Here is a 57,377-nt window from a genome sequence, read left to right on the forward strand (position 1 = left end):
TTTAGTGGAGCCGATCAAAATGGACCCCGCACGCCTCAACGAACTTGAAGAACCCCGCTTCGAAACCCTGCCGCCAATGCTTTTTGCCGGACTGCAAGAGGCCTATGGCTACGGCGGCAATGCCGCGATTCCCTCACTTTGGCAGAAATTCAACTCTTATTTCGGCAATATTTCCGGCCAGCGCGGCAACGCCGCCTATGGCATCTGCACACATATCCAAGGAGAAACCGAAACGTTCCGCTATATGGCAGGTGCCGAAGTCACAGATGCCGGCGACCTGCCGGAGGGTTTTACGACGCTAAAAGTGCCCGGTCAGCGCTACGCTGTCTTCACCCATCGCGGCCACGTCTCCGCTATTGCGGCAACGATGCATCATATCTTCGGGACATGGCTCCCCGCCTCGGGTCTCAAGCACGCCGAGATGCCAGACATGTTCGAACGCTACGACGAGCGTTTCGATCCCCATACGGGCATGGGCATCACGGAAATCTGGATACCGGTGAAGGAATAAAAGCCTTCCCGCTTTCGTATATTCCCCTGCGCGCTTGTTTCTTGGCGCCTTCACCTTAAATTGCGGGCGTCAGATTCTATGGCGCGAGGGAAAACAACTTATGCAAGATATCATCATGCTCGTTCAGGATCCGGCAGCCTGGGTGGCTCTGGTGACCCTGGTTGTCATGGAAGTCGTCCTCGGCATCGACAACCTGATCTTCATTTCCATTCTCACCAACAAGCTGCCGGTCGAGCATCGTGATAAAGCTCGCAAAGTGGGCATCAGCCTCGCCCTCGTCATGCGTCTTGCATTGCTCGGTACCGTGGCCTGGATCGTCCAGCTCACGACACCTGTCTTCGAGGCTTTCGGTCATGGCTTCTCTTGGAAGGACATGATCTTGATCGCCGGCGGCCTGTTCCTCGTATGGAAGGCCACCAAGGAAATTCACCACAGTGTCGATCCGGAAGATCACAACGAGGATTTCATCGCGAGTTCGGCAACGACGGGCTTTGCGGCGGCGATCAGCCAGATCCTGCTGCTCGACCTCGTCTTCTCGGTGGACAGCATCATCACCGCCGTCGGCATGACCCCGCACCTGCCGATCATGGTCATCGCCGTCATCGCCGCCGTCACTGTCATGCTGTTCGCCGCGACGCCGCTTGCGAATTTCATCGAGAAAAACCCGACGATCGTCATGCTGGCGCTGGCCTTCCTGCTGATGATCGGCACCACACTCATCGCCGACGGCATGGGGTTCCATGTACCGAAGGGCTATGTCTATGCCGCCATGGCCTTCTCGGCGCTGGTTGAAGTGCTGAACATGTTTGCAAGAAACGCCCGAATGCGGAAGAAAGCCAGCGGGCATTGACGAGATTTAAACGGGGGGCGCGACAAAAACGCGCCCTTTGCTTTTTTGTTCAGGCCGCTCCCTTGGCGAGTTCCCTGTGATCGCCGAAACCAGCCGCTGATCGTCTGCCGTGATCTCCGGCGCGAAACGGGCGGCGCCCGCCCAAATGGGCGTGTATCGAACGATACCGCCCTGTCCGGCGAGATGTGGAAAAGACCATTTGCGCCGGCGAGGTGAAGGATCGGAACTTTGCATCCTGCATGACATTGATTGGTCCAGGAAAGCGTACAAGTATCATCCGGCAATCAGCCCAAACCTTCAGAGCGGTATGACGACCCAACAGATCCTTTCCTTCGGCGTGATCGGCCTGATGATGGCAATCTTCATCTGGGACCGGTTCCGTTACGACATTGTGGCCTGTTGCGCCCTCGTTCTTGCGGTTGCAGCCGGTCTCGTTCCTTTCGGCAAGGCGTTTTCCGGCTTCGGAGACGACATCGTCATCATCGTCGGCAGCGCCCTCGTCGTCAGCACCGGGGTCGCCCGCTCGGGGATCGTCGACATAGCGATCAAGCGCTTCTTTCCCAATCTTGCCAAGCCGCATCTCCAACTCGCCCTGTTGCTTGTCGTTGTTGCGGTGCTCTCTGCCTTCATCAAGAATATCGGCGCTTTGGCGATCATGATTCCGGTCGCCTTCCAGTTCGCCAGGAAAACCGGCAGATCACCATCGCTCTATTTGATGCCGATGAGTTTTGCTGCCTTGCTCGGCGGCTTGATGACGCAGATAGGCACTTCGCCCAACATCGTCGTATCGCGATTGCGCGAGGAGATCACCGGTGCGCCCTTCACCATGTTCGATTTCACGCCTGTCGGCGCGACCCTGACCCTTGTCGGCGTCGTCTTCTTGATCTTTTTCCATTGGCTGGTGCCGGAACGGCAGAACGAGAATCCCTCACTCGAGGAGGCGCTCGACCTCAAAACCTATTTCTCGGAGGCGACGGTTGTCGAAGGATCGAGCTTCGACGGCAAGAAGCTGAACGAACTCCTTCAACTCGGCGACGGCGAAGTCGTGGCGACGGCGATCCTGCGCGGCCACTCCCGCATGTCGCCTTTTCCCGACGTGAGGCTGAAGGCCGGCGATACGATATTGCTGGAAGGCGTGCCGGATGCACTCGATCGCGTGGTGACCCATGCGAAGCTGAAGCTCTCCGGAAAGCCCATCCCGGAAGCGCGGGCGGAGGGCAATCTCGTGTCGATCGAGGCCGTCATCACCGCGGAATCGATGCTGATCGGCCTTTCCGCGCGCCAGCTCTCGCTGTGGAACCGGCGGCGGGTCAACCTGCTCGCCGTCAGTCGCCAGGGCCACAAACTTACCGAGCGGCTGAGCGAGGTGACGCTTCGGGCCGGCGACGTTCTCCTGCTTCAGGGAAGCCGCAGGAACCTGCCTGGCTTCCTGCAGGAATTTTCCTGCCTTCCGCTTGCCCAACGTGACATCATGCTTGGCACGCCACGCCGAGGCTATGTGCCCCTTTTGATCCTCGCCGCCGCCATGGGCGTGACTGCCGCGGGCCTCACGCCGGTTTCGGTCGCCTTTTTCTGCGCAGCGCTGGCCATGGTCGTCTTTCGCGTGATCCCGCTCGTCGATGTCTATAAGTCGCTCGATGCGCCGATCCTGATCATGCTTGCAGCACTGATCCCGGTATCCGATACGCTCCGGACCACGGGCGGCAGCGATCTGATTGCCGGATGGCTCGGCGATTTCGCTGCCCAGATGCCGCCATTCGGCGCGCTTGCGTTGATGCTGGTGACCGCCATGGCAGTGACGCCGTTCCTCAATAATGCCGCCACAGTCCTTGTCATGGGACCGATCGCGGCGAGTTTCGCTGAGGCCCTCCATTACAAACCGGAAGCTTTCCTGATGGCGGTTGCCATTGGCGCCGGCTGCGACTTCCTCACGCCAATCGGCCATCAATGCAATACGCTGGTTTTCGGCCCCGGCGGCTACCGCTTCAGCGATTACCCTCGCCTGGGCCTACCGCTATCCTTCATCATCATCGTGGTGAGCGTGCCCGTGCTTCTCTATGTTTGGCCTGCGCTTTGAGTGCCCGGCGCCCATTTTCCTTGACGTGCGCGGTCGAATATGGCCTTAAGGCCAGCCAAACGGACAATCGGCGGATGAACTGGGCAGAACGCCCTTATCCGGCCGGTTTCCTGATCCAGTGATCTGCATTCTTCCCGCCGAACGTCGCTTTCGCAGGAAAGCCGTCCGGCATTTATTTGACGGGCACATAAAATGACAGCTTCCGGCGTCCGCGTCCGAATCGCTCCCTCGCCGACTGGCGAGCCGCATGTCGGGACCGCTTACATCGCTCTCTTCAATTATCTTTTCGCCAAGAAAAACGGCGGCGAGTTCATTTTGCGCATCGAGGATACCGATGCTACGCGCTCGACCCCGGAATTCGAAAAGAAGGTCCTGGATGCGCTGAAATGGTGCGGCCTGAAGTGGTCGGAAGGCCCCGACATCGGCGGGCCCCATGGCCCGTACCGCCAGAGCGACCGCAAGCATATCTACGGCGAGTATGTCGAAAAGATTGTTGCCGCCGGCCACGGTTTCCGCTGTTTCTGCACGCCGGAGCGTCTGGAAAAGATGCGCGAGGCGCAACGCGCCGCAAACCTGCCGCCAAAATATGACGGCCTCTGCCTGAGCCTCTCGGCAGAAGAAGTCACCTCGCGCATGGCGGCAGGCGAACCCTCTGTCGTGCGCATGAAGATCCCCGCCGAAGGCTCCTGCAAGTTCACCGACGGGGTCTATGGCGACGTGGAAATCCCGTGGGAAGCGGTCGACATGCAAGTCCTCTTGAAGGCCGACGGCATGCCGACCTATCACATGGCAAACGTCGTTGACGACCACCTGATGAAGATCACCCATGTCGCCCGCGGCGAGGAATGGCTGGCTTCGGTTCCAAAGCACATCCTGATCTACCGGTATCTCGGCCTCGAGCCACCGGTGTTCATGCACCTGTCGCTGATGCGCAATGCCGACAAGTCAAAGCTGTCGAAGCGCAAGAACCCGACCTCGATCTCCTATTACACCGCGCTCGGCTACATCCCCGAGGCGCTGATGAACTTCCTCGGCCTCTTCTTCGTCCAGATCGCTGAAGGCGAAGAGCTGATGACGATGGACGAGCTCGCCGAAAAATTCGACCCGGAGAACCTCTCCAAGGCGGGCGCGATCTTCGACATCCAGAAGCTCGATTGGCTGAACGGCCGCTGGATCCGCGAGAAGCTTTCGGAAGAAGAGTTCCAGCATCGCGTCCTGCAGTGGGCGATGGAAAACGATCGCCTGAGGGCCGGTCTTGCGCTCTCGCAGTCGCGCATCTCCAGGCTTGGCGAACTGCCGGACCTCACGGGCTTCCTGTTCAAGTCGGACCTGAACCTTGATCCATCCGCCTTTGTCAAGATCAAGTCGCCGCCGGAAGAGATTCTGGAAATCCTCAACACGGTGCAGCCGGACCTCGAAAAGATCCTTGAATGGAACGTCGAGTCGATCGAAGCCGAGCTGCGCGCTGTTGCCGATCGCATGGGCAAGAAGCTGAAGGTGGTCGTCGCACCGCTTTTCGTCGCCGTCTCCGGCTCATCGCGCTCGCTGCCGCTCTTCGATTCCATGGCGATCCTCGGCCGCGCCGTCGTACGCCAGCGCCTGAAACTGGCGTCTCAGGCGGTCGCCTCCCTCGTCGGCCCGAAGAATTGAACCGGACGTTTGCATCATGACTGAAAAGACCGAAACAGCGACCCTTTCCTCCGACGCAACGGAAGTCCGCGCCCAGAAGCTGAAGCTGCTGCGCGAACAGGTCGGCGATGTATATCCGGCGCATTTCCACCGGACGATCACCAATGCCGAACTCGCTGCGAAATACGAGGGCCTGGAGCCGGACACCGAGACACAGGATGTCGTCACCGTCGCCGGCCGCGTCTATTCCTCGCGCAACTCCGGCATGTTCATGGACATCCATGACGCTTCGGCCAAGATCCAGATCTTCAGCCACAAGGACACGACGCCGGAAGAGGCTCGCGCCCTGCTGCCGATGATCGACATCGGCGACATCATCGGTGTGACCGGCGTGGTGCGCCGCACCAAGCGCGGCGAACTGACGATCAACGCGCAACAGATCACCATGCTGACCAAGTCGCTTTTGCCGATGCCCGAGAAGTGGCATGGCCTCTCCGACATCGAGCTGCGCTACCGCAAGCGTCACCTCGACATCATGACCAACGAGGAATCGAAGCTCCGTTTCCAGCAGCGTTCGAAGATTGTCTCCGGCATCCGCCGCTTCATGGAGAATGACGGCTTCATGGAAGTCGAGACGCCGATGCTGCAGTCGGTGTACGGCGGTGCGACCGCCGAACCCTTCAAGACGCATCACAACACGCTCAAGCTCGACATGTACCTGCGCATCGCGCCGGAACTGTTCTTGAAGCGCACGCTGGTTTCGGGCCTCACCGACAAGGTCTTCGAGATCAACCGCAACTTCCGCAACGAAGGCGTCTCGACAAGGCACAATCCCGAATTCACCATGATGGAGTGCTACTGGGCCTATGCCGACTACGAGGACATGATGGACCTCGTCGAACGCATGTTCGCCGAGCTTGCCATTTCGGTCCATGGCAGCACGGAATTCACCTTCGTCGACAAGCAGATCTCCTTCAAAGGCCCGTTCCGCCGTGTGCCGATGCCTGACGCCGTCAAGGAAGCGACCGGCATCGACTTTCTGGCGATCAAGACCGACGAGGAAGCCCGCGCCGCCATGAAGGCCGCCGGTTTCGAAATCGAGAAGGACGCAACCTGGGGCGAATGCCTGGCCTTTATCTTCGAGGAGAAGGTCGAAAGCACGCTGATCCAGCCCGCGCACGTCACGCATTTCCCGAAGGACATCTCGCCCTTCGCCAAGGAAGTGCCGGGCGAGCCGCGCCTTGTCGAGCGTTTCGAGACCTATTGCAACGCCTGGGAACTCGGCAACGCCTTTTCGGAACTCAACGATCCAGAAGAGCAGCGCAAGCGCATGGTCGAACAGCTGGAGCAGGCTCACGCGCGCGGCGAAAAGGAAAAACAGCTGGACGAGGAATTTCTGGACGCAATCGACCAGGGCATGCCGCCCGCCGGCGGTCTCGGCATCGGCGTCGATCGCCTGATCATGCTGCTGACGAATTCCCCCTCGATCCGCGACATCATCCTCTTCCCGGCCCGCCGCAGTAAGGCGGACTGAGCAGATTGAAAAGGCGGACGGCCGATGGTCGTCCGCCCTTCGCATGCCCAATGATCAATGGCCTGAGGCAGGGGCAGCCTTGCTGCCTTCTGGCGGAGAAACGGCTTCGCTATCCGGTGGCGCGTCCCCTTCGCCGCCTTTTTCGTTGCCCTCGCCTGCGGTTGCAGCGACAGCCGTCGGATCAATGCAATCGGAGCGTTGCTTGAACGAGGCGTTCAGCGCCTGGATTTCTTCGTCCGGCAAATCGATGCGCTCGCCGAAAAACAGGCCGTTCTCGCTCGCCTGACCATCGTAATAGCGGGCAGTATAGGGTTTGCCGTTCAGCCCTTCGACCAACTGGTCGGGATGCGGGATATAAACCACATCGGCGCCGATCGCCCTGCCACGAATATCCGAACGCAGCGTTGGACCGTTTTCATCGAGGACCACGACCTGTACCAGATCGGGCCTTTCTTGCGCGTAAATGGCTTGCGCCACGCGGAGCGCCGTCTTGACCCGTGTCATGCCGTCCGTCGGCTCGGTCTTGATGTATTTGCGAATCCAGACGCGATCCTGCTTCTTGATGGTCACCAGGTTGACATCGGTGCAGGAGACGCCGTTCGCCTCTTCCAACACCTGGCCGATGATGTTGTCCCTGCCGATATAAAGGGCAACACCGCCGGAAGCGCCTATAAACAAGGCCAATCCGCCGATTACAATCACCAATTTCCGGGAGGGCCGGAAGATGCGCAGTAAGGCCTTCACGCCAACTGCTCCGCCATCGAAAAAACTCCAACGCAATACATGCGAGTGAAGCTAGTCAAACGACGTTTCGGAATGCTTAAGTGGTCTTTCGAGAAACATACCAATTCGGGCTAAAGACCAAAAAAGGTCCGCCACCCGATGTGCTTGCCATGATCCGTTTGGCTGTGCTCTAAAAACACGCATGGCCTTCACCCTTCGCCAGATCCAGTATTTCGTCGCCGTTGCCGAGCAGGGTTCGGTGACGCGCGCCGCGCAGAATCTTTCCATCTCGCAATCCTCGGTCACAGAAGCGCTGAAGGAGCTGGAAACCGACCTTAGCGTCGAACTCTTCGAACGCCACCCGCGCGGCCTGACGATCACGCACAACGGTCACCAGTTCCTCCGGCATGCGACAAAAATTCTAGCCAGCGTCTCCGATGCCCGGGCCAGCTTTTCCAGCCTGCAAAGCGCTCTTTCCGGAACATTGAATATCGGCGTCACCTCGCTGGTCGCAGGCTATGTTCTCTCCGATCTTCTGGCGCGGTACCGCCGCGCCTGCCCCGGTGTGGAGGTTAGTGCAATCGAAGACAATGGCGGCTATCTGGAGCATCTGCTGGTCGGCGGTGAACTCGATGTCGCGGTCATGGTAATCTCCAACCTGCGCGACCGCATGGCGCTGCAGGCGGAGATCCTCGAAACCTCGCCCTATCGTCTCTGGCTGCCGATGGGCCACCCGTTGGTTTCGGCCGACATCATCTCGGTTGCCGACATTGCCCGCGAGCCGCTGATCATGCTGACGGTCGATGAGATCGAGGAGAACACCGGCAAGCTGCTGTCAGCGCTCGGCGCCCGCCCGCATGTCGCCTTCCGCACCCGGTCGGTGGAAGCCGTGCGCAGTCTCGTTGCAACAGGCGCCGGCGTCGCTCTGCTTCCCGATCTCGTCTACCGCCCCTGGTCGCTGGAAGGCGACCGGATCGAAAGCCGCGATGTCTCCGGTTCATTGCCAGTCGTCCAGGTCGGCATGGTCTGGCGCAAGGGTTCCAGCCTGCCGCAAGCGGCGCGAGATTTCGTCGGCATTGCCGAAGCGATGCGATCCGGCCGTGCGCGATGACGATATCGGAATTTCCGATATCGTCTTTCTGATAAATGAATTTGCGAAACCGGATATTTCAGCGCACCTTTCAACCGGGAACAAAATGCCGCAACAAGCGGCACAAACCGGGAGACAGACGATGAAGTACCTTCTGAAATCGTGCACTGCTGCCCTCGCAAGCTTGAGCTTCGTGACGCAGGTGGCTGCTGCCGAACCGTTGAAGGCCTTGGACAAGGGTGAGGGTGCAGTCAGCATCGTCGCCTGGGCCGGCTATATCGAGCACGGCGAAACCGACAAGAATTACGACTGGGTTACCGATTTTGAAAAGAAGACCGGCTGCAAGGTTTCCGTGAAGACGGCGGCGACCTCGGATGAAATGGTGGCGCTGATGAACGAAGGTGGCTTCGATCTCGTGACCGCTTCGGGCGATGCTTCGCTGCGTCTCGTTGCCGGCAAGCGCGTGCAGCCGATCAATACCGATCTCATTCCGAGCTTCAAAAACCTCGACGAACGCCTCCAGAGCGCTCCGTGGCATACCGTCGGCGGCATCCACTACGGCGTGCCCTATCTGTGGGGGCCGAACGTTTTGATGTACAACACCGATGCCTTCAAGGATAAGGCCCCGACCAGCTGGAAGGTGGTATTCGAAGAAGAAACGCTGCCTGATGGCAAGTCCAACAAGGGCCGCGTCCAGGCCTATGACGGACCGATCTACGTCGCCGATGCTGCCATATATCTGATGGCCCACAAGCCTGATCTCGGTATCAAGGATCCCTACGAACTCAATGAAGACCAGTATAAGGCAGCCCTCGATCTGCTGCGCGGCCAGCGCAAGCTCGTCTCCCGCTACTGGCATGACGCGATGATCCAGATCGACGACTTCAAGAACGAAGGCGTCGTCGCATCCGGCTCCTGGCCGTTCCAGGTGAACTTGATGCAGGCCGACAAGCAGAAGATCGCCTCGACCTTCCCCGAGGAAGGCGTCACCGGCTGGGCCGACACGACAATGCTTCATGCCGACAGCGAGCATCCGAACTGCGCCTATATGTGGATGGAGCATTCCCTGTCCGCCAAGGTCCAGGGTGATGCCGCCGCCTGGTTCGGTGCCGTCCCCTCCGTTCCGGCAGCATGCAAGGGCAACCAACTGCTGACCGATACCGGCTGCACCACCAACGGCTTCGACCACTTCGACAAGATCAAGTTCTGGAAGACGCCTGTTGCCAAATGTACGACACAGAGTGAGTGCGTGCCGTATCATCGCTGGGTGTCGGACTATATCGGCGTGATCGGCGGGCGATAGCCAACACCCAGGCAGAATGATTGCCCCTAACCCTCTCCCACACGCAGGGAGAGGCGACATGCCCCAAGACCTCTCGCCGCTATCCGAAACGCCCCGAGGGGCGAGAGCATCGCGCTTGCGGGGAGAAGGCGCCCGGCAGGGAGGATGAGGGGCATCATGTATAACTCGGAGACCCCAATGACATCCGCCGTCCGTTTCCAGCAGGTTTCGCGCCATTTCGGCCAGGTTCGCGCCGTCGACGGCGTCGATCTCGAAATCGCACCGGGCGAGTTCTTCGCGATGCTCGGTCCGTCGGGCTCCGGAAAGACGACCTGCCTGCGTCTGATCGCCGGCTTCGAACAGCCGACGGATGGGCATATCGAGATTTTCGGAGAAACGGCAGACGGTGTCCCGCCCTACCGCCGCAACGTCAACACCGTCTTCCAGGACTACGCGCTCTTCCCGCATCTCAACATCCTCGACAACGTTGCCTACGGGCTGATGGTCAAGGGCATCGGTAAGGCAGAGCGCACCAAGGCGGCCGAACAGGCGCTGGAGCTGGTGAAACTTCCGGGCTACGGCGCCCGCCGCCCCGGCCAGCTCTCCGGCGGCCAGCGGCAGCGCGTGGCACTCGCCCGCGCGCTCGTCAACAAACCGAAGGTCTTGTTGCTCGACGAGCCGCTTGGCGCGCTTGATCTGAAGCTGCGGGAGCAGATGCAGGAAGAATTGAAGAGCCTTCAGCGCGCACTCGGCATCACCTTCGTCTTTGTCACCCACGACCAGGGCGAGGCGCTCTCCATGGCAGACCGCGTCGCCGTCTTCAACAACGGCGGCATCGTGCAGGAGGGTACGCCGCAGGATATCTACCGCCGTCCGAGGACACGCTTCGTCGCCGATTTCGTTGGTTCCTCGAATGTCATCGCGCCAGATGTAATGACGTCGCTCGGCGGCGAAAAGCGCTGGGCAAGCCTGCGCCCCGAAGCGATCCATCTCTCCGGCGACGGCATGGAGGCGGCGGTCGAAAACACCAGTTTCCTTGGCGCCGCGTATCGCCTGACGGTCGGCATGAGGGGCACGCGCCTGCATGTCACACTACCCGCAGGTGCCAATGTGCCGGATATCGGCGCCAGCGTGCGCCTGGCTTGGCAGCCGGCCGACGTGCATTACATGGATGATGCAGCATGACAGCGCTCGCCCTGACAAAGCCTGGCGTTACGACCTCCATCTTGCCCGGCCGCGGCGGATTCTTCGGTGGATTGTCGGACGCCTTCTGGCGCCATCCGAAGCTACTGCTTTTGCTGATGCTGACGCCGCCGCTGCTCTGGCTCGGCATCATCTATATAGGCTCGCTGATCGCACTGCTGCTGCAGAGTTTCTTCTCGATCGACGATTTCTCCGGCTTGATCAATTACGAGTTCACGCTCGCGACCTATGCCGAGCTGCTGAACCCAACCAATTTCGACATCATCGTCCGTACCGTCGTCATGGCGGTCATGGTGACGATCGCATCCGCCGTCATCGCCTTCCCAATCGCCTACTACGCCGCGCGCTATGCGCAGGGAAAGTGGAAGGCGTTTTTCTATCTCGGTGTCATGCTGCCGCTCTGGTCGAGCTATCTCGTCAAGGTTTACGCTTGGAAGCTGATCCTCGCCAAGGAAGGCATCCTCACCTGGATTTTCGCCAAACTGCACCTCTCATGGCTGCTCGACGCCATTCTCACGCTGCCGGTCGTCGGCGGCAATTCGCTTTCGGTGAGCTATCTCGGAACCTTCGTCGTTTTCGTCTATATCTGGCTGCCCTACATGATCCTGCCGACGCAGGCCGCTCTCGAGCGCGTGCCTGCAAACCTGATCGAGGCCGCCTCCGATCTCGGCGCCACGCCGGGCCAGACCTTCCGCACGGTGCTGTTCCCGCTGGCGCTGCCCGGCATCGTCGCCGGCTCAATCTTCACCTTCTCGCTGACCCTCGGCGATTACATTATCCCGCAGATCATCGGTTCTTCCCGCCTCTTCGTCGGCCAGGCGGTCTATGCGCAGCAGGGCACCGCCGGTAACGTGCCGCTTGCCGCCGCCTTCTCCGTCGTGCCGATCGTCATCATGGCCATCTATCTCTGGCTTGCAAAAAAACAGGGGGCCTTCGATGCGCTCTGACCGAGGACACCGCTCCCCTCTCCCCCTGAAGATCGCAGCCGCGAGCGGCCTGCTTTTCCTGCATCTGCCGATCCTTTTGATCTTCGTCTATGCATTCACCACCGAGGAGAAGAGCTACCAGTGGCCGCCGCCGGGGCTGACGACGCAGTGGTTCGACGTGGCCTGGAACCGGCGTGACGTCTGGGCAGCCCTCGGCCTTTCTGTGCAAGTCGCCTGCATCGCCACCGCTATCGCCCTGGTGCTCGGCACGCTTTGTGCTGCCGCCGTCAGCCAGACGAAGTTCTTCGGCCGCGAGGTCATCTCTTTGCTCGTCATTCTGCCGATCGCCCTTCCCGGTATCATCACCGGCATTGCGCTGCGCTCGGCCTTCAGCCTGTTCGACATCCCGTTCTCGGTCTGGACGATCGTGCTTGGCCACGCCACCTTCTGCGTCGTGGTCGTCTACAACAATGCGGTCGCCCGCTTCCGCCGCACCTCCGGCTCATTGATCGAAGCTTCGATGGACCTCGGCGCCGACGGCTTCCAGACTTTCCGGCACGTCATCCTGCCGAATATCGGCACCGCGCTGCTTGCCGGCGGCATGCTTGCCTTCGCGCTCTCCTTCGACGAAGTCATCGTCACCACCTTCACCGGCGGCCAGCAATCGACGCTGCCGATCTGGATGCTCGAAGAACTCATCCGCCCGCGCCAGCGCCCGGTCACCAACGTGGTCGCCATGGCCGTCGTCCTCGTCACCTTCCTGCCGATCCTGGCAGCCTACTACCTCACCCGCGACGGCGACCAAATCGCCGGAGCCGGCAAATAAAAGGGAGAACATCATGGACACCCAGATGCTGATTGGATCCCGCTTCGAAACGGGCACGGAAACGGAAGAGCACATCCTGAACCCGAAGACGGGCGAGACGGTGCTGAATCTGCCGGAAGCCTCGTTCGGCCAGATCGATGCCGCTGTGGAAGCCGCCGGGAAGGCTTTCAAGCGCTGGTCGCAGACGACACCCGCCGAACGCTCCGGCTATCTGCTGAAGATCGCCGATGCCATAGAGAAAGACGGACAGGGCTTTGCCACGCTCGAAGCACTGAACTGCGGCAAACCGATCAACGCCGTGCTCAACGATGAAATCCCGGCGATCGTCGATTGCTACCGTTTCTTCGCGGGCGCTGTCCGCAACCTGCACGGTCCGGTTTCCGGCGAATACCTGCCTGGTCACACCTCGATGATCCGTCGCGATGCAATCGGCATCGTCGGCTCGATCGCGCCCTGGAATTATCCACTGATGATGATGGCCTGGAAGCTGGCACCCGCGATCGCCGGCGGCAACACCGTCGTCTTCAAGCCTTCCGAACAAACGCCGCTGACGGCTCTGAAGATGGCGAAACTGCTCGCTGACATCCTGCCCGAGGGCGTCGTCAACGTCATCCTCGGTCGCGGAGAAAGTGTCGGCAATGCGCTGATCAACCACCCGAAGATCGCCATGGTCTCGATCACCGGCGATGTCGCGACCGGCAAGAAGGTGCTGCAGGCGGCCGCCAAGTCCGTCAAGCGCACGCATCTGGAACTTGGCGGCAAGGCCCCCGTCATCGTCTTCGACGACGCCGATATCGATGCGGTCGTCGCAGGCATCCGCACCTTCGGTTACTACAACGCCGGCCAGGACTGCACCGCCGCCTGCCGTATCTATGCCGACGCCAAGGTCTACGACAGGTTCGTCGCCGATCTCTCTTCGGCGGTTTCCTCGATTAAGTTCAACCAGGCCGAGGACACTGAAAACGAGATCGGCCCGCTGATCTCCAAGCGCCAGCGCGACCGCGTCGAAAGCTTCGTCACCCGCGCTGCCGAGCACAAGCACATGGAAATTACGACCGGCGGCAAGACCTCAGGCGACAAGGGCTTCTTCTTCACGCCAACCGTCATCGCCGGTGCCACGCAGGATGACGAGATCGTCCGCCGCGAAGTCTTCGGCCCGGTCGTCTCCGTGACGCGCTTCACCGACGTCGAGGATGCCGTCGCTTGGGCGAACGACAGCGACTATGGCCTTGCCTCCTCCGTCTGGACCAAGGACATCAGCTGCGGCATGAAGACGGCCGCGCGCCTGCAATATGGTTGCACTTGGATCAACACGCATTTCATGCTGGTCAACGAAATGCCGCATGGTGGTCTCAAGCAATCCGGCTACGGCAAGGACATGTCCGTCTATGCGCTAGAGGACTACACCGCCGTCCGGCACGTGATGATCAATCATGGTTGAGTAATATTCCAACCAGTATCAGTTGTGATCAAGACCGTCGCAGACAACTGCGGCGGAACAATTTGGTCTTTCCTGCGTCCTCTTCTGTATCCAACTCAGAGGAAACATCCATGCTCAAATGGGCTCTCATATTTCTCGTCATTTCGCTGGTTGCCGGGTTCTTCGGTTTTTCCGGCATCTCAGCCGCCACCGCAACGATCGCGCGCGTCCTTTTCGGCATCGCCCTCGTCATCTTCCTGATCTTCCTGATCCTGGCGCTGATCGCCGGCCAAGCGGTTCTCTAAGAGCAGCGTGGCATGCCTAGAGCAGGCTCGCTCCGACATTGATCGCGAGTGCCAGGATCGTCGTATTGAAGAGAAACGACAGCACTGCATGAAGCAGCGCGATCTTGCGCATCGTCATGGTGGAGACGGCAACATCAGCCGTCTGCGCCGCGACGCCGATCGTGAATGAGAAATAGAGGAAGTCCCAATAGACGGGCTCTTCGATCCTGTCCGGAAAAATCAGGCCTTCACCCTTGTCAGGTCCGCCGTAGAATCGATGGGCGTAGTGGATGGTGAAGAGCGTGTGGAGGAAAACCCAGGAAACCAGGATCGTGACCACCGCCGCGCAGGCCCTGGCGAAGGCGACATCAGGTGGCGCTTCTTTCACGGAATGCAGCTCGAGCCCAATGCCAGCAATGCTTGCGAGCGCCGCCGCGATCGACAGGAAGAGTACGAAGGTGTCGGAAAAATCCAGATCTTCCGCTCGCTTCCTGATATCCGCGACTGTCGCCCGAAGCATCCTTCGCCAACTGATACATGTAAAAACGATGGCCGTCACGTTCCAGCCGACCAGCACGTTCTTGGCGTTCACATCCCGGGAGGTGAGAAGCAGGAAAACACCCAAGCCCACGATGAATGCAATGATGATGCTCAGATGCCGGACGGCATAGGTCATTATCGAACTGCGCTGATCGTCATCCGCCATGTCTTTCCTCAGGCTTTATGCCATTGATATCAGCACGAAAAAGGCGCGGCCGCCATTGGCAACCGCGCCTTTCAGCCGTTTTCTATGAAGACGTCAGGCAGCAGCGAGCTGCAATTCCTTCTGGACCATCGTGCGAAGCGCCGTCAGGTCCTTGGCGAAGGCGCGAATGCCTTCGGCAAGCTTTTCGGTTGCCATCGCATCTTCGTTCATCATCCAACGGAAGGTCTTCTCGTCGATTTCGATCCTCGGCTCGGCCTTCTTCGTGTCCGGCGAGAGCTTGCGGACCAGCGTGCCCTGATCGTTGGCGAGTTCGTCGAGCAGCGCCGGGCTGATGGTCAGGCGGTCGCAACCCGCCAGTGCTTCGATTTCACCGGCGTTGCGGAACGAGGCGCCCATGACGATCGTCTTGATGTCATGCGCCTTGTAGTAATTGTAGATGTCACGGACAGACTGAACGCCCGGATCCTCTTCCGCAGTGTAATCCTTGCCGGTCGACTTCTTGTACCAGTCGAGGATGCGGCCGACGAAGGGCGAGATCAGAAAAGCCTTCGCATCGGCGCAGGCAATGGCCTGGGCCTTGGAAAAGAGAAGCGTCAGGTTGCAGTCAATGCCCTCCTTCTGCAGTACTTCCGCGGCGCGGATGCCTTCCCAGGTCGAGGCGAGCTTGATCAGAATGCGGTCGCGCTCGATGCCGCGCTCCTTGTAGGAGGCGATGATGCCGCGCGCTTTGGCGATCGATGCTTCAGTGTCGAAAGAAAGGTCAGCATCGACCTCGGTCGATACGCGACCCGGCACGAGCTTCGACAATGCGGCACCAACGGAAATCGCAAGACGATCGGCGACGGCTGCGCCAACCGCATCGCTGTTTCCGCCCTGTTTCTTGCCCCAGGAGACGGCTTCCTTGATTGCATCGGCAAACATCGGCGTTCCGAGCGCCTTCAGAACGATGGTCGGATTGGTCGTGCAATCCACCGGCTTCAGGCGGGCGACAGCCTCGATATCGCCGGTATCGGCGACGACCGTGGTCATGTCGCGGAGTTGGTCAAGCTTGGATGTCATGGTCAAAATCCCTTGTGAACTCGAACTGCTAACTTGAGCTGCGGACCGGCGCGAGCTCCGCCCGGCAATGAGGTAGTCTACAGACAGATGCGTTTTCTGCAGGCGAAAACGCGTGCCTTCCCATGTGCCCGCACATTGTCCTCCTCGGACAAACGACTGTGTCGGGAATGACTATCGCCATTCCGAAATGAGAAAGTCAAGGACATTTGTGCATTTCAATTGACATAAGTGTCATGCCCGTCATTATCGCTGGGAACAAGGAAAATGGCCCTGTTTTTTCCGCCTCCGGATGCAAGTAGGGTGAAACTCAAGCAGGAGAAGATGTGGCCAAGCTGAAACGCGGCACGCACACGGCTTACTCAGAAGCCTCTTCGCTGAGGCTACGCGCCGCGTGGCTCTACTACAATCAGGGCCTGACGCAGAAGGACGTCGCCGAGCAGCTCGGCATAAGCCGCACGACGGTCATCCGCTTGCTCGACGAGGCGATGAAGCGCAGCGAGGTGCAGATCTGGATCAACGATTCGATCGGCGACTGCGTCGAGCTTTCCGTGAAGCTGGAGCGCGCCTACGGGCTCGACGAGGCAATCGTTGTCCCCGCTCCCGTCAGTTCCGACGTCGATAGTCTCGCAAAGAGCGTTGGGCTCGCGCTCGGCCAGTTCCTGTCCGAGGCGATCCCCGACGACTATACGATCGGCGTCGGCTGGGGACGCACGATGACGGCTTCGCTTTCGAGCTTCCGGCCGCCCCGGCGCACCAATTGTAAGGTGGTCTCGCTGCTAGGCGGCATCGTCGCCGTGCACCAGACAAACCCCATCGACTATACGTGGCGGCTTGCAAGCCAACTTGGCGCCGAGTGCTACATGTTCCTCTCGCCGCTGCTCGTGGATTCGGTCGAGACGAAGCGCAATCTGATCGAGAAATGCGGACTGGACACGATCTACCGGCTGGCGGAAGACCTTGATCTTGCGATCGTCAGCTGCGGCGACATCGGCCCGCATTCGACATCTCTGTCGGAAGGCTGGATTTCCAAGGCCGAACTGCAGCAGCTGATCGACGCCGGCTGCGTCTGCGACACGATGTTCAATTTTCTGGACAAGGACGGCAACACCGTCGATCACTCGATCAACAGCCGCGTGATGTCGGTCGATCTGGACACCCTGAAGAAGGCACGGCACATCGTGCTCTCTTCAGGGGGCGAACATCGCGCCGTCGCGATCCGTGCCACCATCCGGCGCATCGGCTGCAATACGCTGATCACCGACGAGAGCGCCGCAAAGGCGCTGCTCGAACTAGCCGAAATTCATGCCTGACCGGCTTCCCACCCCAGTATCGCCCGTTTGCGGGTGAGACCCCAATGGTAGCCCGTCAAGTCGCCATTTTTCCCGAGCGCACGGTGGCATGGCACAACGAAGGAGATCGGATTGCGTCCAATCGCAGCACCGACTGCACGCGATGCCGTCGGCTGGCCGATATCTTTAGCGATGTCCGAATAAGTCATCGCTTTGCCGAGCGGAATCTTCAAAAGACTCTCCCAGACGCGGACCTGAAAATCCGTGCCGATGAGCACGACGCGCAAAGGCTGGTCTGCAGACCACTTTCCGGGCTCGAAGATGCGCTCTGCATAAGGCGTGGTTGCCTGCCGATCTTCGACATATTGGGCATTCGGCCAGCGGCAGGTCATGTCTTCGAAACAGGCGGCCTCGTCGCCGAGATCGCTGAAGGCAAGGCCTGCAAGGCCGCGATCGGTGGCCATGACCAGCGCGACGCCGAAGGGCGACTGGTGGAAGCCGTAGCGGATCGTCAGGCCGCCGCCCTTTGCCTTCCATTCACCGGGTGACATGGCCTCATGGGTGACGAAGAGATCGTGAAGACGGCTTGGACCGGAAAGACCCACCTCGATCGAAGTTTCAAGCAGCGGCATGTCTTCGTTGCGCAGCAACCGCTTGGCATGATCGAGCGTGACTGCCTGCAGGAAGGCCTTGGGCGAAAGCCCGGCCCAGCGGGTAAACGTCTTCTGAAGCTGCGTCGGCGACTGGTTGAGCCGCGCGGCAATCGCCTCCAGCGACGGCTGGTCGCGATAGTCCTCGGTGATAAGTTCGATGACCTGACGGACGGTCTCGTAGTCCGGACCCTCCGGCGTGGTGTCTCTGTTCAGATTGGCGATCATATTCATCGTTCTTCTCCTTGTAACAAGGAGATAGTCAAGGGGAGCACCGCAAGCCACCCGTTTCTTGCGCAATGTTTAAATACGCTGCTTGACTGTCGCAAGCGCTCCTTTGAAGGCCTTGGCAAAGCTTTCGCGATCATCCGGATTGAGGAAGGAGCCGATATCCGTCCGCCGGCCCTCGCCAAAAATATGCATGGAAAGAATGCCGATTTCCTGGTGGCGGCGGACGAGGAAACGCGCCCAGAAGGGATTGAAGTGATGCTCCACCATGCGTCCGGAAGGCGCGAACTTGCGGATCGCGACATCGGTGCGCGAAACGGTCACTTCCTCGCGCGCCCTGCCGGAGCGGTAGTTGAGCCAGAAGGCACCGTAGAGCAACGCGAAATCCAGCCCGAAGAAGAAGCCGATCGGCCAAGCACCGGTAACGACGAAGAATATCCCATAGATGATACAGACGGCACCGGAAATCAGCAGCAGCACCCTGAAACCCTTGCGGCCGAGCGACCGGTAAGGGAAAAGTTCGGCTGCAAAAACAGGCTGTTCGTTCGCCCGCCCGGCGTTGCTTTCCGTCATGGCTGATGAGTATAGATTGTCGATGCCCGAACCGAAACTCAAATCCGTCCGCAAAACACCGCAAAACTCGAAAGTGATCACCCGCCGCAAGGCCGTCCCGGTGCGCACCGCGTATTCGCAAGCCGAGCGCGAGGAGATATTCCGCCGCTTCTCGATCCAGCGGCCGGAACCCAGAGGCGAGCTGGCACACACCAATCCGTTCACGCTCGTCGTTGCCGTGGCACTCTCCGCCCAGGCGACGGATGCCGGTGTCAACAAGGCGACGCGGGCGCTTTTCAAGGTGGCAGATACGCCGGAGAAGATGTTGGCGCTCGGCGAGGAACGCCTTCGCGACCACATCAGGACGATCGGCCTTTACCGCAACAAGGCGAAGAACGTCATGGCGCTCTCGCAAATGCTGGTCGATGAATTCGGCGGCGAGGTTCCGCAGAAGCGTGAGGAACTCGTGCGCCTGCCGGGCGTCGGCCGCAAGACAGCGAACGTGGTTCTATCGATGGCCTTCGGCCAGGCGACGATGGCGGTGGATACGCACATCTTCCGCATCGCCAATCGCATCAAGCTGGCGCCGGGAAAGACACCGGACGAGGTCGAGGACCGCCTGATGAAGGTGATCCCCAGTCACTACCTTTATCATGCCCACCACTGGCTGATCCTGCACGGCCGCTACACGTGCAAGGCGCGCCGCCCGGAATGCGAGCGCTGCGTGATCGCCGATCTCTGCAGATGGCCGGAAAAGAGCTGCGACATACCGGCGCCGCTGGTCGAGCTACCGCCGCAGGTGATCGGCGAGGCCGTCGAATAGCCGAACCATCGGCCTCCTCAAACTGATTACCGGTGAAAACCGAGATCCCGTTGGGAAATCAGCTTGTAGAGATGAACCATCATGCCCGCCGCAAAAAGCGGCGTCAGCAGATTGAGGAAGGGGATGGCCAGGAAAGCGGCGATGACCAAACCGCCGAGAAAGACCGTAGAAGCGTGCTTTGCCCTGAAGAGCCGGGCCTCCTCCGGCGAACGGAAGCGCATGGCGGCGAATTCGAAGAATTCCCGGCCGAGCAGATAACCGTTCACCAGGAAGAAGGCAATCAGGTTCACGCCCGGGATGAAGAGCAGGAGGAGAGCGACAATATTGCCGGCGATCACCACGCCCAGGAACTTGAGTGAACTCGCGATTGCCGGGCCGATCGGCATCGCCGTTCCCGGGGTATCCTCGGGATAATCCCGCTTCTCCACCACTTCCGCCACGTCATCGAGAAAAAGGCCGGCAATCAACGCCGTCACGGGCGACAGCATCAGTGCCAGGCCCAAGGCAAGACCGATGCTTGCGAGAATGACAAAGACGAAGCTCAGCCAGCCGGCCCAATCCGGAATTTCCGGAAAGAAGCCCGCGATCCACGGAAACAGCAAAGTCATGAACAAGCTTCGCAGCACGAACCAGAGCCCAATGAGGACCAGGATCGTAAGCCCCAGCACCTTCCAGAAAACAGACCGGGTTTCCCGTGCAAAAAGGTTGAAAAACGCAAGGCGCGCGGCATCGAGGATCATTCTTCGCATCTCCAGGTTATATCTTCGCATGTAGGAATCTCAACGCCCGACGGCAAGTCGAAATAAAACTACATGCAACGATGGAAAACTTGTCTAAAATAACACACTAATATATAGTCTATAGTATTCGATATAAACTTGAGCCTAGGACGCAGCTTCCGGAAATAGTTGCAACGGCAAGTCTCGCCAATAGCGCATCCGCGAATTGCCTCTGGGAAGTCAGGGAGGCTGATGTGGAAGACTTTGTTCAGAAGCTCAGACACTATGTGAAGTCAGGCACGCCGGCCGAGCGCAGAATTGCGAAGTATTTTACCGAGCACCTGAACGACCTTCCCTTCGAGACCGCTGCCTCCGTGGCCGACAGGCTCGATCTAAGCCCGATGACGGTTGGCCGTTTTCTGCGCGCCCTCGGCTATCAGGGTCTCGACAGCGTCAAAGTCCATTTCCGTGAAACCGCAGTCACCTCTCCTGTCCAACTTCAAAATTCGCTCAACGCGTTGCAGACCGATGCCTCGGAAGGAAAATCGCTTGCCTTGCTCGTCACCGAGCAGATCCAGGCGCTGCACCACATCTACCATCTGACCGCACAGACGCACTGGGCCGAAGCCGTCGCGATGATTGGCATGGCGCGCGAAGTTTTCATTGCAACGCATGTACGGCTCGCGGGCTTCGCAACGCATTTCGCCCACCGGCTGACACGGTCCCGCGATGGCGTCCACGCACTGGACGGTTCGGCAAACCGCTTCGCCGAACTCTTCGCTCGCCCGAGTGGCGAAGGCGCCCTCCTGATCATCATCGATTGCCGACGCTTCGGCAAAGCGCGTCTGTTGGCGCGAACCGCGCGGCGCTATGGCTACAAGGTCGTGCTGATCACAACGGAAAACAGCGACTGGCTGCCCGACCAATCCAACGTCATGCTGGCGCTTCCGCCTGCCCGCTCGCCCGACGAGGACAACCTTCCTCCGTTGATCGCTCTTCTCGACTGTCTGGCGGAATCGGTCATTGCCGCTGCAGGCGAAGAGGCGCTCGAACGCCGGCGGCGAATGTCGGAATTCGGCACCATTCTCGGAGAAAGCGGCAATCGCTAGCTTATCGCGTCCAGTTCGGCGCGATGGCGATACATCGCGAGAAACCGCCGATATTCGCGATCATACAGAGCCTGCTTTGTCGCGTCCGGCGCACGCTCTTCACCCCCGGGATACATTGCCACGCCGGCCGTCGTGAGATCCTTGTGTAAGCCACAGGCAACAGACGCCCCGATCGCGGTGCCCAGCAACACCGCCTCGTTCATCTTCGGAACGACGACCCTGCAACCTGTCGCATCCGAATAAAGCTCCATCAGCACGGGGTTCTTCACATGCCCGCCCGCAACATGCAGCGTGTCCGGCACATAACCGTATTCCTTCATCTTTTCGAGAATATGCCGGATGCCGAGCGCAATGCCGACGGCCGTACGCCAGTAGAGCGCGCAAAGTCCGTCGAATGACGTATCGAGCGTCAGCCCGCTGATAGTGCCGACGGCGTGCGGATCGGCAAGAGGCGACCGGTTGCCGTGGAAATCCGGCAGCACGAAGATGCGCGAGCCGAGCGCGTCGCCTTCTTCGGCACGCAATTGCGCAATGCGGGAGACGATCTTCTGATGCAATGCGGCGGTGGGCTCGCCCCCGGCAGCATGCATGCGCACGATATGCTCGAGCAACGCACCCGTCGCCGATTGACCGGCTTCAACAAGCCACGAATCCGGAAAGACGACCTCGTAGTAAGGTCCCCACATGCCATGGCTTGGCTTTCGATCGCGGGAGAACGAAATGATGCAGCTCGAGGTTCCCGCAATGAGCGCCAACTGACGCTCAAGCTGCGCTGGGTCGGCCGCATAGCCGGCAAGCGTGCCGAGCGCGCCCGCATAGGCGTCGATCAGGCCCGCCGAAACGTGGCAATCCGTCGTCAGCCCGAGTGCCGATGCGGCCTCCTGGGTGAGCGTGCCGACGCTTGTGCCGACCGGTGCTGTCTCGTCGGGCAGACGGCCGCGCTCCTGCAGGTCTTCCAGACCGATCTGCGCGAGAAAATCTTTCTGCCAGCCCGTTTCCTTGTGCGCCAGATAATTCCACTTCGCCGTCAGCGTGCTGCGCGAACGGGCAATCGAGCCCGTCGCCTTCCACGTCATGAAGTCGGCAAGATCGAAGAAATAACCGGCATTCATCCAGGTGCCAGGCAGTTTCTTCTTCAGCCACATCAGCTTTGGCATCTCCATCTCCGGCGACATGAAATGCCCGGAATGATCGAGAACCGCATGGCCGGTTGCCGTGCAGAAATCAGCTTCGTTCAACGCCCTGTGGTCGAGCCAGACGATCGTGTCGAAGCGCCTCTCGCCCCCGGTCGAGACGCTGATCTGTCCACCATCGACATCGCGGACGACGAGCGAGCATGTGCCGTCGAAGCCGATCGCACCGACAGACGCAGGAGCTGCGCCCGATTGTTCCATCGCCTTGCGAACGACGATGCAGACCGCAGACCAGATGTTTTCGGAATCATGTTCGGCATGATTTTCACGCGGCCTATTCATGATGATCGCATGTTCGGCCTTTCCGAGCAGGCGACCGCGGGCATCGAACACACCGGCACGCGCGCTGCCGGTGCCGACATCCACCGCAACCACATGATCATGCATCAAGGGCGAGCCCCATCCAGCTTTTGTTTCTGGATAAGGTGTATCAAATCCGGCATTGCGTCAAATACGCGTTCCGGCGAAAGCCGCTCGAGTTCGGCGCGATAACCTGCAAAATTGGCATGTGAGCCGCCGGTAAAGGCAAAGACCGTCATGCCTGCGGCCTTGGCTGCCTCGATCCCGGCAGGGCTGTCTTCGATTACGACGCAGTTCTTCGGATCGACGTGCATTTCGCGGGCCGCATGCAGGAAGAGGTCCGGCGCCGGCTTTCCATTCTTCACCATCGAGGCGCTGAAGATGTTCGGTAGCTTGTCGATAAGGCCGGTGACGGTGAGCGACAGCCTGATGCGCTCGACCTGGCTCGACGAAGCGACGCAGCAAGGGATGTCGAGCGCGTCGATCGTCGCACCTATGCCTTCGATCGGCCTCAGTTCTTTCCTGAATCGCGCATAGAGATTGGTGCGGATGCGCTCGAGAAACTCGTCGCCGGCATACACCTGATATTCGCTCTTCATCGTTTCGATGACGGTCGCGAGGCTCCTGCCGAGGAAGCGCCCATAGACCTCTTCCTCGGTGATCGGCACTCCGAGGTCGTTCATCGCCTCGACGAGCACGCTGACGGAGATCGGCTCGCTATCGACGAGGACACCGTCACAATCGAAAATGACCAGGCGTGTTTCAGAATCAGCCATGAAGACCAACCAGAGTTCGGTTCGGGCGCGTTATCGGCTCGCGCATGCGCAAGCCGGATCAATGGCGGCAGGAATTGCCGCCATGTTGATTTCCTACACTGCAAGCTTGCCCTCGAGATAGAGCTGCAAGGTCGCGCGGGTCCGCTTTTCCCACAGTGTTTTCAGGGCATGCGTAAAACGCTTGCAGAACAATTCGGATTGCGACACCTCGCCGAAAATGTCGTCGAAGACGAGGAACGCCGCCGGATCGTCCTTTGCCTTCAGCGCGGCGGCATGGAGCCGATCGGCACTAGCATCGTTGAAAACGATCTCCTTGCCGCTGTCGGTCGTGCCCGCGAAGTAACGGCACCAGAGAGCCGAAACCAGCGAAAGGCCGACGACGTCCTTGCCCTGGCGCAGATTGTCGAGCGTGGATGGCAGGATAAATTTCGGCTGACGGTTCGAACCGTCCTGCGCCAGGCGCGGGATCGTGTCGGCGATCTTCGGGTTCAGAAGACGGCGTTCGATCAGCGCGAAATAATCCTTGAGCGAGGTATTCGGCACCGGCGGCACGATCGGGATGATCTCGTCGTTTTCGAGCTTGGCGAGGAAGGCGCGGATCAGAGGCTCTTCCATCGCGTCATGCACGAAATGGATGTCCATCAACGCCGCCGGATACGCGATCGCCGCATGGCCGCCATTGAGGATGCGTATCTTCATATGCTCGTAAGGCGTGACATCCGGCACGAAGGTGACGCCGACTTTATCGAGCGCTGGCCGTCCGGCAGTGAACTTGTCTTCCAGCACCCATTGCTTGAACTCTTCACAATAGACCGGCCAGTTGTCTTCAATACCGAAAGTATCCGTCAGCAAATCGATCTCGCGCTGGCCCGTTGCCGGCGTAATGCGATCGACCATGGCATTCGGGAAGGCGACATTCGCCTTGATCCACACGGCAAACGCCGGATCGGAAAGCTCCGCCATACCCAAGACGGCGTTTCTGGTGACGGCACCGTTATGCGGAATGTTGTCGCAGGACATAACGGTGAAGGGCACGGTGCCCTTCTCCTTGCGTGCCTTGAGACCGGCAACGATAAGGCCGAAAACGGTTTTCGGCTCGGACGGGTTTTTTCCGTCCGCAACAATCGCCGGATGCGATGGATTGAATTTGCCGGACGCGTCGATGAAGTATCCGCCCTCGGTGATCGTCAGCGAGACAATGCGGATTGCAGGATCGGAGAGCTTGGCAACGATGGCTCCGGAATCGCCGACCGGCAGGATGTCGACCATCGGCCCCGTGACACGCGCCGCCGTCTTGTTGTTGTCCTGCTCCACGACCGTCGTCAGGAAGTCCTGCGCGGCAAGCTTCTCGCGCATCGCGGCGTCGGAAGGCAGCATGCCTGCGCCGATGATGGCCCAGTCGTGATCCTGTCCTTGGTTGAAAAGGTCATCGAGGTAGATAGCCTGGTGGGCGCGGTGGAAATTGCCAACGCCGAAGTGCACGATGCCGGCCGTAAGCGACGCTCGGTCATAAGCCGGGATTTCGGCCGTTTTAGCCGCATCGGTAAGCGTTGCCAGCGATAATTTGCACGTCATGTTTCAGTCCTCTTGAGGTCTTGCGGAGCGGATCCGCCGCTCTGCTCTCAGCAAACCGGACGCCTTGCCCGGCCTGCATTCTCACCCCGCCCGGCATTTGCCTCAGATGGCGAGACCGCCCTCGTTGAATTTATGGATGCGCGTCTTGTCCGGCGTCAGGTAGACGGTCTCCCCGGCCTTCGCCGGGAAATCGCCGCCACCGCGTGCAGTAATCGAGCCGATACCATCGACGTCGATATGCAGGAACGTGTCGGAGCCGAGATGCTCGGCGACGATGACCCTGCCCTTCCAGTCGCCGCTTTCGGTCGAAAGCAGCACATGCTCCGGACGCACGCCGATCGTATGCGCATTCAGCGCAGCCGCATTCTGACCGGTGATGAAATTCATCTTCGGCGAGCCGATGAAACCGGCAACGAAGAGATTGCGCGGGCTCTTGTAGAGCTCCAGCGGCGAGCCCACCTGCTCGATGTTGCCGCGGTTCAACACGACGATCTTGTCGGCCATTGTCATGGCTTCCACCTGGTCGTGGGTGACGTAAACCATCGTCGTCTTCAGTTGCTGGTGCAGTTCGCTGATTTCGATGCGCATGTTGACGCGAAGTGCGGCATCGAGGTTCGATAACGGCTCGTCGAAGAGGAAGGCCGATGGCTGGCGCACGATGGCGCGACCGATCGCGACACGCTGCCGCTGGCCGCCGGAAAGCTGGCGCGGCTTGCGCTCCAGATAATCCGTCAGGTTCAGGACGCGTGCGGCATCGCTTACCTTCCTGTCGATCTCGGTCTTGTCCATGCCGGCCATCTTCAATGGGAAGGCAATATTGTTGCGCACGCTCATATGCGGATAAAGCGCATAGGATTGGAACACCATCGCAAGCCCGCGCTCGGATGGCGCCTTTTCGGTCGCGTCCTTGCCGTCGATGACGATCTTGCCGCCGGAAACGTCCTCCAGCCCGGCGATCAGCCTGAGCAACGTGGACTTGCCGCAGCCCGACGGGCCGACGAAGACGACGAATTCGCCGTCCTGGATGTCGAGATCGATCGAAGGGATGACCTTGGCTTCGCCGAAGACCTTCGAAACGCTCTGAAGGGTAATGCTGCCCATGTTTGTCTCCCTGATGTCTTATTTCACCGCGCCGAAGGTCAGGCCGCGGACGAGTTGTTTTTGTGAGAACCAGCCGAGGATCAGGATCGGCGCGATTGCCATTGTCGATGCTGCCGAAAGCTTGGCGTAGAACAGACCTTCGGGGCTGGAGTAGGAGGCGATGAATGCCGTCAGCGGCGCGGCTCTCGAGGCGCTGAGGTTCAGCGTCCAGAAGGCTTCGTTCCAGGCCAGTATGATGTTGAGGAGCAGCGTCGAGGCAATGCCCGGTATCGCCATCGGCGTCAGCACGTAGATGATTTCCTTGGCAAGCGATGCGCCGTCCATGCGCGCCGCTTCGAGAATTTCGCCAGGGATTTCCTTGAAGTAGGTGTAGAGCATCCAGACGATGATCGGCAAGTTGATCAGCGTCAGCACGATCACCAGCCCCATCCGGCTGTCGAGCAGGCCGAAATTGCGGAACATCAGGTAGATCGGAATCAGCGCGCCGACCGGCGGCATCATCTTCGTCGACAGCATCCACATCAGCACGTCCTTGGTCCGCTTGGTCGGCGAGAATGCCATGGCCCAGGCGGCAGGGATCGCGATGATGAGGCCGATCAGCGTCGAGCCGAAGGAAATGATCACCGAATTCATGAAGTGGCCGAGATAGTTCGACCGGCTCTGCACCTCCGCATAGCTTTCCGTCGTCCAGTGGAAGAACAGGAACTGCGGCGGCGAGGCAATCGCGTCGGCCTCCGACTTGAAGCTCGTAAGAAACGTCCACAGGATCGGGAAGAAGATCAGGATCGCCAGCGTCCAGGCGATCGCCGTCATGATCACCTTGCGTTGAGTTGTAACTTTTCTAGCCATCTCAAGCCTCCAGATTCTTGCCGACAAGGCGGACAAGGAAGATCGCGACGATGTTGGCGAGGATGACCGCAATGATCCCGCCCGCCGAAGCGCCGCCGATATCGAACTGAAGAAGCGCCTGCGCATAGACGAGGTAGGTCAGGTTCGTGCTCTGCGTGCCCGGGCCGCCGTTGGTGGTAACCAGGATTTCGGCAAAGACCGAGAGCAGGAAGATCGTCTGGATCAGGATCACCACCGTGATGGCGCGCGCCATATGCGGCAGAATGATATAGATGAATCTCGATATCGCGCCGGCGCCATCCATTTCGGCAGCTTCCTTCTGCTCCTCGTCCAGCGACTGCAGAGAGGTGAGCAGGATCAGCGTCGCAAACGGCAGCCACTGCCAGGCGACGATCAGAATGATCGAGAACAACGGTGCGTTTGCCAGCCAGTCATAGGGCTGCAGTCCGAGCGCCTTGGCAAGATGCGCAAAGAGCCCGTTGACCGGGTTCATGAACATGTTCTTCCAGACAAGCGCTGCCACCGTCGGCATGACGAAGAACGGCGCAATCACCAGGATGCGCACGATGCCCTGGCCATAGATGTCCTGGTCGAGCAGCAAGGCGAAGGCGATACCGCCGACCACGGTGATGATCAGCACGCCGAGCACCAAAAGCAGCGTATTGGTGAGTGCTGCGAAAAAGGCCGGATCGGACAGGAAGTAGCTGTAGTTCAGAAAGCCGACGAAGCTCTCCATTCCCGGGCTGAGAAGGTTGTAGTTCAACAGTGAGAAGTAGATCGTCATCGCAAGCGGGACGATCATCCACGCGAAGAGAAGCACGACGGACGGTGCGATCATCATTCGCGCTGCGGAGCGGGTGTGTAACGTTGCCATGGCGATGACCGATCCTGTTTCGAGGGGCGTCTGGCTGCAGGGCAGCTAAGAAAAAGGGGCCGCCGACGCTATTCGGGCATTCGGCGGCCCAGAGGGGTGGGAGGTCAACGATCCCACCGTCTCAGGAGGTTATTATTTGATGTAACCAGCCTTGGTCATTTCGCGGGTCGCCAGTTGCTGCGCGCTCTGCAGCGCCTGGTCGACCGAGACCTGGCCGGCGAGAGCCGCGGAGAACTGCTGGCCGACGGCCGTGCCGATGCCCTGGAATTCCGGGATCGCCACAAACTGGACGCCGACATAGGGAACCGGCTTTACGGTCGGCTTGGTCGGGTCAGCCGCATTGATGGAGTCGAGCGTCATCTTCGCGAAAGCCGCAGCCTTCTGGTATTCCGCGTTCTCATAGAGCGAGGTACGCGTGCCGGGAGGTGCGTTCAGCCAGCCTTCCTTCTCGGCGACGAGCTTGGTGTAGTCCTTGCTCGTTGCCCAGGCGACGAACTTCTCAGCTGCTTCGACCTTCTGCGAGCTCGCCGGGATGGCAAGGCTCCAGGCCCACAGCCAGTTGCCACGCTTGCCGAGACCCTTGTCCGGAGCCAGTGCGAAACCGACCTTGTCGGCAACCGTCGATTCCTTCGGGTTGCTAACGAAGGAGGCCGCAACGGTGGCGTCGATCCACATGCCGCACTTGCCGGTCTGGAAGAGCGCCAGGTTTTCGTTGAAGCCGTTGGACGAAGCGCCGGGAGGGCCGGCTTCCTTCATCAGGTCGACGTAGAAGGTGAGCGTGTCCTTCCACTCCGGCTGGTCGAACTGGGGTTTCCAGCTCTCATCGAACCAGCGGGCGCCGAAGGAGTTCGACATCGCCGTCAGGAAGGCCATGTTTTCGCCCCAGCCGGCTTTGCCGCGCAGGCAGATGCCGTAGATTTCCTTGTCCTTGTCGGTGATCTTCTTCGCAGCGTCGGCGATGAAGTCCCAGGTCGGCGCGTCGGGCATCTTCAAACCGGCGGCCTCGAAGAGGTCTCTCCGATACATGACCATCGAGCTTTCACCGTAAAACGGCGCCGCATAGAGCTTGCCGTCTACAGTCAGGCCGCTGCGAATGGCCGGCAGCAGGTCGTCGGCGTCATAGTCGGCGCCGAGGTTGTCGAGCGGCAGGAGCCAGCTCTGCTTTGCCCAGATCGGGACTTCATAAGTGCCGATCGTCAGAACGTCGTACTGGCCGCCCTTGGTCGCGATGTCAGTCGTGACCTTCTGGCGCAGAACGTTCTCTTCGAGGGTAACCCATTCAAGGTCGATGTCGGGATTCTTCGCCTTGAAGTCATCCGTCAGCTTCTGCATCCGGATCATGTCGCCGTTGTTGACGGTCGCGATCGTTAGCGTTTCAGCCGAAGCCATGCCCGCAAACGCCAATGCTGAGCAGGCGCCCAGCAGAATAGTTCTCAATGTCATATCTTCCTCCCAGAAGATGGGTATGAGCATTCGCTTTGCTCGTGAGCAATTACTCACTACAGTGCGTCGAATGTCAATTGGAATCGTTGCTGCACCAGCGAAATGACACGCTATCCGATTGATTTTAAATATGATATTTTTTGCTCAAGACGTGAGCAAAAACTCGGCAGTCTGTTCATCGGTGATCAGGCTATTGATTTGACGGCCAACAATTGCGGCCCTTATCGCCTTGAATTTGCGCTTGCCTTTGGCGATTCCAATGACTGTCGAGGTTTCGCGTGAAGGAATCGAGGCCGACGCGACGCGCTCGTTGATCGGATTATCGAGAAGCCTGCCCTCCTCGTCGAAAATCCAGCCGCAGATTTCGCCGACGGCCCCCTCGCGCATCAGCTCCATCATCTCGTCCTTCTCCAGGAAGCCGTCGACGCAGAGTGGGCCGTCGATGCCCAGTTCGCCAATACCGACGAAGGTCACATCGGCTTGGGCGCTGATCGCAAGCGTGTAGCGCACCAGTTGCTGGCCATGGAGCAATTCACGCTCCTCGGCCGAAGTGACGAGCACCGGCAGCGGCATCGGGAAGTGCCGCGCCTTCACTGCATCCGCCATGCTGAAGATGACATTGTAATAGGCGGCTGAACCGTCCGGCGTGATGTTGCCCGTCAGCGAAACGATGCGATGATTCGGACATTCGATCGTCGGCAGCTGATCGACGGCAGCCTTCAGCGTGCGGCCGGTACCAACGGCGAGCACGATCGGATCCGGCCGCTTGAGCCATCGCTCGATCTCAGCAGCCGCCGCTTCGGCAATGCCGACCGTCCTCGATGAAGACCCCGGATCGCTCGGCACGATCTCGACATGCTTGAGGTCGAATTTCTTGCGCAGCTGGTTGGCGAGCTCGAGGCAGGCAGCAATCGGATGATCGAGCCGCACTTTGATGAGTTTTTCGGCGACGGCCAGCGACACCAGGCGCTGTGCTGATTGCCGCGAGATACCCATCGCAGACGCAATCTCGTCCTGCGTGCGCCCAGCCACGTAATAAAGCCAGCCCGCACGCGCTGCGTCGTCCAGCCGTCCAGGTGTCTCGGTTCTTTTCGCCATCGAGGTCTACCGCGCGTAAAATGGGCCGGCTTTCTGCCGGACGAATACCTTTGAGTCTGTGCCGCGCCAGATCAGAACAAAATTGAGCAAAAGTCGAGTGCATTGAGAAAATGCAACGGCCGTATGGGCGAATATTCGCTCAGGCAAACCAGTTTGTGACGAAGAAGATCGCAGCCTTGATAAGGCCGTAGATCACGCCGCCAACGACGGTCAGTGAAATACCGGCCATGACCATTCCAAACGCCGAAAAGAGACCATCCTTGCCCAATATGCCGAAGGAAAACAGGCAGATGGTAAAAGCCGGCAGGATGTTGCCGAGCGGGATCGGCAGCGTCAGGATGACCGCAAGCACTAGGCAGAGAAAGCCCACAAGGTATTCGGCAGGCGGCTCGACGAGGAAAGAAAGCCGCGGCTGCAGCATGCGCTCGGCAAAGGCGAGCCAACGGTGGATGCGCGAGACGATCGCTTCGAAATCCTCGCGCTTCATCGAGCGGCCGGCAATTACCTTCGGTAACCATGGCTTCAGCCCGAATGTCAGCTGCGCTGCAAGAAAGAGTAGCGGCGCGCCGAGGATTGCGGAGGTTCCCGGCGGCGTCGGCACCAGATTGGGAATGGCGAAGACCAGCATGAGCGCACCGGTCGCACGGTCGCCCATCACCTCGAAAAGATCGCCGATCGAAATGCGCTCACGGCTCCTGTCACCCGCAAGCTGCCTCAAGATGGCCGAAAGCCGTCGCCCCCTCGGGCGCGGACTCCTGATAAAACGCCTGCGTGATGTCTCCATTTCCTTGATTGTCATAGCATCCCGGCTCGTCGGCTTGCGACTGATACCATCCCAATGTGAATCTTCTCTGTCGAATGCGCCGCCATCATGGCCGCGCGGGTTCTGGATCACGGCCATTGCATGGCGATTTTTCGCCGGCACCCTTCGCTTGACCCTTAGCAAAAAGCAGCGCTACTGCTCTTGGCAAGGAGAGATTGCGTGCGCATTCTTTTGGTTGAAGACGACAAGATGATTGGGGAAGCGGTGCGCGATCACGTTGCAGCCGCCGGTCACGCGATCGACTGGATGTGTACGATCGGCGATGCTGAGGCCGCTGCAGGCTCCGTGGACTACGGTCTGATCCTGCTTGATCTGCAGCTTCCCGACGGCAGAGGCATCGATTTCATGAAACGGTTGCGTGACGACGGTATGGCAATGCCGGTAATAATCCTCACTGCGCGCGACCAGATTTCCGATCGCATCGAAGGCCTGAACGCAGGCGCCGACGACTACCTCGTCAAGCCGTTCGATCTCGGAGAATTGCAGGCCCGCATCATGGCTGTCGCGCGTCGCTACGACGCCAATCCAAGGACTATCATCCGCATTGCCGATATCGAGATCGACCGGCCGCAGCACAGACTTGCCATCGCCGGCGAGCCGGTCGTGCTGACCAGCCGCGAATGGGCCGTGCTCGATCTGCTCATCGCCCGTCCGGGCGCAATCGTGCCGAAGGACCGGATCGAGGAAGCCCTTTATGCCTTCGGCTCGGAGATCGAAAGCAATACGGTTGAGGTCTATGTCAGCCGGCTGCGCAAGAAGATCGGTCGCGACAGGATCAAGACCGCCCGCGGCATCGGCTACACGCTGGCGGAAGCATGAGACGCGAACCGAGCATCACGCGCCGGCTCATTCTGGCGCTCACAAGTGCTATGGTCATCTTCTGGCTCGCCGCGATCGGGCTCGGCATCCAGGTGATGCAGCACGAATTCGACGAGCTTTTCGACAGCGCCCAGCAGGAGACGGCCCAGCGCCTTTTGACGCTGATCGTCGACGACCTGAACCAGCGCGCCGAAACAGACCCTTCCGGCGTCGCAATTTTGAATACGCCAGCCAGCCGCGAATATCTGACCTATCAACTACGCGACAAGGTCGGAAACGTCGTTCTTCGCTCCGATGACGCTTCGCCTGAACCTTTCGATGCGCCACTCGCCCGTGGTTTTCACAACAACGATCGCCAGCGCATCTATACCGAAGCGACCGCTGACGGCGCCCTGTTCATGCAGGTCGCCGATCGCCTCGGCAATCGTCGCGAAGCCGTGCGCGAAAGCGCCGTCACGCTGCTGCTTCCACTGATCGTGCTGATCCCGGCGAGTATCTTCGCCATCTGGCTCATCCTTGGCCGGGCGCTGAAGCCGATCGAAACGCTACGCCGGGACATCGCCACCAAGGACAGCGGCAATATGGCGGCCATTGAAGGCGACGAGCTGCCGAAAGAAATCAAGCCGATCGCTCGCTCGGTCAATCTTCTGCTCGCCCGTCTCCGGTCGGCGCTCGAAGCGGAACGCGAATTTACCGCTAACAGCGCTCACGAGCTCCGCACGCCGATTGCCGGCGCGCTGGCACAGACCCAGCGCTTGGCCGAAGAACTGTCGGCCGGTGCCGCCAGGACGCGGGCGCGGCAGGTCGAAAGCTCGCTCGTCGATCTCGGCCGCCTAGCCGAAAAACTGCTGCAGCTTTCACGCGCCGAAGCCGGCATCGGTGCCAGCGACAAAGCCGCCGACCTCAGCAAGGTGCTGGAGATGATCGTCAGCGACTACGAGCGCGACAGCCGCACCAAGGGGCGCGTCAACTATGTGCCCGACGCCGGAGCAACGCTTGTCCGTTATGCAGACATGGATGCCTTCGGCATCGTCATGCGCAACCTCATCGAAAACGCGCTGCTTCATGGCGACCAGGATCGGCCCGCCAAGGTCAGCCTGGATAAGGCCGGGACCATCCGTGTCGTCAATGGCGGCCCTGCGATCCCGGAAGCCGATCTTGCTGGCCTCAAGAAACGCTTCCGGCGCGGCACGACCAGCGCATCCGGTTCCGGCCTGGGCCTTGCGATCGCCGACCGCATCGTCTCACAGATGGGCGGCACGCTGGAACTCCTCTCCCCGGCAAGCGACGAGACTTCCGGCTTCGAGGCGAAGGTGAACCTGCCGGCATAGGACTTGCAAATCCACCCGAAGGGTGCGAGCAGACGCGGAAACTTTCGAGGCAGACAAGCATGATCATCTCACTCGACATCGGCGGTTCGGCGATCAAAGGCGGTATCGCACGCTCGGAAACGGATATCGTTCCTATGGGTCGCCGTCCGACGCCCAAGGATGATTTTGCTGATTTCGCCGAGACGATCCGCAGTTTCATAGCAGAGACCAGCGAAACACCTTCGTGCCTTGCCTTCTCGATTGCCGGCGTCGTCGATCCGGATACGCAACGGCTGACATGCGCCAACATTCCCTGCATTCACAACCGCAGCCTTGCGGCTGATCTGGAGGCCGAACTTGGCTTTCCGGTCCTGATTGCCAACGACGCCGATTGCTTCACCATGGCCGAAGCTGAACTTGGCGCCGGGCGCGGCCACCGCATCGTCTTCGGCGCGATCCTCGGCACTGGCGTCGGCGGCGGGCTCGTTTCCGACGGCAGGCTCGTCAACGCCTCGGGCGGTTTTGCCGGCGAATGGGGTCACGGCCCGATCCTCGCCTGCGAAGCCGGCAATCCCCCCGTGAAAATCCCAGCCCTTCCCTGCGGCTGCGGCCAAAAGGGCTGCGTCGATACAGTCGGCGGCGCCCGCGGCCTCGAGCGGCTTCACAAGACGCTGCACGACCTCGACTTCCCCAGCGAGGAAATCATCGCGCAATGGCAACGGGGTGAGGAAAAGGCGACGAGCACGATCGACGTCTATACCGATCTCGTCGCCTCGCCCTTGGCACTCACCGTCAATATCACCGGCGCGACCATCGTCCCGGTCGGCGGCGGACTTTCCAATGTCGAGCCGCTGCTTGCCGAACTCGACAAGGCCGTAAGAGGCCGCACGCTGCGCAGGTTCGACCGGCCGCTGATCGTGCGCAGCGAATGCCGTTTAGAGCCGGGCCTCATCGGCGCGGCTCTTCTGGGCCTGAAAGCGGAAGCGGCTTGAGAGCATTTTTTCGAGTGGGTTGATTGGAAAATGAAAATGGCGGGGATTTCACCCGCCATTTTCACTCTGCTGCCAATGCCGGCGGATGATGGTCATCCGCCTCTTCCTGGTTGGCATTGGCATATTCGCTCTCCGTGTCCTTCGTCTTCGGCTCGCGGCCGAAGAAGAGGGCATAACCCGCTGGTAGGACGAGGATGGTCAGCACGGTTGCAACCAGAATGCCGCCCATCATCGCGTAGGCGAGTGGACCCCAGAAGACACCGCGGGAGATCGGGATAAGGGCGAGAACTGCCGTCAGCGCCGTCAGCATGATCGGCCGGAAACGGCGCACGGCCGCACCCACGATCGCCTCCTGCCGGGCCATGCCCGCCTTGATATCCTGGTCGATCTGGTCGACGAGGATGATCGAGTTGCGGATGATGATGCCAAGCAGCGCAATCACGCCGAGGATCGCGACGAAGCCGAAGGGCGCGCCGCTGATCAGCAGTGCGGCAGAGGCACCGATGATGCCGAGCGGGCCGGTCGCGAGCACCAGCATCGCCTTGCCAAAATGCTGCAGCTGCGCCATCAGCAGCAGGACGATGACGACGAGCATGATCGGCGCCTTGGCGGCGATCGAAGCCTGACTTTCAGCCGCATCTTCCGCACCGCCCTGGATTTCGATCTTGTAGCCGGCAGGCAGGCTGTCACGCAGGTCCTGCATATCGGCATACATCTTCATCGCCACGTCGTTCGGCTGGATGCCATCTGGCAGCGTCCCGCGGACGGTGATCGTCGGCAGGCGGTCACGCCGCCATTCGACGCCTTGTTCCATGATGGGGACGACCTTGGCGACCTGCGAGACCGGAACAAAACCTCCGAAGTCCGTCGGGACATAGACCGAATTGACGGCCGACAGCAGCGAACGGCTGGAATCCGGCTCCCGGGCCACGATCGAGACCGTCTCTTCGCCGTCGCGGAAGTCGTCAAGCGACGTGCCGGACACGGCGGTCTGCAGCGTCTCGCGGACGCGCTGCGAAGTGACGCCGAGGGCGCGGGCACGGTCCTGGTCGATCACCAGCTTCATGGCCGGCACCGGCTCCAGCCAATCGTCGTGGACGGCGCCGAGCTGCGGATTTTCGGCAAACTTCGCCTTCACCTGATCGGCGATATGGCGGACCTCCTGGCGATCCGGTCCCATGACGCGCATTTGCACGGGCCAGCCCGTCGGCGGACCGAGGAAGAGACGGTCGACCTTGCCGCGGATCGACGGAAAATCGTCCGCAAGGATGCTACGCAGCTTGACGATCAGCCGCTCGCGAGCAGGTTCGTCATTTGCGATGATCAGGAGCTGCGCGAAGTTTGGATTGCGAAGCTGCTGGTCGAGCGGCAAGAAGAAGCGCGGTGCGCCCTCGCCGATATAGGTGGCGATGAACTTCTTGTCCTTGTCATCCATCATCTTGGCTTCGAGCATCTTTGCCTGCGTCTCGACTTCCTTGATGCTGGTGCCTTCCGGCAGCCAGAGATCGACGAGAATTTCCGGACGCGAGGATTGCGGGAAGAAGTTCTGCGGAATGAACTGGAACGCCCAGAGACTCGTCGCAAAGGTGAAGAGCGTGGCAGCCAGCACGATGATGCGATGGCGCACAGCCCATGCGACAGTGGTACGCAGGCGGCGGTAAAAGCGCGTGTCGAAGACATCATGATGCTCGCCGGCGTGCTTGCGCTGCCTGAGGATCATGTAACCCAGCCACGGCGTGAAATAGACCGCGACGAACCACGAGACGACGAGCGCGATGCCGACCACATAGAAGAGCGAGCGCACATATTCGCCGGCCGTCGATTCTGCAAAGCCGACGGGAATGAAGCCTGCCGTGGTGATCAGCGTACCGGTCAGCATCGGAAAGGCGGTCGAGGAATAGGCGAAGCTCGCCGCCTCGATCTTCACGAGGCCCTCTTCCAGTTTTCGTTCCATCATTTCGACGACGATCATCGCATCGTCGACCAAAAGTCCAAGCGCAATAATGAGCGCGCCGAGCGAGATGCGCTGCAGGTCGATGCCGAGTTCGTACATGATGGCGAAGGTCGCAGCCAGCACAAGCGGAATCGCTATCGCGATGACAAGGCCCGATCGCCAGCCGATCGATAGGAACGAGACGATCAACACGATGATAAGCGCTTCGCCAAGCGCATGCATGAATTCGCTGATGGCGTCGGTCACGACATCCGGCTGATTGGATATCTGGTCGACGGAAACGCCGTAGGGAAGAGATTCATCGAAGCGCTGATAGGTCGCTTCGACATCCTTGCCGACATCCGTGACCTTGAAGCCTTTGGCCATGACCACGCCGACCTGCACGCTTTCGTGCCCGTTGAAACGGTATTTGCGTTGATAGGGGTCTTCGAGCCCGGAGGTAACGGTGGCAATATCACCGAGACGCGTCACCTGGTTGCCGGAACGCAGGCGTAGTTCGCGAATATCCTCGGCCTTCTTCACATCGCCTTCGACGGAAATACGCACCGAACGCAGCCCGGTATCGACAGAGCCGGCAGGATCGACTGTGTTCTGGCCTTTGATGGCATTTTGCAGGTCGAGGATCGTAACCCCTCGTTCGGCAAGCGCCTTGGAGGAAACGTCGATGTAGATCTTTTCCGGCTGGTCACCGATGATGACGGCCTTCTCGACGCCCCGCGTCGAAAGCAGCATGTCGCGCGCCTGGATCGCGAATTTCTTCAGTTCCGGATAGGAGTAGCCGTCGCCGCTGATCGAATGAAGTGTGATGAAGGTATCGCCGAATTCGTCATTGAAATAGGGCCCGAGCAGGCCTTCCGGCAGCTCGTTCGAAATATCGCCGACCTTCTTGCGCACCTGATAGAAGGCATCCGCCACTTCCGCGGAGTTCGTGTCGCCCTTGACCTGCAGCGTAATGATCGCGCTGCCGGCACGGGTGTAAGAGCGAACGAAATCGAGGTGCGGCGTTTCCTGCAGCTTGCGCTCGATCTTGTTGACGACCTGATCCTCCATTTCCTGGATCGAGGCGCCTGGCCACATAGCTTGCACGACCATGACACGGAAGGTGAAATCCGGATCTTCCTTCTGCCCCATGCGCATCAGTCCGAGCGCACCGGTGATGATGATCAAACCGAAGAGGAAGCGTGCAATGCTGGGATGACCGATTGCCCAGCGCGACAGATTGAAGGAGCGTTTCTCGGTGGTCGAGTTGTCCATGACAGTATTCCCTCTCCTGGACAGCAATTATTGAACGGTGCCGGCGGGCTCGGCGGAAGCCGACTGATCGCCCGGCACCGAGACCTTCAGGTTCTCGGTCATGAACTGCGTTCCGGCGGCAACAACGAGATCCCCGCTCTTCAGGCCATCGGCGACGTTGACGCCGTCGCCGGTGAAATCACCGACGTGGATTTGGCGCGCGTGCACGGTTGCCGCGCCGCGGTCGACGACCCAGACGATCTTCTTCCCATCCTTCTCGGCAAGCGCGCTCAACGGCACCGCGACATAGGGATCGGAATTCGTAACATCCGCCTCGATCGTCGCCGTCATACCGAGCAGAACACGCTGATCATTTGGCAGGCTGACGCGGACGGAAAAGGTCCGGGACTGCTGATCGGCGCTGCCTGAAACTTCGCGCACCTTGCCGTCGAGCACCAGCTTGTCATCCGACCAGAAGGTTGCCTTCACCGTCTTGCCCGGCTTGAATTCGGCAATATCGTTTTCCGACACCGCGATCTGAACTTCCTTCTCGCCATCGATGGCAACGGCGACGACAGGCGCACCGGAGGCGATGACCTGACCCGTATCCGCACTGACTGCGGTCACGATGCCGTTCTGATCGGCCTTCAGATCCGTGTAACTTACCTGGTTCTTCGCCTGATCGAGCGATGAGATCGCAGCATCGCGCGTCGAAACAGCTTGGTCATAGGAAAGCGAAGCCTGCTCGAGCTGCGATTTCGGCGTGGCATTCTTGTCGAAGAGCTGCCCGGCACGCTTGTTGGCGAGATCTGCCGTCTGCACGCCCTTCTCGGCCGCCGCCAAGTTGGCTTCAGCCGTCTTCACCGCGAGCTGATAATCCGTGGAGTCGATGCGCGCGAGCACATCCCCAGGCTTCACCCGATCGCCGATATTGACGAGCCGCTCCGTGATCTTGCCCGCAACACGGAACCCGAGATTCATCTCGATGCGTGCTTTCACAGCCCCGGAATAGTCGAGGGCGCGCGTTTCGCCGGCCATGGCAATCTCCACGACCTTGACGGGGCGGACGATTTCCTTCGTCTCTGCCTTCTCCGCCTCGCTGCAGCCGGCAAGGCCGAGGCTGATGATGCCGACAAACGCGAAGCTGAAAACGGACGGCAGATTGCGTGTCTTGAGCGAAACCATCTTCGCACTCCTGATCGTTTCGTGTGTTTCTGACGGCCTGGCCATGCTGTTATTTCAATGCCTTGATCGAATACTCGATGAGTTCGTCAACCGTCGCGCGGTTGGTCTTGGCAAGACATTGCGCCACCATCTGCGGGTGGCAGAGCGTCACGGTGGCCGCACCGAAGCAGCGTGAAGCAACATCGGCATCTTGCTCGGCGAATTCCCCGGCTGCGATCCCTTCGCGGATCACGCCGGCGATCAGTTCATGAATGCTGTCGATATGGCGTTCGATGACATGCCAGTCGCGTTCGATTGCGACGACGACCATCTCGTGCACCTTCTGTTCATCAAGCATGGTGTCTAGCGTCATCTGATACTGGCCATACACAAATCGTCGCAGGCGCTCCGAGGCGTTGATCGGCAGGTGACAGATGTCGTAGGCCTGCTTGTAACTGGCAGCCAGCATGCGGCCGCAGATCGCCTGGTGGATTTCCACTTTCGAGGCGAAGAAGCGGTAGATATTGGCCGGCGACATGCCGAGGTCACGCGCCACATCGGCAACCGTGGTCTTGCCGTAGCCATAGTGGCGGAACAGCCGCTCTGCCGCATCCAGAATGCGCGTCACATTTTCCTGGCGGGTACTGTCCAGCATGTTTTCTGCGGTGTCATTCATGCGTTTTCAGAAGCCTTACTTACGACTGACGAATTTTGAATTTCGTCAGTCGTAAAACATCAGGCATCATTTGTCAATATTCTGCCGCCGCCAAAAAAATGCCGCGGCATCGGCTCGCGGCATTTAAAATCAATCATTGCGGAAATCAGTCCAACTTGACGTCGAGTGTGATCGGCACGGCGGAAAGCGCCTTGGAAACCGGGCACCCCGCCTTCGCCTTGTTGGCGAGCTCGGTGAACGCCGCTTGGTCGGCGCCGGGAACCTTGCCGGTCAGCGACAGATGGATTGCGGTGATCGCGAAGCCACCTTCGACACTCTCGAGCGTTACCTTTGCCGTAGTCTCCATGTCTTCGGCCGTAAGCCCCGCATCGCTGAGAATCAACGATAGCGCCATGGTGAAGCAGCCGGCATGAGCCGCGCCGATCAGTTCTTCCGGATTGGTGCCTGGAATACCTTCGAAGCGGCTCGAAAAACCATAGGGATACTCCTTCAGCGCGCCGCTCTGTGTCGATATCCGTCCCTTGCCGTCCCTGAGGCCGCCGGACCATTGAGCCGAACCTGTACGATTGATCTGCATGCCGTCCTCCTGTTTCGATTGGACTCATCCGGAAAGGACTTGTGCCGCTTCCCGCCGCAGAGAGGCCAAAGCCTCCCCAAACGGCAATATAAGGCTCTATCCGCAGAAGACGACAGCTTGTCCCGAAGAAGACCTACGGCCGCCTGACCGCGCGATAAATCATCATACCAGGAAATTGCCTTTGTATGATGATTGCAGTATAGGATTGTGCACATGCGCCGAGGAGGCGTCGCATGGCAAACCGAATTTCCAGTGGGATCCGGTTTGCTTCGCAGGCGAGAGGCGGAGAGGTCAGTGGGCTCCATCGAGCAGCAGGGTGAGGGCGAAAACCCGCGCGCCGAGCGCCGCCCGCGCGTGCGCCGAAACGTCACGGCCTCGATCGCGCAGGATATCTGTTCCGACCGTTATCCGGCAGGCCTGCCGCTGCCGCGCGAAAACGACCTCTGCGAAATCTACGGCGTCAGCCGCACCGTCGTTCGCGAATCCCTGAAAATCCTGGAATCCAAAGGCCTCGTGCGCGGCAAGCCGCGTATCGGCACGACCGTCTGTGACAAGGACGACTGGAACATCCTCGATGCCGACGTGCTCGAATGGATGGGACCGCATATCGAGGATTCCGACCTGCTCGGCTGCATCCTCGAAGCCCGGCGCACCATCGAGCCTGCGGCCGCCGAATACGCAGCCGCACGCGCAACGGCGCAGGAGATTGCCGATCTCGACAGCGCCTGGCGACAGATGCGCGATTGCGCCAACGATCCGGAAAGCTTCACCGATGCCGACATCATGTTCCATTCGGTGCTGCTAACCGCGAGCCACAACCAGGTGTTCCGGCGGCTTTCGAGCGCCATTCACGCTGCGGTGAAATATGCCCTGCACGCCTCGAATGTCGCGGTTAAAAACCGCGAGGACGCAGTTGCCGTTCACGGCGAACTGGTCGAGGCACTCAGGATGCGTGACCGTAAAAGGGCACGCGAATGCGCCAACCGGATGCTGGATCTTGCGGTGCGCGATCTTGCCGCCGTCAAGAAAGCGGCCAGCAGAACCAAATCATGACTGAAAATGGCGGCCGAACCCCGTAGAGCAACACGAGAAGAATGAGGCCTGAACCCATGAAGATCACGAAACTGACCACCTATATCGTTCCGCCGCGCTGGCTGTTTTTGAAGGTCGAGACCGATGAGGGCGTGGTCGGCTGGGGCGAGCCGGTGGTCGAGGGCCGGGCTCTGACCGTGGAAGCCTGCGTGCACGAGCTTGCCGACTACCTGATCGGCAAGGATCCATTCCTCATCGAGGACCACTGGAACGTCATGTATCGCGGCGGCTTCTACCGCGGAGGCGCCATCCACATGAGCGCGCTTTCCGGCATCGACCAGGCGCTCTGGGACATCAAGGGCAAGGCCCTTGGCCAGCCGATCCATTCGCTACTCGGCGGCCAGGTGCGCGACCGGATCAAGGTCTACAGCTGGATCGGCGGCGACCGCCCGTCGGACGTCGCGCGCAACGCCAAGGAGGTCGTCGCGCGCGGCTTCAAGGCGATCAAGCTCAACGGCTGCGAGGAAATGCAGATCGTCGACACCAACGAGAAGGTCGAAAAGGCCGTCGAGACCATCGCCACCATCCGCGAGGCGATCGGCCCGCATATCGGCATCGGCGTCGATTTCCACGGCCGTGTCCACAAGCCGATGGCAAAGGTTCTGGCCAAGGAACTCGAGCCCTACAAGCTGATGTTCATCGAAGAGCCAGTGCTTTCCGAAAACAGGGAAGCGCTGAAGGAGATCGCCAATCATTGCTCCACGCCGATCGCGTTGGGCGAGCGGCTCTACTCGCGCTGGGATTTCAAGTCGGTGCTTTCCGACGGCTATGTCGACATCCTCCAGCCGGACCTTTCGCATGCCGGCGGCATCACCGAGTGCCGCAAGATCGCGGCGATGGCGGAAGCCTATGATGTGGCGCTTGCCCCGCATTGCCCGCTCGGGCCGATCGCGCTTGCCGCATGCCTGCAGGTCGATGCGGTTTCCTACAACGCCTTCATCCAGGAACAGAGCCTCGGCATTCACTACAACCAGGGCAACGATATCCTCGACTACATCTCCAACAAGGACGTCTTCAAGTACGCCGACGGCTTTGTCAGCATTCCCCAAGGGCCGGGTCTCGGTGTCGAGGTCGATGAGGCCTATGTCATCGAGCGCGCCAAGCAGGGCCACCGCTGGCGCAATCCCATCTGGCGTCATGCCGACGGCAGCTTCGCCGAGTGGTGAGAACCAACAAGGGTCGCGTCGAGCGGCCCTTTTTGTTGCACCGTGTAGGAGGCAGCGCGTGCCATCCGTCATAGTGAAAGCTCACAGCAGGAGATTTCAAATGACCAGAGCAATCGCAGTGATCGTCGCACGCATTATCTTCAGCTTCATCTTCTTCATGGCGGCTGGCTTCAAGTTTGCCGACATGGGCGCCACGTCAACCTATATCGCCTCCGCCGGTTTTCCGATGGCCGGCTTCCTGGCATGGGTCGCGGCCTTCTTCGAGATGGCTTTGGCGCTAGCCTTGATAACAGGTGTCTTCTTTACGGAGGCAAGCCTGCTTGCCGGCACTTATGTCGTCTTCCTGGCATTCGCCTTTCATGGCCCGTCACGCTGGACGGATAACCAGGCGGAATTCGGCTTCTTTATCGACCACTTCAGCTTCCTCGCGGGACTTCTATTTGCCGCCGTGCACGGGCCGGAGAAGTGGGCGATCCGCCGCAGCCTGGTGAGGCTTTAGGGCCGCCAGCGAGATAACTTCGCCCTCGCGCCGGAACCATGCCCCCCATTCGAACATTGCCCTAACGCAAAACCGAACGAGGGATTGGGAAAATGGAACTTCAGGGAAGAACTGCACTGGTCACCGGCGCGGGTTCCGGCATCGGAAAGGCGACCGCTCTGAAGCTCGCCGCAGAAGGCGCCAGGGTTGCCGTTTTGAGCCGCACCGGCCGCGAGGCGAAACAAACCCGCGACGAAATCCGCTCCGCAGGCGGGGAGGCGATCTCGCTGACGGCCGACACCAGCGACGAGGGCCTGATGCGCGACGCAATTGCAACGCTTCTCGGCAAGTTCGGAGGCATCGACATCGTCGTTGCCAATGCCGGCATCAATGGCGTCTGGGCGCCGATCGACGACCTGAAGCCGGAGGAGTGGGACAAGACCATGGCCGTCAACCTGCGCGGTACCTATCTCACCCTCCATCTCACCGTCCCGCATATGAAATCGAACGGCGGCTCCATCATCGTCGTCTCCTCGATCAACGGCACGCGGACCTTCACGACGCCTGGCGCGACCGCCTATACCGTCACGAAGGCCGGCCAGGTGGCGATGGTGCAGCAGCTGGCACTGGAACTCGGCAAGCACGGAATCCGCGTCAATGCCGTCTGCCCGGGCGCCATCGACACCAATATCAGCGACAATACCCGAAGCCGTCACCGCGAGGAGACGGAAATCCCGGTCGTCTGGCCGGAAGGCGAAATTCCGATCAGCGGCGGCGAGGCAGGGCATAGCGCGGATGTCGCCGAAGCCATCCTCTTTCTTGCGACAGAGCGCTCGCGTCACATCACCGGCACACCGATCTGGATCGATGGCGGCCAAGGCCTGCTGCGCTAGGGTCAGCCGCCGAGCCGCGCAGTTTCCAGCGTGTAAAGCTGCTGCGGCCGCTTGACGCCGCGTAGCGCATAACGGCCGATGCAGGCGAGGCCGCTGCGCTGAGCCTCAGGAATAGCAGCTGCAAAATCCGATGACATCAGTACGTTGAGATCGACCGACCGGCATATCGACGCGATGCGGCTGACCTCGTTGACCGCCGGACCAATGACCGTGAAGTCCAGCCGTTCCTGGCTGCCGATATTGCCGTAGAAGACATCGCCGATATGCAGGCCGAGATAAACGTCGGTCGTCGGCCTGCCATCGGCGGCGCGCTCTTGATTGAGCGTCGAAAGCCTCTTGCGCAACAGACCTTCGGCACGCAATGCCGCGCGGCACGCTTCGGATTGCTCCTCATCCTTGAAAATCGCAAGCACACCGTCGCCGATGAGCTTCAACACGTCGCCACCTGCCTCATGGATCGCGGAAATCACCACTTCGCTATATGCGTTGAGCAGCGGCAGAATTTCTTCCGGCGGCGCGCTATCCGATATCTTGGTGTAATTCAGAAGATCCGAAAACCAGAGTGCCGCCGAAATTCGTTCGGACTTGCCGCGCGTGATCTTGCCCTCCAGCACCTGCTTCGCTGCATCCTCGCCTAGATAGACCTCGGCGATCGTGCGCGCGATGCGGCCGAGCGCGATGCACTTGATTGCCAGCGCCAGGACCGGCACCAGCTTGCGCAGGATGGCAAGGTCGTGGTCGCAAAAGCCTTGCGGATGCCGGGTCGTAAAATGCGAGAAAAAGCAATCCATCTCGCCGATCGTACCAGCTTTGGCGAAGCGATGTACCATGGCGACGAAATCGGTGTGGCCCGCTTCGGCCATCTCGTCGAGCATGACGAAATCCGTCGGGTCGCCGAAGCCGATGCGGCGGCGCACCTCGCTCTCTTTGCCGGACCAGAGATAGTAGAAGGCCGAACGTTGCCAGTTATCCCGCGCACTGCCTTCGCCGGTCGGACCGTATTCGAATTCGGTCTCTATATCCTCCTGGCTGTCCCACCGGAAGGCACGGCCCTCGTGCACCGGGTGCAGTGTATCCATAAGCGCCATGCCGCGATCGAGCGGCAGGCCGAATTCGCGGCAGGAAATGCAAAAGCCGGTCAGCAGCTCGACTTCGGAGGCACCCTTCAGTCCCTGTTCCGTCAGCCATGCGGCCACCGTTCCGACGTCGCTATATTCCATGTCGCCGATCCTCACTGTTGAAACCTGTACCCCGATTTCGCCGGCAAGGGAAAGACAAACTCAGCCGGGTACGGGCATATTGTAAGGCGTTACGATTTCGACGGTCGACAGCGAAGGCGCCGCGGGATGGCCCGAAAGCTGGCGGCCGATGATGGTCCGGAAGGCAGAGCGGGCGTCCATGCGCAAGTCGTGATGCAGCACGAAGCCGATCTTATGCGCAGCAAGCAGAGCCCGGTTATCGGCATCGAGATCATGAGCGACGAAGATCAGGATCCGCCGCTGCATCGCCTCGAAGGCCGCCAGAACCGCCTTGTTACCGCCGCCGATCGAATAGACGGCATTGATCGCCGGATCGTCTGCGATGGCGCGTGCCGTCTGCGTACCGGTCGCCGCATCGGTTCCGTGTCCCTCGCTGATTTCTGTAATGCCGATCTGCGGATAGCGGTCCCGGACGAGGCGGCGAAAGCCGATTTCCCGCTCTTCTTCGCCACGAAAGCGGCCGCTCGACAACGTCACCAGCACCTGGCCGGGGGCGCCGGAAAAGCGCTCGCCAATCAGATAGGCAGCCGTCTCTCCCGCTGCCCGGTTGTCCGCGCCCGCGTAAGCGGCGCGCAGCGAATTCGGCAGGTCCGTCACCAATGTGACAACGGGAATGCCCGCTTCGTCCGCGCGCGCTACGGCCGCGACGATCTCGGGGACATCGGGCGCCTTCAGCACGATCCCATGCGTTCCGCGAAGCCGAATGCGGTCGAGAAGCAGGACCAACTCGGCTGGCTTCATCACCTCGGCAAAATGGAAGCGGCAGCGGAAAACCGTCGGCAGGAATGTCGCAACCTCGGCCTCGAACGCCGCCCGCACGGCAGTGCTGAAACGGTCCGGCGTCTCCATGACGATATCGATCGCGAACTTTCGTCCCGCGGTCTCCGCGCCGGTCTGCTGCTTCTCGAGTTCAACGATGGCAGCCCTGACACGCATCTCGGTCTGGCGCCGTACGCCGCCTCGTCCATTCAAGACGCGATCGACGGTTGCGGTGCTCAACCCCGCTTGAAAGGCAATATCCTTGACGAGGAATATATGCGCCATGCCCATACTGATGGTTTTTTGATGGATTTCTGATCTATAACACGCTCATCCTCGGCGTATAGTGCCATCATCAGAGATGGAGGAGCCGCCTGATGAAAACCGATAACCCACAGAAACTCCGTGCCGATCGCGTCTGGCTGACCGAGGATGCCTGCGATCTCGGCGATTTTCGTGCACTCGCCGAGAAGACCACGTTGCTCGCCGACTATCCGACGGCCGACAGGATCGACAAGAACGTGCTGATCTACGAGAGCCGCAAGGTTACCGCCGCGATCGCCGATCCGCATGGCCGCCGCGCCGTTCTCGCCGAGATATGCGAAGCTTTCGGCGAAGGCCCGGGCGTGGTCGTCTTCAAGCACGCCTATGAGGACACGAGCGTTATTGATCGGGCCAGCAGGATCTTCGATGACCTTATCGAGGGGCAGCATAGCACCTCGACCGGCGGCGGCGACCATTTCGCCAAGCCCGGCGCCAATGACCGCATCTGGAATTCGCTGGAAAAGCATTGCCTCGCTGATCCGGCAAATTTCGCTAAATATTACGGCAATGCCATTGTCGCTATCGCCAGCGAAGCCTGGCTCGGACCGTGCTACCAGATGACGGCCCAGGTCAACCGCGTAAACCCGGGCGGTGCAGCGCAATCCGCCCACCGCGACTACCACCTCGGCTTCCAGGCTTCGAAAGTAATCGAGCAGTTCCCGGCCCATGTGCACCGGCTTTCTCCAGTGCTGACGTTGCAGGGCGCGGTCGCGCATTGCGACATGCCGCTCGAAAGCGGGCCGACGCTCTTCCTGCCACACAGCCAGACCTATGTACCCGGCTACCTCGCGTTGAAACGGCAGGAGTTCAAGGACTATTTCGAGGAAAACCACGTCCAGCTGCCGCTCGAAAAGGGCGATGTGGTCTTCTTCAATCCCGCCCTTTTCCATGCCGCCGGCACCAACCGCTCGGCAAATATCAGGCGTGTCGCCAATCTTCTGCAGGTGTCGTCCGCCTTCGGCCGCGCGATGGAAACGGTAAACCGTGAACGGATGAGCGCGAAGTTGTTCCCGGCTCTAAAGGCGCTGAAGGGCAGGCTCTCCGACGCAGAAATCGCGAATGCCGTCGCCGCTTGCGCCGAGGGATACTCCTTCCCCACCAATCTTGACCGCGACCCGCCCCTCGGCGGCCTTGCCCCGAAGACGCAATCGCAGCTCATGCATGAGGCGTTGAGGCAAGGCTGGAGCGACGAGGCATTGGTGACGGCGCTGGCCGAACAGGCGGAGAGGAAGTTGAGCTAGGGAGGTTAGGCTGGAGCAAGCCGACCCTTCATCCGATCCTCCGGGCAAACCATCGTCGCCACACGTTTCTTCTGCCCACCGAGGAGAAGGTGCCTGCAGGCGGATGAGGGGCGAGCGTCCGCACTGACAGCAAACGAGGCCCTCGCCCAACGGGGGGCCATTCGCATATCATCGCCACACATCAAGGGAGGAACCATATGACCACAGACCATGGCCGTCTCGACGGCAAGATCGCGATCGTCACCGGCGGCACGCAGGGGCTCGGCGCGACGATCGCCCGGCTCTTTGCGGAACGCGGCGCAAAAGGCATCGTTATCTGCGGCCGCAATGAACAGAAGGGCAAGGCGAAAGCGGAGGAGATCTCGTCGAGAACCGGCTCCAAGGTCGTCTATGTCAAAGCCAATCTCGGCAAGGTCGAGGACGCGCGCAATGTCGTCCATGTCTGCGACCAGTCCTTCGGCCGCGTCGATGCGCTGGTGAACGCAGCGGCGATTACCGATCGCGGAACGATCCTCGATACAAGCCCGGAACTCTTCGACGCCATGTTCGCCGTCAATGTCCGCGCGCCATTCTTTCTGATGCAGGAAACCGTCAAGGTCATGCGTCGCGAGAAAATCGAGGGCACGATCGTCAATATCGGCTCGATGTCCGCCAAGGCCGGCCAGCCCTTTATCGCCGCCTATTGCGCATCGAAGGGTGCGCTGGAAACATTGACGAAGAACACGGCCTATGCGCTGCTTCGAAACCGTATCCGCGTCAACGGTCTCAATATCGGCTGGATGGCGTCTGAGGGCGAGGACCGCATCCAGAGAGAATATCACGACGCGTCCGACGACTGGCTGGCGAAGGCCGCGGCAAGCCAGCCCTTCGGCCGCCTCGTCGATCCGGAAGAAGTTGCCCGCGCCTGCGCCTATCTCTCGTCTGCCGAATCCGGCCTGATGACTGGCTCGGTCATCTGCTTCGACCAGTCGATATGGGGCGCATATGACGGATCACCGCATCCGGCGGCAGCCCTTTGAAAAATCGCCAGAGCCCGGCGCATTTGCCGCACCGGGCTCTGGCACGCATCGCCGTTTATGTTTACGAAGAACGCATATCGCTTTGGGGAGGAGCCAATCAGTGTCGGAAGATATCCTCTATGAGATTCGCGACGACCGCTTCCGCAGCCTGATTGCAGGAAGCGCCAGGCTGGAGGAACTTTATACCGGCTGCCGCTGGGCGGAAGGCCCTGTCTGGTTCTCTGATCTCAATTGCCTGATCTGGAGCGATATCCCGAACGAGCGCATGCTGCGCTGGGTGCCGGATGGCGGCGTCTCGGTCTTCCGTTCGCCATCGAATTACGTCAACGGCAACACCCGTGATCGTCAGGGGCGCCTGATCTCCTGCGAACACGGCGGCCGTCGCGTCACGCGTACGGAGCCCGACGGCAAGATCACGGTGCTGGCCGACAGCTATCAGGGCAAGCGTCTCAACTCGCCAAACGACGTCGTCGTCGCGTCCGACGGCTCGATCTGGTTCACGGACCCGAGCTACGGCATCAAATCGGACTACGAGGGCCACAAGTCGGAGCCGGAACAGGAGACACGCAACGTCTACCGCATCGACGCGCAGAGCGGCGTCGTCGAAGCGGTGGTTACCGACTTCATCCAGCCGAACGGCCTTGCTTTCACTTCCGACGAAAAGCAGCTCTACATTGCCGATTCGGGCTCTGCCGATCATGACGTGCCGCGCCATATCCGCGCCTTCGACGTCATCGACGGCAAGAGGCTCGCCAATAGCCGTTATTTCTGCTCAATCGACAACGGCATACCGGATGGCTTCCGCTTCGACACCAGCGGAAATCTCTGGAGCAGCGCCGCCGATGGCGTGCATTGCTTCGCCCCGGACGGTACCTTGCTCGGCAAGATCAAGGTGCCGCAGACCGTCTCCAACGTCACCTTCGGCGGCCAGAAGAAAAACCGCCTGTTTATCACCGCAACACAGTCGCTCTATTCAATCTACACGACGACGAATGGCGCACAATATCCATAAGCGGCTTTGCCGGCCGCGCCAATCAGACAGGCTTTAAAGAGGAGTCCGGGATGCGGTCCGTCGTCTCGTTCAATGAATCCTGGAGTTTCCACGAAGGCTTCGGCCAGCAGCTTCTCGACGCTTTCGACGGCACGACGAGCGTCAGTCTGCCGCACACCGCCGTCGAGCTGCCCTTCAACTATTTCGACGAGAAGATCTATCAGCGCGCCTTTACTTATCAGAAAGTCTTGCGCTGGCTGCCTGAATTCGAAGGCCGCGAAGTATCGATCGTCTTCGATGGCGCCATGGCCGATAGCGTCGTCTATCTGAACGGCGAAGAGATCATCGCTCATAAGGACGGCTACACGCCCTTCGAGGCCCGCCTCACCGGCAAGCTTGTTAAGGGCGACAACCTGATCACCGTGAAGATTGACGGCAGCGAGAACCCCGCAATCCCGCCCTTCGGCGGCCGTATCGATTACCTCACTTATGCCGGCATCTATCGCGATGCCTGGCTTAAAGTCACCGGCGCGGTTTCGATCCGCAACCTCAAGATCGAAACCGCAAATGTACTCTCCGACGTCAAATCCGTTCGCGTCCGCTGCGATCTCGCCAACCCGCAAAATGCCGCCTTTCTTGGCACCGTTACGGCTTCGCTGAAGGACACATCCGGCACCGTCATCGCGACCGCGAGCGGCGATACGACGGGCGAAGACGTGACGCTTTCCTTCGAAAGCCTTAGGGATATTTCGCTTTGGGACATTTCCAGCCCCGCGCGCTATGAAATCACCGTCGACCTGAAAACCAGCCACGGCTCGGATCGGCTGTCGTCGCATTTCGGCTTCCGCACCGCCGAGTTCACGCCGGATGGTTTTCTGCTCAACGGCAAGCCGCTGAAACTGCGCGGCCTGAACCGCCACCAGGCATTTCCTTATGTCGGCTACGCGGCCGGGCGCTCGGCGCAGGAGCGTGATGCCGATATCATGAAATCGGTGCTGAAGTGCAATATCGTCCGCACCTCGCACTATCCGCAGTCGAAATGGTTCTTGGACCAGTGCGACCGCATCGGTCTGCTGGTTTTCGAGGAGATCCCCGGCTGGCAGCATATCGGCGACGTGGAATGGCAGCAGGAGTCGATCCGCAACGTCCGCCGCATGATCGAACGCGACTGGAACCACCCGTCGATCGTCATCTGGGGTGTGCGCATCAACGAATCGCAGGATAGCCACGACTTCTACGCCGAAACCAACCGGCTCGCTCGCGAGCTCGACCCGACCCGCAAGACCGGCGGCGTGCGCTACATCACGGAAAGCGAGTTGCTCGAAGATGTCTACACGATGAACGATTTCATCCTCGGCAACGAGGAACTGCCCGGCGCCAATCGCCCACGCACGGCGCTTCGCAGCCAGCAGGAAAACACCGGTCTTGATCGCAAGGTGCCGTACCTCATCACCGAGTTCAATGGCCACATGCATCCGACCAAGATCTACGATCAGGAAGCGCGCCAGGCAGAGCATGTGCGTCGTCACCTTGAGGTGCTGAACGCCGCCTACGGCGATCCGGAAATAGCCGGCGCGATCGGCTGGTGCATGTTCGACTACAACACCCATAAGGATTTCGGCTCCGGGGACCGCATCTGCTATCACGGTGTGCTCGACATGTTCCGCGAGCCGAAGTTCGCCGCCTATGCCTATTCCAGCCAGTGCGATCCGTCTGACGAGATCGTCATGAAGCCAGTGACATTCTGGGCGCGCGGGGAGCGCAACATCGGCGGCGTTCTGCCTCTGATCATTCTTACGAACTGCGATGAGGTCGAGCTGAAATACGGCTCGATCACCAAGCGCATCGGTCCGGATCGTGAAAATTTCCCGCACCTACCCCACCCGCCCGTCGTGCTGGACCATCGGCATTTCACGGCCGATGAGCTTGGCACGTGGGGTTTTGAGTGGCTCGACGGCGAGTTTACGGGTTATATCGACAGCCAGCCCGTAGCCAGATTGCGGCTTGCTGCCGATCCGCTGCCGACGACGCTCGACGTGGTGGCCGACAGCGGATCGCTGAAAGCCCGCGAGCGCGACACGACGCGCGTCATCATTCGCGCGCTGGACCAATATGGCCAGCGACTTCCCTTTCTGCATGACAGCGTGACACTGCGCGTCGATGGTCCGGCCAAGATCGTCGGCCCCTCCACTATTCCGCTGCAGGGCGGCACGGCTGGTTTCTGGCTGGAAGCAAACGGACTCACCGGCAACATTACGGTCGAGGCAGTCTCGTCCCGCTTTGCACCTGTCACCCTGCATGTAACGGCCGTCTGACGGACGCTATGCGATCCGGAGCTGGCTCTCCGGATCGAAGAACACCGCCTTGTCGAGATTGAAGGCAAGGCGCGTGCTCTGACCAGGCTGAATACCGGCATCGGCGCGCAGCCGCGCAATGACCGACTTGCCGCCGAGCTTCGTCACGGCGAAAGTGTCCGAGCCTGCGGGCTCGACCACCTCGATCGCACAGTCGCCTTCCGCCAGCGACTTTGCCTTGCGGTCGGCGCCGTCCGGATCGGTCAGCGCTTCCGGGCGAATGCCGAAGATCACCTTCTTGCCGGCATAGGAGGCCAGGCTGTTGCTTGCGGTCGGAACCGGCAGCTTTAAGGCTTCGGCGTTCGGCCGGTCGAGTGAAACCTGCAGGCCGCCGGCGCTGTTTTCCAGCGTCGCGTTGAGGAGATTCATCGCCGGCGATCCCATGAAGTCGGCAACGAAGATATTGGACGGGCTATTGTAGATTTCGGCGGGTGTGCCGAACTGCTGCAGCACGCCATCCTTCAGTACGGCGATCTTGGTTGCCAGCGTCATCGCCTCGATCTGGTCGTGCGTGACATAGACGATCGTCGTTTTCATACGCTGATGCAGGCGCTTGATCTCGGTGCGCATATCGACGCGCAGCTTCGCATCGAGGTTCGACAGCGGCTCGTCGAAGAGAAAGACCTGCGGATTGCGCACGAGCGCGCGGCCCATCGCAACGCGCTGGCGCTGACCGCCCGAAAGCTGGCTTGGCTTGCGGTCGAGCAGATGGCCGATCTGCAGCATGTCGGCCACTTCCTTGATCGCCTTTTCGCGCTCATCCTTCGGCACTTTGCGGATTTCCATGCCGAAGGCGATATTCCCCGCGACCGTCATATTCGGATAGAGCGCGTAGGATTGGAACACCATAGCAATGTCGCGCTGAGACGGTGCCAATCCCTCGACCGAGCGGCCGTTGATCGCGATGTCGCCGGACGTGATCGGCTCAAGACCGGCGATCGTATTGAGAAGCGTGGACTTGCCGCAACCGGACGGGCCGACGAGCACCAGGAAACCTCCCTTCTCGATCTCTATATTGATGTCCTTCAGGATCTCGAGCGAACCGTAGGATTTGCGCAGGTTGGAGATTTTGAGAAACGGCATGAGGCTATCCCTTGACTGCGCCGGACATCAGGCCACGCACGAAATAGCGGCCGGAGACGATGTAGACGACAAGTGTCGGCATGGCGGCGAGGATCGCGCCTGCGAAGTGAACATTGTATTCCTTAACGCCGGTGGATGACGACACGAGGTTGTTGAGAGCCACCGTCATCGGCGTTGAATACGGTCCGGAAAACGACGCGCCGAACAGGAAGTCGTTCCAGATATTGGTGAACTGCCAGATGACGGATACCACAATGATCGGCGCCGAAGACGGCAGCAGGATGCGCCGGAAGATTTGGAAGAAGCTCGCTCCGTCGATCTGCGCCGCGCGCACCAGCTCGGTCGGAAATGCCTCGTAATAGTTGCGGAAATAGAGCGTCGTGAAGCCGAGGCCGTAGATCACATGAACGAAGATCAGGCCCCAGATCGAGCCCGCAAGACCCAGTGTGCCGAGGATGCGCGCCATCGGGATAAGCACGATCTGAAACGGGATAAAGCAGGAAAGCAGCAGCATCCCGAAGAAGATGTTCGATCCTGGAAAGCGCCATTTGGTGAGCACATAGCCGTTCAGCGCACCCATGATCGTGGAGATCGCGACCGCCGGTATGACCATGAGGATCGAATTGATGAAGAAGGGTCTGAGGCCCGTCGGCTGTACGCCGACCTGCGCCGTCGACCAGGCGGATATCCAAGGCTCGACGGTCCAAACCTGCGGCAGGTTCAGCATGCCGCCCTGGCGGATTTCCTCCAGCGGCTTAAAGGAATTGACGAGCATCACGTAGAGCGGCAGCAGGTAATAGACGACGAAGAGGATCAGCGCCGCGTAGATCAGCGCTCGGGTCAGCCTGTCATGGGACATCGCGTTCTGCGGATTGGGTGTGCTCATCTGCTGTTGCCCCCGCGAACTTCCGAATAGAGATAGGGAATGATGATAGAGAAGATCATCGCCAGCATGATGATCGCCGAAGACGCGCCGATACCCATCGAATTGCGGGTGAAGGTGTAGGAATACATGAAGGTCGCGGGCAGCTCCGTCGCCTGCCCCGGCCCTCCGCCAGTCAGGGCCACGATCAGGTCGTAGGCCTTGATCGCAAGATGCGCGAGCACGACGAAAGCCGAAAGAAACACCGGCCGCATCAGCGGAATGATGATCCGTCGGTAGATCGTCACCGGCGAGGCGCCATCCACTTGCGCCGCCTTGATCATCTCGTTGTCGACACCGCGAAGGCCGGCGAGGAACATCGCCATGACGAAGCCGGACGACTGCCAGACGGCAGCAATGACGACGCAGTAGATCGCGTAATTTCGATCCTTGATCCAGGTGAAGGAGAAGCTCTCCCAACCCCAGAGATGCATGGTGTTTTCAAGTCCGATGCCGGGATCGAGGAACCATTTCCAGGCCGTGCCGGTGACGATGAAGGAAAGCGCCATGGGATAGAGGTAGATCGGCCGGATAATGCCTTCGCCGCGGATCTTCTGGTCGAGCAGGATCGCTAGGAACAGGCCAAGCACCGAACAGATGACGATGTAGAGCGAGGCGAAGATCGCGAGATTGCTGATCGCCCGCCACCAGTGCGGCAGCGCCCAGAGCCTCTGGTAGTTGATAAGCCCGACGAGATTGTAGGAAGGCAGCATCTTGCTGTCGGTCAGCGAAAGATAGCCGGTATAAGCGATGAAGCCATAGACGAAGATCAGGACGATGACGAAGCTCGGCGCGAGCACCAGTCTCGGCAATATATCCTGCAATCGGTTGCGACTGTTCATGGTCGGGCATCACCGTCGATACGTCTGTCTGGAAGAGAGGCCCGGAGCGTTGCCGTTCCGGGCCGTGAGGATCTGCTAATGCCGGTTACTTCGCAGCGGCAACGGCGGCGGCAAGTTCCTTGACAGCTTCGTCCGACGACAGTTCACCATTGAACTGACGGGTAACGACATCGTAGATCGCATTCTTCACAGCAGCCGGATTGGCATGGCCGTGAGCCATGGAGCCCATCAGCGTACCGTTGGTGTTGGCCTCGGCGAGATCCTTGATCGCCTTCTTGCCGCAGGCGTCGAAATCCGTGTCCGGAACGTCGGTACGAGCGGGAACTGAACCCTTGACGACGTTGAAGGCCGACTGGAAGGTCGGGCTTTCGATAGCCGAAGCCATCACAAGCTGGGCCGGAACCTTGTCGGCAGATACCTTGAACATCGCGAACTGGTCGGAGTTGAAGGTCACCGAGCCCTGCGTGCCCGGGAAACGCATGCAGACGAAGTCCTTGCCTGGCTCCTGCTTGGCCTTCAGGAATTCACCCTTTGCCCAGTCGCCCATGAACTGCAGCCCGGCCTTGCCTTCGATGACCATGCCGGAAGCAAGGTTCCAGTCGCGGCCAGAGAAGTTGTCGTCAACATAGGTGCGGAGCTTAGTCATGCGATCGAAGGCTTCCTTCATCTTGTCGCTGCCGAGCGTTTCCGGATCAAGATCAATGAAGGCCTTCTTGTAGAAGTCGTTGCCGAGCGAAAGGACAACGGCGTCGAAGATAGTCGCATCCTGCCACGGCTGACCGCCGTGGCCGATCGGCGTAATACCCTGTGCCTTGAACTTGTCGAGAAGAGCGACCAGCTCATCCCAGTTTGCCGGCTCCTTGCCGCCGGCCTTATCGAGGGCCGCCTTGTTGATCCAGACCCAGTTGGTCGAGTGCACGTTGACCGGTGCGGCGATCCAATGGCCGTCATATTTGGAAAAGTTCTGCAGAGCGGTCGGAACGACCTTGTCCCAGCCTTCCTTGGAAGCAATATCGTCGAGGTTGCCGAGGGCACCTTCCTTGGCCCAGTCGAGAATGTCGAAACCGAGCATCTGGACAGCGGTCGGCGGGTTGCCGGAGGTAACACGGGCACGCAGCACGGTCATTGCTTCGGTGCCGCCGCCACCCGCCACCGGCATGTCGGTCCAGGAGATGTCTTTGGACTCGAGGTCCTTCTTCAGAACGTCGAGAGCCGCGGCTTCGCCGCCGGACGTCCACCAATGCAGGACTTCCACGTTCTCGGCCGCGTAGGCTGCCGTACCTGCCATCATCACGGCAGCAACGGCTGCCGAGCCCAAAAACTTGCGCATGATATTCCTCCCGTTCGCAAGTAAAGCGGCGAGACCCTCCTCGTCCGCCGATGTCTCCCGCAGTCGAAGCGGCAAACATGCCCCGCAACTCTCCCAGTCGCGGTTGATAATTTAAAGCGTTATAAAACGAGCGGCGTCAAGTCTTTCTCGACTCGTGAGAAAAATCGGCCCTTATTGTATAAATTATTGAAAATATTTAACTTCGGCAGGCGCTTCCAGTGCCCGCTTAAAACGAGATTTCCCTTCGCCTGATTGCCGCACCCGGCAATATGGTAGCCAGCAGCGGCAGGTGATCCGAGGCCCGGCGCACGAGCGGTGTCGCGGTGACCGTCGCAGATGTCACGCCAATCCCGTCCGATACGAAAATATGGTCGATCCGCAGGATCGGCAGCCGGGAGGGATAGGTCGGGCGGGGACGCCGCGCGGCGAGCAGCTGCGTATCGCGGAAATGCCGCGCCAGCATTTTGTAAGCCGGCGATGACGGGACAGCATTGAGATCGCCGCAGATGATCGCGGGAGCCGCCTGGAATTTCTGGCTTCCAATCCATTCCCTGCCGAGCAGCGTCGTCACCTGCCGCATCCGATCGATGCCGCGCAGGCCAAGATGCGTATTCAGCAAGTTCAGATGAATTCCAGCCATTTCGATCTGCACCCATATCGCCCCGCGCATCTCGCCTACGGAGGGTAACGGCCCGGCTTTCATCAACCGGGTCGGCATGGCTGTCAGGATGGCATCGCCGTACTGCTCCTCCTCGACATGCAGCGCCGGATGAAAGTGGGCCTGCATCTTCAAGAGCGAAGCGATCGCATGTGCCTGGTCGATGCCGCCCGTGCGCTTGCGGCCGACATCCAGTTCCTGCAGCGCAATGATGTCCGCGCCGGTTTGCGCGATCACATCGGCGATGCGCGCTGGTTCGATCCGCCGGTCGGTGCCGATGCAGCTATGCACATTGTAGGTCAGGATTTTCAGCTCGCTGCCGGTCGATTCCGGCAGAACGGAGGAGAATGTGCTCATCCCGGGGGAACTTGCTTTCAGCCTGTTTCGTTCCATCTCCGGAACTCCAACGAAACGGGGCATTGATGTCCATCAAACGCGTGCTAATCAATCTGGCTCTCGTTTTCGGCCTGATGCTTGCGGCCTTTCTCCTCTACAGGGTCTTCAGCCGTTACACCTTGAGCGACGTCTTGGAATCGATCGGCACGATACCGGGAGCCCGCATTCTCGGGGGCCTCGGCTTTGCGGCCGCCTCCTACCTCTGCCTGACCGGCTTCGACTGGCTGGCGCTGCGCTACGCCGGCAGGCCGCTGAGCTATCCGAGGGCCGCCATTGCCTCGTTCACCAGCCTCTCGATCGGCCATAATCTTGGCTTTGCAGCG

53 protein-coding genes (2 of these 53 only partly in view) are annotated in these 57,377 nt (G+C 60.1%); 27 read left to right on the forward strand and 26 right to left on the reverse strand.

All coding sequences use genetic code 11. The annotated features are described in order from the left end of the window. The 5 genes from QA644_RS16715 to lysS form a co-directional block, all read left to right on the forward strand. Positions 1–511: the 3' portion of a GyrI-like domain-containing protein gene (locus QA644_RS16715; RefSeq protein ID WP_239596856.1), read on the forward strand. The gene continues 329 nt to the left of window position 1, outside the view; the window shows 511 of its 840 coding nt (coding positions 330–840); the start codon falls outside the window, past its left edge; the stop codon is at positions 509–511. A 100-nt stretch (positions 512–611) separates the two neighbouring features. Then, positions 612–1,361 (forward strand): TerC family protein, encoded by a 750-nt coding sequence (locus tag QA644_RS16720; RefSeq protein ID WP_194728242.1) that lies wholly within the window; start codon positions 612–614, stop codon positions 1,359–1,361. A gap of 307 nt (positions 1,362–1,668) precedes the next feature. Next, on the forward strand, positions 1,669–3,438 hold the full coding sequence (locus tag QA644_RS16725) for an SLC13 family permease (RefSeq protein ID WP_283069619.1): 1,770 nt from the start codon (positions 1,669–1,671) through the stop codon (positions 3,436–3,438). Between the two features lie 192 nt (positions 3,439–3,630). Continuing rightward, the gene (gltX, locus tag QA644_RS16730) at positions 3,631–5,088 is read left to right on the forward strand and encodes a glutamate--tRNA ligase (RefSeq protein ID WP_194728243.1); all 1,458 of its coding nucleotides are present in this window, start codon (positions 3,631–3,633) and stop codon (positions 5,086–5,088) included. Positions 5,089–5,104: 16 nt separating this feature from the next. After that, positions 5,105–6,601, forward strand: coding sequence for a lysine--tRNA ligase (gene lysS, locus QA644_RS16735; RefSeq protein WP_283069620.1), 1,497 nt, complete (start codon positions 5,105–5,107; stop codon positions 6,599–6,601). 54 nt (positions 6,602–6,655) lie between these two features. Here the strand turns inward: lysS and QA644_RS16740 are convergent, their stop codons facing one another. Then, positions 6,656–7,345 carry a hypothetical protein gene (locus tag QA644_RS16740; RefSeq protein WP_283069622.1) on the reverse strand — a complete coding sequence of 230 codons (690 nt, stop codon included), beginning with the start codon at positions 7,343–7,345 and terminating at the stop codon, positions 6,656–6,658. 181 nt (positions 7,346–7,526) lie between these two features. Here QA644_RS16740 and QA644_RS16745 point away from each other — a divergent pair, with 181 nt between their 5' ends. The 7 genes from QA644_RS16745 to QA644_RS16775 all read left to right on the forward strand — a co-directional run bounded on the left by QA644_RS16745 (position 7,527) and on the right by QA644_RS16775 (position 14,376). Then, complete coding sequence (locus QA644_RS16745) at positions 7,527–8,435, forward strand: LysR family transcriptional regulator (RefSeq protein ID WP_239596845.1); 909 nt, start codon at positions 7,527–7,529, stop codon at positions 8,433–8,435. A gap of 121 nt (positions 8,436–8,556) precedes the next feature. Beyond that, a complete protein-coding gene (locus QA644_RS16750) occupies positions 8,557–9,717 on the forward strand; it encodes an ABC transporter substrate-binding protein (RefSeq protein ID WP_283069624.1) in 1,161 nt (386 codons plus the stop codon). Positions 9,718–9,894: 177 nt separating this feature from the next. After that, positions 9,895–10,881 (forward strand): ABC transporter ATP-binding protein, encoded by a 987-nt coding sequence (locus tag QA644_RS16755; RefSeq protein ID WP_283069626.1) that lies wholly within the window; start codon positions 9,895–9,897, stop codon positions 10,879–10,881. After that, positions 10,878–11,846 carry an ABC transporter permease gene (locus tag QA644_RS16760; protein WP_283069627.1) on the forward strand — a complete coding sequence of 323 codons (969 nt, stop codon included), beginning with the start codon at positions 10,878–10,880 and terminating at the stop codon, positions 11,844–11,846. Before QA644_RS16755 ends, QA644_RS16760 begins: the two co-directional genes overlap by 4 nt. Beyond that, the gene (locus tag QA644_RS16765; protein ID WP_074069739.1) at positions 11,836–12,651 is read left to right on the forward strand and encodes an ABC transporter permease; all 816 of its coding nucleotides are present in this window, start codon (positions 11,836–11,838) and stop codon (positions 12,649–12,651) included. The genes QA644_RS16760 and QA644_RS16765 overlap by 11 nt, the downstream gene beginning before the upstream one ends. Positions 12,652–12,664: 13 nt before the next feature. Next, positions 12,665–14,092, forward strand: a complete 1,428-nt coding sequence (locus QA644_RS16770; protein ID WP_283069630.1) for a gamma-aminobutyraldehyde dehydrogenase — start codon at positions 12,665–12,667, stop codon at positions 14,090–14,092. Between the two features lie 110 nt (positions 14,093–14,202). Then, entirely contained in the window at positions 14,203–14,376 is a 174-nt protein-coding gene (locus QA644_RS16775; protein WP_022715956.1) for a DUF1328 domain-containing protein, read from the forward strand. A 16-nt stretch (positions 14,377–14,392) separates the two neighbouring features. On the opposite strand, the gene QA644_RS16780 is transcribed toward QA644_RS16775, so the two are convergent. Continuing rightward, entirely contained in the window at positions 14,393–15,061 is a 669-nt protein-coding gene (locus QA644_RS16780) for a DUF1345 domain-containing protein (protein ID WP_283069633.1), read from the reverse strand. 93 nt (positions 15,062–15,154) lie between these two features. Further along, the gene (tal, locus tag QA644_RS16785) at positions 15,155–16,120 is read right to left on the reverse strand and encodes a transaldolase (protein ID WP_074069742.1); all 966 of its coding nucleotides are present in this window, start codon (positions 16,118–16,120) and stop codon (positions 15,155–15,157) included. A 323-nt stretch (positions 16,121–16,443) separates the two neighbouring features. Here tal and QA644_RS16790 point away from each other — a divergent pair, with 323 nt between their 5' ends. Next, positions 16,444–17,430: a sugar-binding transcriptional regulator gene (locus tag QA644_RS16790; RefSeq protein ID WP_283069636.1), complete on the forward strand. Its 987-nt coding sequence runs from the start codon at positions 16,444–16,446 to the stop codon at positions 17,428–17,430. Here QA644_RS16790 and QA644_RS16795 read toward each other — a convergent pair. Both QA644_RS16795 and QA644_RS16800 read right to left on the reverse strand, forming a co-directional pair. Continuing rightward, positions 17,421–18,293: a bifunctional helix-turn-helix domain-containing protein/methylated-DNA--[protein]-cysteine S-methyltransferase gene (locus tag QA644_RS16795; RefSeq protein WP_039846177.1), complete on the reverse strand. Its 873-nt coding sequence runs from the start codon at positions 18,291–18,293 to the stop codon at positions 17,421–17,423. The two genes, QA644_RS16790 and QA644_RS16795, sit on opposite strands and share 10 nt — an antisense overlap. A 69-nt stretch (positions 18,294–18,362) precedes the next feature. Then, on the reverse strand, positions 18,363–18,860 hold the full coding sequence (locus QA644_RS16800) for a DUF2244 domain-containing protein (protein WP_283069637.1): 498 nt from the start codon (positions 18,858–18,860) through the stop codon (positions 18,363–18,365). On the opposite strand from QA644_RS16800, the gene nth reads away from it, so the two are divergent. After that, positions 18,859–19,662 carry an endonuclease III gene (nth, locus tag QA644_RS16805; protein WP_283069638.1) on the forward strand — a complete coding sequence of 268 codons (804 nt, stop codon included), beginning with the start codon at positions 18,859–18,861 and terminating at the stop codon, positions 19,660–19,662. The genes QA644_RS16800 and nth overlap by 2 nt on opposite strands. Positions 19,663–19,688: 26 nt before the next feature. Here the strand turns inward: nth and QA644_RS16810 are convergent, their stop codons facing one another. Next, complete coding sequence (locus tag QA644_RS16810; protein ID WP_074069746.1) at positions 19,689–20,402, reverse strand: sulfate transporter family protein; 714 nt, start codon at positions 20,400–20,402, stop codon at positions 19,689–19,691. 233 nt (positions 20,403–20,635) lie between these two features. On the opposite strand from QA644_RS16810, the gene QA644_RS16815 reads away from it, so the two are divergent. Next, entirely contained in the window at positions 20,636–21,490 is an 855-nt protein-coding gene (locus QA644_RS16815; RefSeq protein WP_283069639.1) for a MurR/RpiR family transcriptional regulator, read from the forward strand. Here the strand turns inward: QA644_RS16815 and QA644_RS16820 are convergent. From QA644_RS16820 to QA644_RS16860, 9 genes are all read right to left on the reverse strand, one after another. Beyond that, on the reverse strand, positions 21,487–23,070 hold the full coding sequence (locus QA644_RS16820) for an FGGY-family carbohydrate kinase (protein WP_283072408.1): 1,584 nt from the start codon (positions 23,068–23,070) through the stop codon (positions 21,487–21,489). The genes QA644_RS16815 and QA644_RS16820 overlap by 4 nt on opposite strands. Further along, positions 23,070–23,759, reverse strand: a complete 690-nt coding sequence (locus QA644_RS16825; protein WP_194728253.1) for an HAD family hydrolase — start codon at positions 23,757–23,759, stop codon at positions 23,070–23,072. Before QA644_RS16825 ends, QA644_RS16820 begins: the two co-directional genes overlap by 1 nt. A gap of 93 nt (positions 23,760–23,852) precedes the next feature. Next, complete coding sequence (locus QA644_RS16830; protein WP_194728254.1) at positions 23,853–25,334, reverse strand: mannitol dehydrogenase family protein; 1,482 nt, start codon at positions 25,332–25,334, stop codon at positions 23,853–23,855. A gap of 102 nt (positions 25,335–25,436) precedes the next feature. Next, positions 25,437–26,435: an ABC transporter ATP-binding protein gene (locus tag QA644_RS16835; RefSeq protein ID WP_283069640.1), complete on the reverse strand. Its 999-nt coding sequence runs from the start codon at positions 26,433–26,435 to the stop codon at positions 25,437–25,439. A gap of 18 nt (positions 26,436–26,453) precedes the next feature. Further along, the gene (locus QA644_RS16840; protein ID WP_074069752.1) at positions 26,454–27,284 is read right to left on the reverse strand and encodes a carbohydrate ABC transporter permease; all 831 of its coding nucleotides are present in this window, start codon (positions 27,282–27,284) and stop codon (positions 26,454–26,456) included. Between the two features lies 1 nt (position 27,285). Then, a complete protein-coding gene (locus tag QA644_RS16845) occupies positions 27,286–28,158 on the reverse strand; it encodes a sugar ABC transporter permease (protein ID WP_028739754.1) in 873 nt (290 codons plus the stop codon). A gap of 132 nt (positions 28,159–28,290) precedes the next feature. Beyond that, positions 28,291–29,601, reverse strand: coding sequence for a sugar ABC transporter substrate-binding protein (locus QA644_RS16850; protein ID WP_283069642.1), 1,311 nt, complete (start codon positions 29,599–29,601; stop codon positions 28,291–28,293). 144 nt (positions 29,602–29,745) lie between these two features. Then, positions 29,746–30,699, reverse strand: coding sequence for a sugar-binding transcriptional regulator (locus QA644_RS16855; RefSeq protein WP_239596824.1), 954 nt, complete (start codon positions 30,697–30,699; stop codon positions 29,746–29,748). A gap of 139 nt (positions 30,700–30,838) precedes the next feature. Continuing rightward, positions 30,839–31,417, reverse strand: coding sequence for an exopolysaccharide biosynthesis protein (locus tag QA644_RS16860; RefSeq protein ID WP_239596821.1), 579 nt, complete (start codon positions 31,415–31,417; stop codon positions 30,839–30,841). Between the two features lie 264 nt (positions 31,418–31,681). Between QA644_RS16860 and QA644_RS16865 the strand changes: the two genes are divergently transcribed. From QA644_RS16865 to QA644_RS16875, 3 genes are read left to right on the forward strand one after another with little or no spacing between them, the layout of a single operon-like run. Continuing rightward, positions 31,682–32,341: a response regulator gene (locus tag QA644_RS16865; protein WP_283069644.1), complete on the forward strand. Its 660-nt coding sequence runs from the start codon at positions 31,682–31,684 to the stop codon at positions 32,339–32,341. Further along, positions 32,338–33,672, forward strand: coding sequence for a HAMP domain-containing sensor histidine kinase (locus QA644_RS16870; protein WP_239596817.1), 1,335 nt, complete (start codon positions 32,338–32,340; stop codon positions 33,670–33,672). Before QA644_RS16865 ends, QA644_RS16870 begins: the two co-directional genes overlap by 4 nt. 59 nt (positions 33,673–33,731) lie before the next feature. After that, positions 33,732–34,643, forward strand: coding sequence for an ROK family protein (locus QA644_RS16875; protein ID WP_283069645.1), 912 nt, complete (start codon positions 33,732–33,734; stop codon positions 34,641–34,643). 61 nt (positions 34,644–34,704) lie between these two features. Here QA644_RS16875 and QA644_RS16880 read toward each other — a convergent pair whose 3' ends face one another. From QA644_RS16880 to QA644_RS16895, 4 genes are all read right to left on the reverse strand, one after another. Then, positions 34,705–37,851, reverse strand: a complete 3,147-nt coding sequence (locus QA644_RS16880; RefSeq protein ID WP_283069646.1) for an efflux RND transporter permease subunit — start codon at positions 37,849–37,851, stop codon at positions 34,705–34,707. Between the two features lie 27 nt (positions 37,852–37,878). Beyond that, positions 37,879–39,015 carry an efflux RND transporter periplasmic adaptor subunit gene (locus tag QA644_RS16885; RefSeq protein WP_283069647.1) on the reverse strand — a complete coding sequence of 379 codons (1,137 nt, stop codon included), beginning with the start codon at positions 39,013–39,015 and terminating at the stop codon, positions 37,879–37,881. Positions 39,016–39,064: 49 nt separating this feature from the next. After that, positions 39,065–39,670, reverse strand: a complete 606-nt coding sequence (locus QA644_RS16890) for a TetR family transcriptional regulator (protein WP_074069758.1) — start codon at positions 39,668–39,670, stop codon at positions 39,065–39,067. Positions 39,671–39,815: 145 nt separating this feature from the next. Next, positions 39,816–40,247, reverse strand: coding sequence for an OsmC family protein (locus QA644_RS16895; RefSeq protein WP_074069759.1), 432 nt, complete (start codon positions 40,245–40,247; stop codon positions 39,816–39,818). 294 nt (positions 40,248–40,541) lie between these two features. Between QA644_RS16895 and QA644_RS16900 the strand changes: the two genes are divergently transcribed. From QA644_RS16900 to QA644_RS16915, 4 genes are all read left to right on the forward strand, one after another. Then, positions 40,542–41,300 carry a FadR/GntR family transcriptional regulator gene (locus tag QA644_RS16900; protein WP_283069650.1) on the forward strand — a complete coding sequence of 253 codons (759 nt, stop codon included), beginning with the start codon at positions 40,542–40,544 and terminating at the stop codon, positions 41,298–41,300. Between the two features lie 56 nt (positions 41,301–41,356). Beyond that, positions 41,357–42,505: a galactonate dehydratase gene (gene dgoD / locus QA644_RS16905; protein ID WP_074069761.1), complete on the forward strand. Its 1,149-nt coding sequence runs from the start codon at positions 41,357–41,359 to the stop codon at positions 42,503–42,505. A gap of 100 nt (positions 42,506–42,605) precedes the next feature. Next, positions 42,606–43,004 carry a DoxX family protein gene (locus tag QA644_RS16910; protein ID WP_022715982.1) on the forward strand — a complete coding sequence of 133 codons (399 nt, stop codon included), beginning with the start codon at positions 42,606–42,608 and terminating at the stop codon, positions 43,002–43,004. Between the two features lie 92 nt (positions 43,005–43,096). Continuing rightward, the gene (locus QA644_RS16915) at positions 43,097–43,876 is read left to right on the forward strand and encodes an SDR family NAD(P)-dependent oxidoreductase (protein WP_022715983.1); all 780 of its coding nucleotides are present in this window, start codon (positions 43,097–43,099) and stop codon (positions 43,874–43,876) included. Between the two features lie 2 nt (positions 43,877–43,878). Here QA644_RS16915 and QA644_RS16920 read toward each other — a convergent pair whose 3' ends face one another. Then, positions 43,879–45,096, reverse strand: a complete 1,218-nt coding sequence (locus tag QA644_RS16920) for an adenylate/guanylate cyclase domain-containing protein (protein ID WP_239596809.1) — start codon at positions 45,094–45,096, stop codon at positions 43,879–43,881. Positions 45,097–45,156: 60 nt separating this feature from the next. Continuing rightward, positions 45,157–46,179, reverse strand: coding sequence for a LacI family DNA-binding transcriptional regulator (locus QA644_RS16925; RefSeq protein WP_283069653.1), 1,023 nt, complete (start codon positions 46,177–46,179; stop codon positions 45,157–45,159). Positions 46,180–46,271: 92 nt separating this feature from the next. Between QA644_RS16925 and QA644_RS16930 the strand changes: the two genes are divergently transcribed. The 4 genes from QA644_RS16930 (at position 46,272) to QA644_RS16945 (ending at position 51,784) form a co-directional block, all read left to right on the forward strand. After that, positions 46,272–47,459 (forward strand): phytanoyl-CoA dioxygenase family protein, encoded by a 1,188-nt coding sequence (locus QA644_RS16930; protein ID WP_283069655.1) that lies wholly within the window; start codon positions 46,272–46,274, stop codon positions 47,457–47,459. Positions 47,460–47,656: 197 nt separating this feature from the next. Continuing rightward, entirely contained in the window at positions 47,657–48,478 is an 822-nt protein-coding gene (locus tag QA644_RS16935) for an SDR family oxidoreductase (RefSeq protein WP_283069657.1), read from the forward strand. Positions 48,479–48,578: 100 nt separating this feature from the next. Continuing rightward, positions 48,579–49,490, forward strand: coding sequence for an SMP-30/gluconolactonase/LRE family protein (locus QA644_RS16940; protein ID WP_283069659.1), 912 nt, complete (start codon positions 48,579–48,581; stop codon positions 49,488–49,490). 50 nt (positions 49,491–49,540) lie between these two features. Further along, entirely contained in the window at positions 49,541–51,784 is a 2,244-nt protein-coding gene (locus QA644_RS16945; RefSeq protein WP_283069661.1) for a glycoside hydrolase family 2 TIM barrel-domain containing protein, read from the forward strand. A gap of 6 nt (positions 51,785–51,790) precedes the next feature. Here the strand turns inward: QA644_RS16945 and QA644_RS16950 are convergent, their stop codons facing one another. From QA644_RS16950 to QA644_RS16970, 5 genes are all read right to left on the reverse strand, one after another. Beyond that, positions 51,791–52,906 (reverse strand): ABC transporter ATP-binding protein, encoded by a 1,116-nt coding sequence (locus QA644_RS16950; protein WP_283069663.1) that lies wholly within the window; start codon positions 52,904–52,906, stop codon positions 51,791–51,793. Positions 52,907–52,910: 4 nt separating this feature from the next. Beyond that, the gene (locus QA644_RS16955) at positions 52,911–53,792 is read right to left on the reverse strand and encodes a carbohydrate ABC transporter permease (protein WP_283069665.1); all 882 of its coding nucleotides are present in this window, start codon (positions 53,790–53,792) and stop codon (positions 52,911–52,913) included. Then, positions 53,789–54,670 carry a sugar ABC transporter permease gene (locus tag QA644_RS16960; RefSeq protein WP_239596793.1) on the reverse strand — a complete coding sequence of 294 codons (882 nt, stop codon included), beginning with the start codon at positions 54,668–54,670 and terminating at the stop codon, positions 53,789–53,791. Before QA644_RS16960 ends, QA644_RS16955 begins: the two co-directional genes overlap by 4 nt. A gap of 85 nt (positions 54,671–54,755) precedes the next feature. Then, complete coding sequence (locus QA644_RS16965; protein ID WP_239599703.1) at positions 54,756–55,961, reverse strand: ABC transporter substrate-binding protein; 1,206 nt, start codon at positions 55,959–55,961, stop codon at positions 54,756–54,758. Positions 55,962–56,226: 265 nt separating this feature from the next. Continuing rightward, entirely contained in the window at positions 56,227–57,015 is a 789-nt protein-coding gene (locus QA644_RS16970; protein WP_239596791.1) for an endonuclease/exonuclease/phosphatase family protein, read from the reverse strand. Between the two features lie 65 nt (positions 57,016–57,080). Between QA644_RS16970 and QA644_RS16975 the strand changes: the two genes are divergently transcribed. After that, a protein-coding gene (locus QA644_RS16975; protein ID WP_283069667.1) for a lysylphosphatidylglycerol synthase domain-containing protein crosses the window boundary here: on the forward strand, positions 57,081–57,377 show its 5' end (the start). Its footprint extends 675 nt past the window's final position; only the first 297 of its 972 coding nucleotides appear in the window; it begins with the start codon at positions 57,081–57,083; its stop codon lies off the right edge, out of view.

This window comes from Rhizobium sp. CC1099 (genome assembly GCF_029714385.1).
Classification (GTDB): domain Bacteria; phylum Pseudomonadota; class Alphaproteobacteria; order Rhizobiales; family Rhizobiaceae; genus Rhizobium.

What these genes read in the sequence shown, in the direction of transcription:
- QA644_RS16720 (WP_194728242.1), top strand. Translation starts at nt 612, where the DNA reads ATGCAAGATATCATCATGCTCGTTCAGGATCCGGCAGCCTGGGTGGCT.
- QA644_RS16725 (WP_283069619.1), top strand. Translation starts at nt 1,669, where the DNA reads ATGACGACCCAACAGATCCTTTCCTTCGGCGTGATCGGCCTGATGATG.
- gltX (WP_194728243.1), top strand. Translation starts at nt 3,631, where the DNA reads ATGACAGCTTCCGGCGTCCGCGTCCGAATCGCTCCCTCGCCGACTGGC.
- lysS (WP_283069620.1), top strand. Translation starts at nt 5,105, where the DNA reads ATGACTGAAAAGACCGAAACAGCGACCCTTTCCTCCGACGCAACGGAA.
- QA644_RS16745 (WP_239596845.1), top strand. Translation starts at nt 7,527, where the DNA reads ATGGCCTTCACCCTTCGCCAGATCCAGTATTTCGTCGCCGTTGCCGAG.
- QA644_RS16750 (WP_283069624.1), top strand. Translation starts at nt 8,557, where the DNA reads ATGAAGTACCTTCTGAAATCGTGCACTGCTGCCCTCGCAAGCTTGAGC.
- QA644_RS16755 (WP_283069626.1), top strand. Translation starts at nt 9,895, where the DNA reads ATGACATCCGCCGTCCGTTTCCAGCAGGTTTCGCGCCATTTCGGCCAG.
- QA644_RS16760 (WP_283069627.1), top strand. Translation starts at nt 10,878, where the DNA reads ATGACAGCGCTCGCCCTGACAAAGCCTGGCGTTACGACCTCCATCTTG.
- QA644_RS16765 (WP_074069739.1), top strand. Translation starts at nt 11,836, where the DNA reads ATGCGCTCTGACCGAGGACACCGCTCCCCTCTCCCCCTGAAGATCGCA.
- QA644_RS16770 (WP_283069630.1), top strand. Translation starts at nt 12,665, where the DNA reads ATGGACACCCAGATGCTGATTGGATCCCGCTTCGAAACGGGCACGGAA.
- QA644_RS16775 (WP_022715956.1), top strand. Translation starts at nt 14,203, where the DNA reads ATGCTCAAATGGGCTCTCATATTTCTCGTCATTTCGCTGGTTGCCGGG.
- QA644_RS16780 (WP_283069633.1), bottom strand. Translation starts at nt 15,061, where the DNA reads ATGGCGGATGACGATCAGCGCAGTTCGATAATGACCTATGCCGTCCGG.
- tal (WP_074069742.1), bottom strand. Translation starts at nt 16,120, where the DNA reads ATGACATCCAAGCTTGACCAACTCCGCGACATGACCACGGTCGTCGCC.
- QA644_RS16795 (WP_039846177.1), bottom strand. Translation starts at nt 18,293, where the DNA reads ATGAATATGATCGCCAATCTGAACAGAGACACCACGCCGGAGGGTCCG.
- nth (WP_283069638.1), top strand. Translation starts at nt 18,859, where the DNA reads ATGGCTGATGAGTATAGATTGTCGATGCCCGAACCGAAACTCAAATCC.
- QA644_RS16800 (WP_283069637.1), bottom strand. Translation starts at nt 18,860, where the DNA reads ATGACGGAAAGCAACGCCGGGCGGGCGAACGAACAGCCTGTTTTTGCA.
- QA644_RS16810 (WP_074069746.1), bottom strand. Translation starts at nt 20,402, where the DNA reads ATGATCCTCGATGCCGCGCGCCTTGCGTTTTTCAACCTTTTTGCACGG.
- QA644_RS16820 (WP_283072408.1), bottom strand. Translation starts at nt 23,070, where the DNA reads ATGCATGATCATGTGGTTGCGGTGGATGTCGGCACCGGCAGCGCGCGT.
- QA644_RS16825 (WP_194728253.1), bottom strand. Translation starts at nt 23,759, where the DNA reads ATGGCTGATTCTGAAACACGCCTGGTCATTTTCGATTGTGACGGTGTC.
- QA644_RS16830 (WP_194728254.1), bottom strand. Translation starts at nt 25,334, where the DNA reads ATGACGTGCAAATTATCGCTGGCAACGCTTACCGATGCGGCTAAAACG.
- QA644_RS16835 (WP_283069640.1), bottom strand. Translation starts at nt 26,435, where the DNA reads ATGGGCAGCATTACCCTTCAGAGCGTTTCGAAGGTCTTCGGCGAAGCC.
- QA644_RS16840 (WP_074069752.1), bottom strand. Translation starts at nt 27,284, where the DNA reads ATGGCTAGAAAAGTTACAACTCAACGCAAGGTGATCATGACGGCGATC.
- QA644_RS16845 (WP_028739754.1), bottom strand. Translation starts at nt 28,158, where the DNA reads ATGGCAACGTTACACACCCGCTCCGCAGCGCGAATGATGATCGCACCG.
- QA644_RS16850 (WP_283069642.1), bottom strand. Translation starts at nt 29,601, where the DNA reads ATGACATTGAGAACTATTCTGCTGGGCGCCTGCTCAGCATTGGCGTTT.
- QA644_RS16855 (WP_239596824.1), bottom strand. Translation starts at nt 30,699, where the DNA reads ATGGCGAAAAGAACCGAGACACCTGGACGGCTGGACGACGCAGCGCGT.
- QA644_RS16870 (WP_239596817.1), top strand. Translation starts at nt 32,338, where the DNA reads ATGAGACGCGAACCGAGCATCACGCGCCGGCTCATTCTGGCGCTCACA.
- QA644_RS16875 (WP_283069645.1), top strand. Translation starts at nt 33,732, where the DNA reads ATGATCATCTCACTCGACATCGGCGGTTCGGCGATCAAAGGCGGTATC.
- QA644_RS16880 (WP_283069646.1), bottom strand. Translation starts at nt 37,851, where the DNA reads ATGGACAACTCGACCACCGAGAAACGCTCCTTCAATCTGTCGCGCTGG.
- QA644_RS16885 (WP_283069647.1), bottom strand. Translation starts at nt 39,015, where the DNA reads ATGGTTTCGCTCAAGACACGCAATCTGCCGTCCGTTTTCAGCTTCGCG.
- QA644_RS16890 (WP_074069758.1), bottom strand. Translation starts at nt 39,670, where the DNA reads ATGAATGACACCGCAGAAAACATGCTGGACAGTACCCGCCAGGAAAAT.
- QA644_RS16895 (WP_074069759.1), bottom strand. Translation starts at nt 40,247, where the DNA reads ATGCAGATCAATCGTACAGGTTCGGCTCAATGGTCCGGCGGCCTCAGG.
- dgoD (WP_074069761.1), top strand. Translation starts at nt 41,357, where the DNA reads ATGAAGATCACGAAACTGACCACCTATATCGTTCCGCCGCGCTGGCTG.
- QA644_RS16910 (WP_022715982.1), top strand. Translation starts at nt 42,606, where the DNA reads ATGACCAGAGCAATCGCAGTGATCGTCGCACGCATTATCTTCAGCTTC.
- QA644_RS16915 (WP_022715983.1), top strand. Translation starts at nt 43,097, where the DNA reads ATGGAACTTCAGGGAAGAACTGCACTGGTCACCGGCGCGGGTTCCGGC.
- QA644_RS16920 (WP_239596809.1), bottom strand. Translation starts at nt 45,096, where the DNA reads ATGGAATATAGCGACGTCGGAACGGTGGCCGCATGGCTGACGGAACAG.
- QA644_RS16925 (WP_283069653.1), bottom strand. Translation starts at nt 46,179, where the DNA reads ATGGCGCATATATTCCTCGTCAAGGATATTGCCTTTCAAGCGGGGTTG.
- QA644_RS16930 (WP_283069655.1), top strand. Translation starts at nt 46,272, where the DNA reads ATGAAAACCGATAACCCACAGAAACTCCGTGCCGATCGCGTCTGGCTG.
- QA644_RS16935 (WP_283069657.1), top strand. Translation starts at nt 47,657, where the DNA reads ATGACCACAGACCATGGCCGTCTCGACGGCAAGATCGCGATCGTCACC.
- QA644_RS16945 (WP_283069661.1), top strand. Translation starts at nt 49,541, where the DNA reads ATGCGGTCCGTCGTCTCGTTCAATGAATCCTGGAGTTTCCACGAAGGC.
- QA644_RS16950 (WP_283069663.1), bottom strand. Translation starts at nt 52,906, where the DNA reads ATGCCGTTTCTCAAAATCTCCAACCTGCGCAAATCCTACGGTTCGCTC.
- QA644_RS16955 (WP_283069665.1), bottom strand. Translation starts at nt 53,792, where the DNA reads ATGAGCACACCCAATCCGCAGAACGCGATGTCCCATGACAGGCTGACC.
- QA644_RS16960 (WP_239596793.1), bottom strand. Translation starts at nt 54,670, where the DNA reads ATGAACAGTCGCAACCGATTGCAGGATATATTGCCGAGACTGGTGCTC.
- QA644_RS16965 (WP_239599703.1), bottom strand. Translation starts at nt 55,961, where the DNA reads ATGATGGCAGGTACGGCAGCCTACGCGGCCGAGAACGTGGAAGTCCTG.
- QA644_RS16970 (WP_239596791.1), bottom strand. Translation starts at nt 57,015, where the DNA reads ATGAGCACATTCTCCTCCGTTCTGCCGGAATCGACCGGCAGCGAGCTG.